This is a genomic window from Nocardia sp. NPDC051990 (genome assembly GCF_040680755.1).
Classification (GTDB): Bacteria; Actinomycetota; Actinomycetes; order Mycobacteriales; family Mycobacteriaceae; genus Nocardia.
The window spans coordinates 662,513-720,183 of record NZ_JBFAXH010000001.1; the positions used below are offsets into that span (position 1 = coordinate 662,513).

At 66.1% G+C, this 57,671-nt stretch carries 30 protein-coding genes and 1 pseudogene (2 of these 31 running past the window's edge); 16 read left to right on the plus strand and 15 right to left on the minus strand.

Translation table 11 applies throughout. The features are described 5' to 3' along the window. The 4 genes from AB0L63_RS03055 to AB0L63_RS03070 form a co-directional block, all read right to left on the minus strand. A protein-coding gene (locus tag AB0L63_RS03055) for a non-ribosomal peptide synthase/polyketide synthase (RefSeq protein WP_364494015.1) crosses the window boundary here: on the minus strand, positions 1-11,382 show its 5' end (the start). It extends 32,625 nt beyond the left edge of the window; the window shows 11,382 of its 44,007 coding nt (coding positions 1-11,382); its start codon is at positions 11,380-11,382; its stop codon lies beyond the left edge, outside the window. 336 nt (positions 11,383-11,718) lie between these two features. After that, positions 11,719-12,483, minus strand: coding sequence for a precorrin-4 C(11)-methyltransferase (cobM, locus tag AB0L63_RS03060; protein WP_364493637.1), 765 nt, complete (start codon positions 12,481-12,483; stop codon positions 11,719-11,721). 21 nt (positions 12,484-12,504) lie between these two features. Further along, complete coding sequence (locus tag AB0L63_RS03065; RefSeq protein WP_364493639.1) at positions 12,505-12,930, minus strand: PPOX class F420-dependent oxidoreductase; 426 nt, start codon at positions 12,928-12,930, stop codon at positions 12,505-12,507. A 55-nt stretch (positions 12,931-12,985) separates the two neighbouring features. After that, positions 12,986-13,222 (minus strand): Scr1 family TA system antitoxin-like transcriptional regulator, encoded by a 237-nt coding sequence (locus AB0L63_RS03070; RefSeq protein ID WP_364493641.1) that lies wholly within the window; start codon positions 13,220-13,222, stop codon positions 12,986-12,988. A gap of 207 nt (positions 13,223-13,429) precedes the next feature. Between AB0L63_RS03070 and AB0L63_RS03075 the strand changes: the two genes are divergently transcribed. Beyond that, the gene (locus tag AB0L63_RS03075; protein ID WP_364493643.1) at positions 13,430-15,121 is read left to right on the plus strand and encodes a hypothetical protein; all 1,692 of its coding nucleotides are present in this window, start codon (positions 13,430-13,432) and stop codon (positions 15,119-15,121) included. Between the two features lie 177 nt (positions 15,122-15,298). Here the strand turns inward: AB0L63_RS03075 and AB0L63_RS03080 are convergent, their stop codons facing one another. Then, complete coding sequence (locus tag AB0L63_RS03080; RefSeq protein WP_364493645.1) at positions 15,299-15,916, minus strand: response regulator transcription factor; 618 nt, start codon at positions 15,914-15,916, stop codon at positions 15,299-15,301. An 11-nt stretch (positions 15,917-15,927) separates the two neighbouring features. Further along, entirely contained in the window at positions 15,928-17,166 is a 1,239-nt protein-coding gene (locus AB0L63_RS03085; protein ID WP_364493647.1) for a sensor histidine kinase, read from the minus strand. 130 nt (positions 17,167-17,296) lie between these two features. Between AB0L63_RS03085 and AB0L63_RS03090 the strand changes: the two genes are divergently transcribed. Both AB0L63_RS03090 and AB0L63_RS03095 read left to right on the plus strand, forming a co-directional pair. Then, positions 17,297-18,355: an ABC transporter permease gene (locus AB0L63_RS03090; RefSeq protein WP_364493649.1), complete on the plus strand. Its 1,059-nt coding sequence runs from the start codon at positions 17,297-17,299 to the stop codon at positions 18,353-18,355. A 30-nt stretch (positions 18,356-18,385) separates the two neighbouring features. Then, positions 18,386-19,105: an ATP-binding cassette domain-containing protein gene (locus tag AB0L63_RS03095; protein ID WP_364494018.1), complete on the plus strand. Its 720-nt coding sequence runs from the start codon at positions 18,386-18,388 to the stop codon at positions 19,103-19,105. Between the two features lie 82 nt (positions 19,106-19,187). Here the strand turns inward: AB0L63_RS03095 and AB0L63_RS03100 are convergent, their stop codons facing one another. Then, positions 19,188-20,111, minus strand: coding sequence for a LysR family transcriptional regulator (locus AB0L63_RS03100; RefSeq protein ID WP_364493651.1), 924 nt, complete (start codon positions 20,109-20,111; stop codon positions 19,188-19,190). Between the two features lie 141 nt (positions 20,112-20,252). Between AB0L63_RS03100 and AB0L63_RS03105 the strand changes: the two genes are divergently transcribed. Then, the gene (locus AB0L63_RS03105) at positions 20,253-21,674 is read left to right on the plus strand and encodes an MFS transporter (protein WP_364493653.1); all 1,422 of its coding nucleotides are present in this window, start codon (positions 20,253-20,255) and stop codon (positions 21,672-21,674) included. Then, positions 21,667-22,413 carry a 3-hydroxybutyrate dehydrogenase gene (locus tag AB0L63_RS03110; RefSeq protein WP_364493655.1) on the plus strand — a complete coding sequence of 249 codons (747 nt, stop codon included), beginning with the start codon at positions 21,667-21,669 and terminating at the stop codon, positions 22,411-22,413. Before AB0L63_RS03105 ends, AB0L63_RS03110 begins: the two co-directional genes overlap by 8 nt. 143 nt (positions 22,414-22,556) lie before the next feature. Here the strand turns inward: AB0L63_RS03110 and AB0L63_RS03115 are convergent, their stop codons facing one another. Next, on the minus strand, positions 22,557-23,165 hold the full coding sequence (locus AB0L63_RS03115; RefSeq protein WP_364493657.1) for a helix-turn-helix domain-containing protein: 609 nt from the start codon (positions 23,163-23,165) through the stop codon (positions 22,557-22,559). Between the two features lie 93 nt (positions 23,166-23,258). On the opposite strand from AB0L63_RS03115, the gene AB0L63_RS03120 reads away from it, so the two are divergent. From AB0L63_RS03120 to AB0L63_RS03145, 6 genes are read left to right on the plus strand one after another with little or no spacing between them, the layout of a single operon-like run. After that, complete coding sequence (locus tag AB0L63_RS03120) at positions 23,259-24,860, plus strand: carboxyl transferase domain-containing protein (protein WP_364493659.1); 1,602 nt, start codon at positions 23,259-23,261, stop codon at positions 24,858-24,860. Between the two features lie 5 nt (positions 24,861-24,865). Beyond that, positions 24,866-26,899, plus strand: a complete 2,034-nt coding sequence (locus AB0L63_RS03125) for a biotin carboxylase N-terminal domain-containing protein (protein ID WP_364493661.1) — start codon at positions 24,866-24,868, stop codon at positions 26,897-26,899. Further along, positions 26,896-28,056, plus strand: a complete 1,161-nt coding sequence (locus AB0L63_RS03130; protein ID WP_364493663.1) for an acyl-CoA dehydrogenase family protein — start codon at positions 26,896-26,898, stop codon at positions 28,054-28,056. Before AB0L63_RS03125 ends, AB0L63_RS03130 begins: the two co-directional genes overlap by 4 nt. Beyond that, positions 28,053-28,547: a MaoC family dehydratase gene (locus AB0L63_RS03135; RefSeq protein WP_364493665.1), complete on the plus strand. Its 495-nt coding sequence runs from the start codon at positions 28,053-28,055 to the stop codon at positions 28,545-28,547. The genes AB0L63_RS03130 and AB0L63_RS03135 overlap by 4 nt, the downstream gene beginning before the upstream one ends. Beyond that, a complete protein-coding gene (locus tag AB0L63_RS03140) occupies positions 28,544-29,356 on the plus strand; it encodes a CoA ester lyase (RefSeq protein ID WP_364493667.1) in 813 nt (270 codons plus the stop codon). The genes AB0L63_RS03135 and AB0L63_RS03140 overlap by 4 nt, the downstream gene beginning before the upstream one ends. 31 nt (positions 29,357-29,387) lie before the next feature. Beyond that, the gene (locus AB0L63_RS03145) at positions 29,388-31,328 is read left to right on the plus strand and encodes an acetoacetate--CoA ligase (RefSeq protein WP_364493669.1); all 1,941 of its coding nucleotides are present in this window, start codon (positions 29,388-29,390) and stop codon (positions 31,326-31,328) included. Between the two features lie 141 nt (positions 31,329-31,469). On the opposite strand, the pseudogene AB0L63_RS03150 reads toward AB0L63_RS03145, so the two are convergent. Both AB0L63_RS03150 and AB0L63_RS03155 read right to left on the minus strand, forming a co-directional pair. Further along, a pseudogene (locus AB0L63_RS03150) lies at positions 31,470-31,541 on the minus strand (PIN domain-containing protein); the annotation flags it as partial. Between the two features lie 12 nt (positions 31,542-31,553). Continuing rightward, positions 31,554-31,895: a helix-turn-helix domain-containing protein gene (locus AB0L63_RS03155; RefSeq protein ID WP_364493671.1), complete on the minus strand. Its 342-nt coding sequence runs from the start codon at positions 31,893-31,895 to the stop codon at positions 31,554-31,556. Between the two features lie 113 nt (positions 31,896-32,008). Between AB0L63_RS03155 and AB0L63_RS03160 the strand changes: the two genes are divergently transcribed. After that, a complete protein-coding gene (locus AB0L63_RS03160; protein ID WP_364493673.1) occupies positions 32,009-33,295 on the plus strand; it encodes a TetR family transcriptional regulator in 1,287 nt (428 codons plus the stop codon). 188 nt (positions 33,296-33,483) lie between these two features. After that, a complete protein-coding gene (locus AB0L63_RS03165) occupies positions 33,484-34,725 on the plus strand; it encodes a TetR/AcrR family transcriptional regulator (RefSeq protein ID WP_364493675.1) in 1,242 nt (413 codons plus the stop codon). A 100-nt stretch (positions 34,726-34,825) separates the two neighbouring features. Here AB0L63_RS03165 and AB0L63_RS03170 read toward each other — a convergent pair whose 3' ends face one another. Further along, positions 34,826-36,061 carry a lipase family protein gene (locus AB0L63_RS03170; protein WP_364493677.1) on the minus strand — a complete coding sequence of 412 codons (1,236 nt, stop codon included), beginning with the start codon at positions 36,059-36,061 and terminating at the stop codon, positions 34,826-34,828. Positions 36,062-36,478: 417 nt separating this feature from the next. After that, entirely contained in the window at positions 36,479-37,372 is an 894-nt protein-coding gene (locus tag AB0L63_RS03175) for an NAD-dependent epimerase/dehydratase family protein (protein WP_364493679.1), read from the minus strand. Positions 37,373-37,837: 465 nt separating this feature from the next. Between AB0L63_RS03175 and AB0L63_RS03180 the strand changes: the two genes are divergently transcribed. The 3 genes from AB0L63_RS03180 to AB0L63_RS03190 are packed head-to-tail and all read left to right on the plus strand — an operon-like array spanning position 37,838 to position 39,412. Further along, positions 37,838-38,272 carry an SRPBCC domain-containing protein gene (locus AB0L63_RS03180; protein WP_364493681.1) on the plus strand — a complete coding sequence of 145 codons (435 nt, stop codon included), beginning with the start codon at positions 37,838-37,840 and terminating at the stop codon, positions 38,270-38,272. Beyond that, a complete protein-coding gene (locus tag AB0L63_RS03185) occupies positions 38,262-38,594 on the plus strand; it encodes a metalloregulator ArsR/SmtB family transcription factor (protein WP_364493683.1) in 333 nt (110 codons plus the stop codon). The genes AB0L63_RS03180 and AB0L63_RS03185 overlap by 11 nt, the downstream gene beginning before the upstream one ends. 32 nt (positions 38,595-38,626) lie before the next feature. Then, positions 38,627-39,412: a DUF899 domain-containing protein gene (locus AB0L63_RS03190; protein WP_364493685.1), complete on the plus strand. Its 786-nt coding sequence runs from the start codon at positions 38,627-38,629 to the stop codon at positions 39,410-39,412. A gap of 457 nt (positions 39,413-39,869) precedes the next feature. Here AB0L63_RS03190 and AB0L63_RS03195 read toward each other — a convergent pair whose 3' ends face one another. The 3 genes from AB0L63_RS03195 to AB0L63_RS03205 all read right to left on the minus strand — a co-directional run. Continuing rightward, the gene (locus AB0L63_RS03195) at positions 39,870-40,988 is read right to left on the minus strand and encodes a serine hydrolase (protein ID WP_364493687.1); all 1,119 of its coding nucleotides are present in this window, start codon (positions 40,986-40,988) and stop codon (positions 39,870-39,872) included. Between the two features lie 280 nt (positions 40,989-41,268). Continuing rightward, positions 41,269-41,487 carry an MbtH family protein gene (locus AB0L63_RS03200; protein WP_364493689.1) on the minus strand — a complete coding sequence of 73 codons (219 nt, stop codon included), beginning with the start codon at positions 41,485-41,487 and terminating at the stop codon, positions 41,269-41,271. Between the two features lie 26 nt (positions 41,488-41,513). Further along, on the minus strand, positions 41,514-57,671 hold the 3' portion of the coding sequence (locus AB0L63_RS03205; RefSeq protein ID WP_364493691.1) for a non-ribosomal peptide synthase/polyketide synthase. It continues 9,117 nt past the right edge of the window; the window shows 16,158 of its 25,275 coding nt (coding positions 9,118-25,275); its start codon lies beyond the right edge, outside the window — the gene reads right to left on this strand; the stop codon is at positions 41,514-41,516.

A 57,671-nucleotide genomic window follows, 5' to 3' on the forward strand; every position in this document is an offset into this window, starting at 1 on the left:
GATCGAACGCCGCATACCAAGGGCCACATACGATTCCGGGCCGACGCCGTTCTGCTTCAGCCAGCGCGCCAAGCGGTGCACCTGGGCGGCGAACTCGGCATAGGACAGACTTGTCCCCTCGTAGCTGACCGCGACCGTGTCCGGCGTGCGCACCGCCTGCGCCTCGAACAGCGAAACCAGCGTCGCGGCTGCATCGCCGACCGGCGAGGTCAGCGCCGCGTCCACCGGGAATTCGGTGTCGTTCCACCGGTCGAGCACCTGGGACCGCTCGGTGTCGTCGAGCAGGTCGATATCGCCCAACACGATCGCCGGTGCGGCGGTGATGCCGCGCAGGACCCGGACGAAGCGATCGGCGAAGGTCTCGGCGAACCGGTCGTCGAAAAGGTCGGTGGCGTAGACGAGTTCGGCGGCCATCTCCGATTCCGCGCCCTCGCTCAGCGTGAGCTGCAGGTCGACCTTGGCCGTTGGCGGGTCGATGCCGAGTTCGGACACCGCGAGTCCGGGCAGCTCCAGCGAGGTGCGACCGAGGTTCTGGAACGACAGCATCACCTGGAACAGCGGATGCCTGGCCTGCGAGCGGGCCGGGTTGAGCACCTCGACCAGCCGCTCGAACGGCACGTCGGCGTGCGCGAAGGCCTGAAGATCGCGTTCGCGGACCTGGGCGAGCAGGTCGGTGAACGATTCGGTCGGATCGACCTGGGTACGCAGCACCAGCGTGTTGACGAACATGCCGACCAGATCGTCGAGGACCTGCTCACCACGACCGGCCACCGGGATACCGATGGCAATGTCATCCGAACCGCTCAGCCGCGCGAGCAGGGTCGCGAAGGCGCTGTGTACCACCATGAACAGTGTGGTGCTGTGCTCGTGTGCGACGCGGTTCAGCGCCTCAACGAGCGCGCTGGGCAGCTGGAATCGATGCGTGCGCGCCGCATACGACGCGACGACCGGCCGCGGCTTGGGCGAGAGGCGCAGTTCCTCGGGCAATCCGGCCAGGGTTTCCTGCCAGTAGCCGAGCTGTTCGGAGATCAGCGAGGTCGGATCGTCCTCCGAGCCGAGCGTTTCGCGTTGCCACAGTGCGTAATCCACGTACTGCACCGCCAGCGGCGGCCAGACCGGCGCGGATTCCGAACTGCGCGCGATGTAGGCCGACATCAGATCGCGGACCAGCGGACGCATCGAGAAGCCGTCGGCCGCAATGTGATGCACGACGACCGTGAGCACGTGGTTCTGGGTGTTGTCGCGCCACTTATTGCTGCTCAGCGGCGCATGCTCGACCTGGTAGAGCCGAATCCGCACCGGCGATTCGGTCGTGATGTCGAATCCGCGACCGATGAATTCGTAGAGGGCACTACCCAATTCGCTTTCGGCGACCGGGAGGATCTCCAGCTCCGGCATCGCCTGCGCGGCCGCGAGCACCTGCTGGTAGGCCACACCCTCGTGGGACGGGTAGATCGTGCGCAGCGATTCGTGCCGGGTGATCACATCGGCGATCGCGCCGCGCAACGCGGGCAGATCGAGATGTCCGTGCAGCCGCACCGCCGCCGGAATATTGTCGGCGGCCGAATCGGCGTCGAAGCGGTTGAGGAACCACATCCGCTGCTGGGCCAGCGACAGCGGCGGGTACTCCGGACGCTGCCGCACGGTCAGCGCCTGGCGGGCACCGGCCCCGGCACTGGCCTCCATGCGCGCGGCGAGTCCGGCGACGGTCGGCGCCTCGAACAGCAGGCGCACCGGAACCTGGGTATCCAGTGCCGCGCCGAGCCGCGCCACCACCTGGGTGGCGATCAGCGAGTTGCCGCCGAGATCGAAGAAGTTGTCGTCGATGCCGATGCGGTCGCGGCTCAACACCTCGCTGAAAATGTCGACGACGATCTCTTCGATCGGGGTCGACGGTGCGCGGAATTCCTTGGCCTCGAAGACGGGTTCGGGCAGCGCGCGCCGATCCAGCTTGCCATTGGGGTTCAACGGCATGGCATCGAGCACCACGGTGGCGGCGGGAACCATGTACGACGGCAGCTGCTCGGTCAGGTGCTCGCGCAGTTCGTCCAGGTCGACCGTGCCGCCACTGGCGGGCACCACATAGGCGACCAGCTGATCGCCGGTCCTGGCATCCGCACGCACCAGCGCGACCGCCTGGGCCACCGAATCATGTGCGGTCAGGGCGGTTTCGATCTCACCGAGTTCGATGCGCAGACCGCGCAGCTTCACCTGGAAGTCGGTGCGGCCCAGATAAACGATCGCACCGTCGGCATTGCGGGTCACCAGGTCACCGGTGCGGTACATCCGGGATCCGGAGACGCCGAACGGGTTGGCCACGAAGCGATCCGCGGTCAGATCGGTACGCCCGAAGTAGCCGCGCGCCAACTGCGCACCGGCCAGATACAACTCACCCGCGACACCCGGCGCGACCGGATGCAGGCGGGCATCGAGCACGTACGCCTGGGCATTCCACACCGGCAGACCGATCGGCACCGCGCCGATCAGACCCTGCGCCACCGGACCGTGCGTCGCGTGCACCGCGAATTCGGTCGGGCCGTAGAGGTTGTAGAGCTCGGCGGAGCTGACATTGCGAATCGCGGCGACGGTGTCACCGGTGAAGGCCTCACCGGCGACCAGCAATGCGCGCAACGACTCCAGTGCCGCACCGCCGGCGGCGGCCACACTACCCGCGAAGACGGTCAGCATCGATGGCACGAACGAGGTCATGGTGACCCGTTCGGCCGCAATGACTTCCGCCAGGTATTGCGGGTCGCGATGCCCGTCCGGGCTCGCGACCACAATCCGGCCGCCGGTGCTCAACGGCCCGAACAGCTCCCACACCGACACGTCGAACGTCGCCGGGGTCTTGAACAAGACGATGTCATCGGCACCGATGCCGTATTCACCTGTGATCCAACGGATCTGGTTCACAACGGCAGCGTGCGGCACCGCCACACCCTTCGGCCGACCCGTCGAACCCGACGTGAAGATCACATACGCGGCGTTCTCCGCCCGCAGCGGCGCGATGCGCTGCTCATCGGTAACCGGCGCGTCCGAGTACTCGGACAGCTCCAGCTCATCGATGGAAAGCGTGGGCAGCCCGCCGCTTTCGAAGTTGTCCCGCGAGGTGGTCAGCACACAGACCGGTGCCGCCGACTCGAGCACATAGCTGATCCGCTCGGTCGGCTGATCCAGGTCCAACGGCACATAGCCGCCGCCCGCCGCCTGCACCGCGTACGCCGCGACCACGAGGTCGACCGAACGCCGCAGACCAAGGGCGACAAGCTTTTCCGGTCCGACACTGGCTTCGATCAACCGTCGCGCCAACCGGTGCACACGGGTACTGAATTCGGCATACGTCAGCGAGGTTCCGGTCGCCGGGTCCACGATCGCGACCGCATCCGGCGTGGCGGATGCCTGCGCGGCGAATTCGCCCACCAGAGTGAGCCCGCTCTGACGGATACCGGCACGACGCGGGGTGCGGCCGGGCTGACGACGCGGCAGAAAATCGTGCCTGGTGTCGTTCCAGCCGGTCACCGCGAGCGCGGTCTCCTGATCGTCGAGCAGCTCGATATCGCCGACCGGCACGGTCGGATCGGCGATGATGGCCGCCAGGATCCGATCGAGGCGCCGCGCGAAGGCCGCCACCGTGTCCTCGTCGAAAAGATCGAGGGCATAGGAGATTTCGGCCGACATACCGGCCGCCTTGCCCGATTCCTGGGTCTCCTGCAGGGTCAGCTGCAGATCGAATTTGGCCAGTCGCGCATCGTAATCGATGCCGTTGACCGACAGTCCGGGCAATTCGAGATTGGCCTGCTTGACGTTCTGGAACGCCAGCATCACCTGGAACAGCGGGTTGCGCGCCTGCGAACGGGCCGGGTTGAGAATTTCGACCAAGCGCTCGAACGGCAGATCCGCATGCGCGAACGCCTGCAGGTCGGTTTCCCTGGCCTGGGCGAGCAGATCGACGAAACTCGCCGAACCGGCGACATCGGTGCGCAATACGAGGGTATTGACGAACATGCCGATCAGGTCGTCCAGCGCGGCCTCACCGCGACCGGCGGCCGGGGTGCCGATGGCGATATCGCTGGTACCGCTGGCCCGCGCCAGCAGCACAGCGAGCGCGCTGTGCATGACCATGAACAGCGACGCATTGTGCTTGCGCCCCAGATCGATCAGCGCGCGCTGGGTCTCGGCGGGGATCACGAACGCGTAGGTGCCACCGCGATAGGAGGCGATCGCCGGACGCGGGCGGTCCGACGGCAGCACCAGTTCGTCGGGCAGATCGGCGAGTTCCTCGGTCCAGTACCGGATCTGGCTGGAGATCAGCGATTCCGGATCGTCCTCGGCGCCGAGCACCTCGCGCTGCCACAGCGCGTAGTCCGCGTACTGCACCGGCAGCGCGGACCACGCGGGCGACTCCCAGGAGGTGCGCGCCGCGTAGGCCACCATGACGTCGCGCGCCAGCGGCCCCATCGACCAACCGTCGGCCGAGATGTGGTGCACCACCATGCCGAGTACGAATTCGGACTCGCTGATCTCGAAAAGCCTGGCGTGCAATGGCACTTCGTCGGTGACGTCGAAGGCCATGGAGGCCAGGTCGATCAGATGCTCGACCAGGGTCTCCTCGGTGACCCGGTACGGAGTCAGGTCCGGCACGATCTGCGCCGCGTCGAGCACGACCTGAATCGGACCGTTCTTGGTCTCCGGGAAGACAGTGCGCAGCGACTCGTGCCGGTCGATCACGTCGATCACCGCGACCTGCAGTGCGGCGACATCGAGATCACCGGAGAGCCGGATCGCGACCGGAATGTTGTTGACCGCCGATGCGGTATCGAAGCGGTTGAGGAACCACATGCGCTGCTGCGCGAGCGAGAGCGGCACCGCCTCGGGGCGCTCTCGTGCGACCAGCGCACTGCGGGCACCGGCACCGGCGTGCGATTCCACCCGGGCCGCCAGCGCGGCCACCGTGGACGCCTCGAACACCATCCGCACCGGTACCCGGGTATCGAGTGCGGTGCCGATGCGCGAGGCGACCTGGGTGGCGATCAGCGAGTTGCCGCCGAGGTCGAAGAAGTCGTCGTCCACGCCGACGCGGGGCAGGTCGAGCACCTCGCCGAAGATCTGGGCGACGATCTCCTCGATGGGCGTGCTCGGCGCACGGAAGGTGTGCACCTCGAAGACCGGCTTGGGCAGGGCACGTCGATCGAGCTTGCCGTTCGCATTGAGCGGCATCGCCTCGAGCGTCACAAAGGCCGCGGGCACCATATAGGTGGGCACCATGGCGGCCAGATGTGTGCGCAGCGCGGAATCGAAGCCGGCCGCCGGCTCGGCCTCGGTCGGCACCACATAGGCGACCAACTGTTCGCCGAGCCGGTTGTCGGATCGGACCAATGCGACCGCCTGCGCCACCGTTGGATGGGCGCGCAAAGCGGATTCGATCTCACCAAGCTCGATCCGGACGCCGCGCAGCTTCACCTGGAAGTCGGTGCGGCCGCTGTAGACGATCTGTCCCGCGGCATCGCGGGTCACCAGGTCGCCGGTGCGGTACATGCGAGAACCGCTGGGACCGAACGGGTTCGCGACGAAGCGGTCGGCCGTCATATCCGGGCGGCTGAGATAGCCGCGCGCCAGCTGGGGACCCGACAGGTACAGCTCACCCGCGACACCCGGCGGCACCGGATGCAGCCGCGTATCCAGGACGTAGGCCCGGGTATTCCAGACCGGCGCACCGATCGGCACCGCGCCACGCACCACCTCGCCGACGACCGCGTGGGTGGCGTTGACGGTGAATTCCGTTGGGCCGTACAGGTTGATCAGTGTGATATCCGGGCGACCGAGCTTGCGGAACGCCTCCACCGCCTCACCGGTGAACGCCTCACCACCGACCAGCAGCATGCGCACCGAGCTCAGTGCCGGCGAATCGACGGTAGCGGCGAATACGGTCAGCAACGACGGCACGAACGAGGCGATGGTGACCTGTTCGGCGGCGATGACCTCGGTCAGATATTGGGTGTCGCGGTAGCCGTCGTGGGTGGCGATCACGGTGCGGCCACCGGAGAGCAAGGGCGCCAACGGCTCCCACACCGACGCGTCGAAGGTGGCCGGCGTCTTGTACAGCGCGACATCGTCGGCGCCGATCCCGAATTCGCTGATGAGCCAGCGCATCTGGTGCACCAGCGCGGCATGCGATACCCCGACACCCTTCGGGCGACCGGTGGAACCCGAGGTGAAGATCGCGTACGCCAAATGTTCCGGACGCAATGGCGCGATGCGCTCGGCATCGGTCACCGGGGCGTCGGAGATACCGGACAGCTCGAGCTCGTCGACAACCAGCGTCGCCAGCTCCGGCGGCGCAAACTGATCCCGGGACGTGGTCAGCACATAGGCCGGCGCCGCGGAATCGAGCACATGGGCGATGCGTTCGGCAGGCTGATCGAGATCGAGCGGCACATAGGTGCCGCCGGCCTCGAGCACCGCGTGGATCGCGACCATCAGTTCGACCGAGCGCCGCATACCGAGCGCGACCGGCACGTCCGGACCGACGCCAGCCCCGATCAGCCAGCGCGCGAGCGCGTGTACCCGAGATCCGAACTCCGCGTAGGTCAATGACGCGCCGACCGCCGGGGTGTAGCTGTCGACGGAGCGGTCGACCACGGCGATCGCATCCGGTGTCGCGGCCACCTGACGGGTGAACAGATCGCTGACCGTGCCCGCCGCCTCTAGCTCGCGCGGCGCGCCGTGCCAGCCGTCGCGGGCCAGCTCGACCTCGCGTTCGTCGAGCAGATCGATATCGCCGACGATCGCCGCCGGATCCGCGGTGACCCCGCGCAGAATCCGCACCAGCCGATCGGCGAACGACGATACCGTCGCCTCATCGAACAGATCGGTGGCGTAGGAGACGGCAACCGAAACGCCCGCGGGCTCACCCTGGCTGCCGCGCTGTTCGGTCAGCGTCCAGAGCAGATCGAATTTGGCGATGTGGACTTCGAGTTCGGCGGCCGATACCGACAGTCCGGGCAGTTCCAGCGTGCCGTGTGACATTTCCTGGAACGACAGCATCACCTGGAACAGCGGGTGCCGCGCCTGGGATCGGGTCGGGTTGACCACCTCGACGATCCGTTCGAACGGAACGCCGCTGTATGCGAAGGCCGCGAGATCGACTTCCCTGGTGCGCGAGAGGAATTCGGTGAAGGACCGACTCGGCTCGACCTCCGAGCGCAGCACGAGCGTATTGACGAACATGCCGATCAGGTCGTCGAGCGCCTGTTCGCCACGTCCGGCGATCGGGGTACCGATGGCGATATCGGTGGTGCCGGACAGCCGGGCCAACAGCAGCGCCAGCGCGGCGTGCAGCACCATGAACGGGGTCGCGCCCTCGGCGCGGGCCAGTGCGCTCAGCCGGGTGTGTAGTTCGGCATCGATGTCGAAATTGAACTGCGCGCCGCGGAAGCTCTGCACCGGCGGACGCTGCCGATCGGTGGGCAGATCCAGCTGATCCGGCAGTCCGGCCAGCGCGTTACGCCAGTAGGCGATCTCACGGCCGGCCAGGGAATCGGAATCGCTTTCGGCACCGAGCAATTCGCGCTGCCACAAGGTGTAGTCGCGGTACTGCACCGGCAGGGGTGCCCAGGTGGGCGCGGCTCCGGCCGCACGGGCCAGATACGCGGCAGTGACGTCGCGCGCGAGCGGCCCGAACGAGAAGCCGTCCGCCGCGATGTGATGCACGACGAAGGCGAGCGCGTACTCGGGCGTTTCATCGGAGGACGCACCGGTGATCTGATACAGGCGCACCCGAATGGGCAACTCGGTGGAGACATCGAAGCCGGCGGAGGCGAATTCGGTGAGCACGTCGAGTAGTTCGGATGCCACGAGCGGCTGCACGGTGACACCGAGGTCGACCTCCTCGATCGGCAGCACCTGTTGATAGGCGCCGTCGCCCGAGTTCGGGAAAATCGTGCGCAGCGATTCCTGGCGGGTCAGCACATCGGTGAGCGCGGCCTGCATCGCGCCGAAATCGACCTGACCGCCCAGCCGCACCACGAACGGCAGGTTGTAGGTCGGCACCGTGGAGTCGAATTGGTTGATGAACCACATCCGCTGCTGAGCCAGTGACAGCGGCACCCGCTCGGGCAGCTGCTGGGCCACCAGGGCCGGGCGCGGCCGCTCGGTGGACTGGGCCGATTCGGCGCGGGCGGCGAGACCGGCCACGGTCGGGGTCTCGAACAGCGCGCGCACGCCGATCCGGGTGCCGAATGCCGCGCCGATCCGGGCCACCACCTGGGTGGCGACCAGCGAGTTGCCGCCAAGATCGAAGAAGTTGTCATCGATGCCGATGCGCTCCTGGCTGAGCACATCGGCGAAAATCGCCGCCACGATCTGCTCGGCCGGGGTACGCGGAGCCCGGAATCCGGCCGCGTCCACGCTGAATACCGGCTCCGGCAGGGCCTTTCGATCCAGCTTGCCGGAGGTGTTGAGCGGGAAGGCGTCCAGCAGCATGATCGCCGCGGGCACCATGTAGCTCGGCAGCTTTTCCGCGACGAACCTGGTGAGTTCGATCGATTCGATCGACTGTCCTGGCGCGGGCACCACATACGCGACCAACTGCTGACCGGTGGCGGTATCGACCACCAGCACGGCGGACTGGCTAACTGCGCTATGGGCAAGGAGTTCGGTTTCGATCTCACCGAGTTCGATGCGCTGACCGCGGAATTTCACTTGGAAGTCGGTGCGGCCGATGTATTCCAGGGTGCCCGCGGCATTCCAGCGCACCAGGTCACCGGTGCGGTACATGCGCTCGCCATCGCCGCCGAACGGGCTGGCGACGAAACGATCCGAGGTCAGGTCCGGACGACCGCGGTAACCGCGCGCCAGCTGACGCCCACCAAGATACAGCTCACCCGGTGCGCCGACGGCCGCCGGGCGCAGCCGCGAATCCAACACGTAGACCTGGACATTCCACTCCGGAATACCGATCGGCACCGTGACGGTATCGGCGGCGGTTGCCTCCCAGTAGGTGACCGAAACCGCGGCCTCGGTGGGGCCGTACAGGTTGTGCAGACCAGCGGGAGCCGAGCCTGCGGAGCGAGCAGAGAAATCAGTGGTGATCTCCCTGAATTTCGCGGCGGTCTCCGGCGGCAGCGCCTCACCGATGACGAAAACCGCACGCAGCGTGGCACATTGGGCGGCGGTCGCATGGGCGACGAACACCGTCAGCATGGACGGCACGAAGTCGGTGACGGTGACCCGGTGCCGCTCGATCGTCTCGGCGACATACAGCGGATCGCGATGCCCGTCCGGGGTCGCGATAACGAGTTTCGCGCCGACCATCAGGGGCAGGAAGTAACCCCACAGCGAGACGTCGAAGGTGGTCGCGGTCTTTTGCAGGTACACATCGTCGGCGCTGATGCGGTACTCGTCGAGCATCCACAGCTGCTGGTTGACGATCGCATGATGGGTTACCGCGACACCTTTCGGGCGTCCGGTCGAACCCGAGGTGTAGATCACATAGGCGGTATTGTCCGGCCGCAGCGGTGCGCGGCGCTGCGAATCCGTCACCGGCGCGGCGTCGTACGCCGACACGTCCAGGGTGTCGATTTCCACCCGGCGCACCGATTCCGGCAGCTCGAGTTCGTCGGCGGAGACTGTCAGTACGCAGACCGGTGCCGCGGACTCGAGGATGTAGGCGGTGCGCTCGGCCGGATGGTCCGGATCGATCGGCACATACGCGCCACCGGCCTTCAGCACCGCGTGCATACCGATGACCAGATCCAGCGAACGTCGCATACCGAGCGCGACAAGCGATTCCGGGCCGACGCCGTCGGCGATCAGGAACCGGGCCAGGCGGTTGACCCGCGCGGCGAACTCCGCATAGGTGAGCTGTGTGCCCTCGAAATCGAGGGCGATATTGTCCGGGGTCAGCTGAGTCTGGGCATCCAGCAGGGCCGCCAGGGTGGTTTCCGGGACGTCCTGCTCGGAGTCGTTCCACTCCAGCAGCGTCAGTTCGCGCTCGTTCTCGGTGGCGGTGGGCAGCTCCCACACCACGGCGTCGGCATCGGCGGCCAGGAACCGGCTGAAGAACTCGAGGAACCGCGAATGATGCTGTGCGGCTTCGGCCTCGGTGTAGAGGTTCGGGTTGGTCTCGAAGTCGATATGTGAACGGGTGCCGCCGACCGACTGATAAAAATTGACACCGAGGTCCTCGATGCTGCCGGTGGACAGCACGTTGAACTCACCGACCATGTCCCCGAGCACGACCTCGTTGTGGAACAACATGATGTTGACCCACGGACCGAAGAACTCCGCGCCGACACCATTTCCGGTATTGGCGCCCGCGCTGTCACGCCGGATGTCCTCGTGCCGGTAGCGCTGATGGCGCAGCGCGCCCGATACCTCGACGGTTACCGAGCGCAACAGTTCGGCGACGGTGGTGTCATAGCCGACCCGCAGCCGCAACGGCACGATATTCGAGGTCACACCGCCGGAGCGGCGCATCGCGGCAGTGGTGCGCGCGGTCACCGGCAGACTCAGGATCACCTCTTGCGCACCGGTCCATTGGGCCAGATACGCGGCGAAACCGGCGATCAGCAGACCAGCGGGGGAATTGTCGTGGCGGGTAATCGCGTCGGCGAGCAGCGCCTCCTGCTGCACGGACAATGCCGCACTCGACACCCCGTTGAGCGGCGCCGGTGCCGCGGACCGACCGACCAGGCTGGTTCCGTCCTCCAGCCCGGCTACCCGCTGCGCCCAATGCTCCTTATCGGACTGGAAGCGAGTGCTGTCGCGGTAGGCCAACTCGGATTCGTATAGGGCGCGCAGATCGACGGCCTTGTACGGCGGCGGCTCGGTGTCATTCACCAGCGAGGTGTAGATATCGGCGAACCGCTTCATGTACGTCATCGCGCCGAAACCGTCGAGCACGATGTGATGCACCCGCGTATACCAGTACCAGTGCCGGTCCGCGAGTTGCAGGACGGCAGTCATCATCAGGCGGTCATCGACCATATCCAGCGGACGGCTGTACTCGGCGCGCATCCAGGCGTGGGCCGCGGCCACCGGGTCGTCCTCGGCACGCAGATCGACGTAGCCGACATCGTCGGAATCGGGGATCGAATAGTCGACGTACTGCAGCGGCTCACCGTCGCGTTCGACGATCCGCAGGAAGCCCGAGCCGAGCTCGCGCGAGGCGATGATGCTGGCTTCCCGCAACAAGGGCCGATCAATATCGCCGTGGACGTCTACGTACTGCGCGATATTGATCGGGACCTGCGGATCCACATGCTGCGCATACCAAATGCCCAGCTGTGCTGGCGACAACGGAAAGTACTCCGCGGCCTCCTGCGTAGCGTCCGCCCGTGTGTCACCAGTTTCGCCGTTTCCGCCGAAATCCAGCCGGTCCAACCGTAACCTCGCTTCCGGAACACCACACGAGCGCTCCCCGACGAACACCGGAACACGGACGCGCACCTATCCGAGCGTGGCGTCTGTGTTCCCGCGTTCAGTTCTCATCAATCAAGCAAAAATGTTCATTGGCACTATCTGCCCGCCAGGCCGAACTCGTTACATGAGCGCGACCATGCCCACTACCCACCGACCGGCTCCGCCGGGAAGATCAATCCAGATCACCGAGACAATCTACCGTCGCCCTCGCCCCCCGACCAATCAGCTCCCATAGCTGGGCAACATCACCCCAGGCCGGGGGATCATCGCAAGTTTGCTGGGTGACTGTCACTGATCTCACACTGCTTGCGAAGGTCGGTGGCGATCGCGGGCCGGGTCGTAGAGATGGGACTGGGCGCAGTCCAGATTCGGGGTGAGGGCGCGGCCGACGAGGATGACGGCGGCTTGGCGCAGATCCGCGGATTCCACCTGGTCAGCGATATCGCCGAGGGTGCCGCGCAGGACCAGTTGGTCGGGTTGGCTGGCCCGGTAGACCACCGCGGCCGGACAATCGGCGCCGTAGGCCGGAATCAGCTCGGCCGCCAGCGGGCGGATTCGGCTAATGGCCAGATGCAGCACCAGCGTGGCCTGTGTCCGGGCGAAGTTCGCGAGGCTCTCAGATTCGGGCATGGCGGTGGATTGGGCCCGAGTGCGGGTGAGGACCACCGATTGGACCACTTCGGGGACGGTCAGCTCGGTGCCGAGCAGGGCGGCCGCGGCAGCGTAGGCGGGGACGCCGGGGGTGACGTCCCATGGCACGTCCGCGGCGTCGAGGCGGCGGGTCTGTTCGGTGAGGGCCGAATAGATGGAAGGGTCGCCGGAGCAGAGGCGGGCGACATCCTTACCGGAGCGGTGGGCCTGCACCAGGTACTCGGTGATCTGGTCGATGTCCAGGTGCTGGGTGTCGATCAGTTCGGCATCGGGGGCACAGTGCGCCAGCACCTCGGGGTCCAGGTAGGTGCCCGCGTAGAGGCAGACGGGGGTGGTGCGCAGCAGTTCGACCGCACGGACGGTCAGCAGATCCGCAGCGCCCGGCCCGGCCCCGATGAAGTGCACGGTCATTGGGGTGAGTCTATGGCGGGCTCAGGCCGTCGCGTCGAAGTGGGCGATCACCTTGGTCGGGCGCAGCCGGACCACCAGTTCGCCCGGGACGCCATTGCGCTTGCCGAATTCCTCCGCGCGGTCCGCGCCCATGTAGCGGCCACCGATCTCGGTGGCGGTGCGCAGGAGTTCGTCGGGATCCTCGGACAGGGTCACGGTGCCCTGAAGCTGAATGGACGAGTACGGCGCTTCCTCGAGGTCGACCACCATCGCGATGCGCGGATCGCGGGCGAAGGCCTTGCCCTTGGCCGTGGCTTTGCCGGTATTGAAGACCAGTTCGTCACCCTCGAGGATGAACCAGACCGGCGTTACGATCGGGCGTCCATCGGCGGCCACGAGCGCGACCTTTGCGGTTCGGGTGCCGTGAGAAAGGAATTCGCGCACTGCGGGATCCGAGAGTGAGGCCATCCGCCAACTCTAGGTCCATATCCCGCGCGACGGGCCGAATACCGCCCGCGGCTGTTCAGATGGCGCCTTGTTCGCGGGCGCGGGCGACGGCGCGGGTACGCACCGCAGGGAGCACCTGCACCCGCACGTTATGTGGAAGCTCTGCCAGGTGGCGGAGCTGCGCGGACATCATCTTGGGGCCACCGACAATGCGCCGCATGACCGCCTCGTCGAGCACCAGATCCACCGTCAATGGTGCTGGGTCTCGCGTCCGAGAAAGCAGATGAAATGACAGACGCGCGTGCGGCCGCACGGACAACTGGGTTGGCCGAGTTCGTCGGCCGCACCGTCACCGCGGTCGAATCCCAGGCGAAGATGTGCTGCCGAACGCTCACGGCGGCACCATCGCACGAACAAAGGTGGCAGTGGGACGCGGAGAGCGACACCATTTTTCGGGCCGCGCGGGTGTCGTACGCGAGTGGTTGTATGTGAGGCACTGAGACGAGAGATAGAGGAGCGCGTGGGATACGACTGCACACTGCATCTGGTGGACGAGGCCGCGATCCGGGAGCGGTTCGTGCCGCGGCTGCTCGGAACTTCTGCGGAGCCGACGGCATTGGATCGAGTGCATCCGGGGGCTGAGGACGTGTGGCGGCAAGTGCGGAAACTGCTGTCGGGGGAGGACGGGCGGGCGGCGGCGGAGGCCGTCTGCGTGGCCGCGGTCATGTTCAGCGCCTCGATGCTCCCATACCGGTACGAGCGGGGGCAGGCGCTGAGCCTGGCGGTCGAAGCGGGGCGGGTGTTCCCGGAGGAGTTCGCACCGAAGCCGGAGTACTCGCCGAACGGGCTGTTCGCTGAAGTCGTCGCGGCGCATCCGCAATTGAGTGGGCGGTTCCCGTGGGGGTGGTTCAGTGGGAACTACTCGACGGGGCTCTACGTGCCCGCCGACCATGTCGCCGAGGTGCTGGCGTGGGTGGAGGTGCAACTCGCGCCGCTGCCGAAGGGAAGTCAGCGGAAGTACCGAGGGATGGTGGCGACCCTACGGGCGGCGGCCGATCGCAAGCTCGGGTATTGGGAGGCAACCGATCTCGCGGTGCCGGCGGCAGGCGAATTCCCAGGGGATCCGGAACTGATGTGGGCGCAGTACCTGGGGAACGACGGGACACCGGCCGCGGCAGTGGAAACCGCGCCGTCCTCGCCGATTGCGAGCGTCCTCGACGATATCGTCGACGGATTCCTGCTGTCGCACAGCGATGGCACTCGGCCGCGGGTGGAGCTGTGGGATCTCGAGGCGTGGCCGCCGCGATTGGCCTTGCGGCGCAACGAATTCTGGGTATCGGCGGCGAAGTCCCCCACGGGCGGGTGGCTGGCGCACTCCACCGTCGACACCAAGGCGCGACCACGCGTGTTCGTGCCGATCCTGGTGGACGGATCCGAGGACGAGCCACGGGTACTGCCGGCCAAGGGACCGGGCGAGGCCGACCTCTACGCCCATGAGTGCTACTTCCTCGACGAACGGCCCGTGGTGTTTCACGAGGTGCAGAGGCACCTGCTGCGGTTCGGCGGCATGAAGGTCGGCGACCCGCTGCCCGGCCCGCTGTGGCTCGCGGAATCCGGTGCGTGGGAACAGATTCCGGGAATCTTGGACGCGGCGGTGGTGAAGAGCGTACTCGGCGACGCCGAGCGTCCCATGACCGGAGCCGCACGGCTGGCGGACGGTGGCACCGTATTGATCTGGGACGGAAACGGCTACGAACTCGACGCCGCCGGCACCGGCTGCATCCGCGCCTTCGAGATGGGCGCGCAGAGCTCGCACGTCGAGTTCACCTGGGTGCCCGCCGGGGCGGACGGCTTCTACTACCTCTCGGGTCGCGAACTGCACGAGATCCATCGCGGCGGCACACCGATCCGGCATGTCGAGGCGTGGACGAATGTGATGGCCGTTCGCCCGGGACCGGAAGGCGGTCTGCTGCTGAAGTTCGGCAACAACGACGACGGTGATATCGGGGTGCTTTACTTCCCAGAGGACGGCACGCACATCCCGCTTCCGCCGGAGTTGTTCGACGACCAGGACAGCTACCCATCCTTGTACTGGAGCCCGGCTGGCGATCGAATCGTGGTCGTCGGTTACGGATTCGTGGCCATACCGGTGGAAACCGTTCTGGCACGGCCGAGATCGACCGTGCCGGACCAACCCCGACGACAAGATTAGACAGGTGAGGTCCCCAGGCCAGAGATCCGGCGCCGGCCAGTAGTGCAATGCTCTGTTGGTCGTGGAGTGAGAGAGGAATTCGCGCACTGCGGGATCCGAACGGAGGCCATCCGCCAGCCCTACGTCCATGTTCCGCGCCCGGCGGGCCGCGCATCGCCGAATACTGCCCGCGGCTGTTCAGATGGCGCCTTGTTCGCGGGCGCGGGCGACGGCGGAGGTGCGCGAGCGGACGCCCAGTTTGGCGTAGATGTGTACGAGGTGGGATTTGACGGTGGTTTCGCTGAGGAAGAGTTCCTTGGCGATCTCCCGGTTCGAGCTGCCATCGGCCACCAGGCGCAACACCTCGATTTCGCGCGGACTCAGGGTGGTGTCGGCGCGGCGCACGCGGGTCATCAGCTTGGAGGCTACCGCGGGCGAGAGCACGCTGTCCCCCGCCGCCGCCGAGCGCACCGCCGCGAGCAGTTCCACCGGTGGGGTGTCCTTGAGGATGTACCCGCAGGCTCCGGCCTCGATGGCGCCGAGAATGTCGGCATCGGTGTCGTAGTTGGTGACGACCAGAACATTGGGCGGCTGTGCGAGCGCACGCAATTCGGCGGTCGCATCGACGCCGGAACGGCCGGGGCCGAAGCTGAGATCCATCAGCACCAGGTCGACCGGGGTGGTAGCGCAGAAGGCGACGGCGGCCTCGGCGGTCGCCGCATCACCGACGACGGTGATGTCGGCATTGCTGTCCAGTAATGCGCGCAGGCCCGCGCGCACGATGGCGTGGTCGTCGGCCAGGAGTAGGCGAATCATAGACGGTGCTCCTAGTCGGTTGCCTGTGGTGTGCCCTGGCCCGAGGCGGCCGCGGACGGGCTGGAATCGACTGCGTCGGAACCGGATTCCGTGGCTGTCGGCTCGAGCGGAAACGAGATGGTGACCGCGGTGTGACCGGGCTCGGACTCGACCGCCATTGTGCCGCCCTGCTGTTCGACGCGACTACGCATGGCGGCCAGCCCGAAGGTGCCCGTCGGTGCGCGGTCGAGCACCGAGGGATCGATGCCTGTTCCGTCGTCGACCACGTCGAGGTACACATCGGTATCGGCGTAGGTCAGGGTCAACCGCATCCGGCTCGCGCCCGCGTGGCGCACCACGTTCGACACCGCCCCCTGCGCGATCCGAACCAGTGCGGCCTCGACGGGCATAGGCAGGCGCTCCGGGGTGCCCTCGACGACCATCTGGGTCAGCATTTCCGGAGTCTGCGCGCGTCGACAGATGCGCTCGAGCGCCTGCGCCAGGCTCTGCCCCTCCAGGGCGGCGGGGGTCAATTCCGCTATCAGCCTTCGGGTTTCGGCCAGATTCTCCGCCGCCGTCTCGCGGGCCAGCCGAATCTGTTGCAGCGCGGGATGATCTGGTGCCGACTGCTCCGCGGCGTGCAGCAGGAGCTGAATGCTGCTCAACCCCTGCGCGACAGTGTCGTGGATCTCCTGCGCCAGCCGCTCACGCTCGGCCAACTTACCCGCCGTACGCTCCTGGTCCGCGAGAGTTGCTCGGGTACTGAGCAATTCGTCGATCAGGCGCTGACGTTCGGCGGATTCGCGGAACATCGCCGCATAACCGAGCCCGATTCCCACCGCGACGGCCGCACCGATCATCGGCCCGATCACACCCGCCACCGACCAGCCGCGATGCACCCCGAAACCGAGCACCGCCACCACCATGGCCGCGCCGACCGCGAGCAGACTCCATGGGCGTGGCAGCAGGTGCAGGTAGAGGAAGAACATTCCGAATGCGAGATATCCGGCATCGGGTGCGAGCACCACCAGGCCGAGCCACAGCACCGTCAGCACCGCCAGCCAGCTGCCGATGCCCGCCGGGCGGCGGCCGACCAACGCACCCGCGAAGTACACAGCCAGGAACGCCACGGTCAGCGTAACGACGCCGAGTCGATGTTCGGCGCCCGGCAGCAGTGCGCGCACCGCGACGACCACGGCCAGCGTCGTCACCAGGACATGCAGCCCCAGCCGCAGCGCGGTGAAGACAGGTGTGAACGGCGACGAATGCACGTTGCCAGCTTATGTGCGGCTATCCGGGCGGCATCCATCGAAAGGCGTAAAACACCGACCAACGTTCGATCGGGGCGCATTCCTCCGCGTGCGCGATGGCGGGGGCGCGGGCGCCCGGCAAGCTGATGGCATGTTCGTCGCACTCCGAGATCTGCGGGCCGCACGCGGCCGTTTTCTGCTCATCACACTGGTCGTCACGCTGGTGGCGCTGCTGGTGAGTTTCCTCAGCGGTCTCACCGCCGGACTCGCGCACCAGAACATCTCGGCCATCGATGCGATCCACGCCGATGCCCTGGTCTTCGCCGATAACGGCGCGGATCCCTCCTTCGACACCTCCGCGCTGACCGAGCAGCAGGTCAAGACCTGGCAGGCCGCCGCAACCACCGTGGACCCGATCGGCATCAGCCGGGCGCAGGGTGCGGTCTCGGGGCCGGGCGCGAGCAAGCCCGCCCAGGTCGCACTGTTCGGTACCGCCGGAACCGCAGTCGGCAACCGTGTCGCAACCGATCCCGGCACCATTGTGCTCAGCACCGGCGCGGCCAAGGCCCTCGATGCCATCGCCGGTGACACCGTCACACTCGGCGCGGGCACCTTCCGGGTGGCGGCGGTGCAGGGCGACGATTGGTACAGCCACACCCCCGTCGTCTGGATGACGCTCGCCGACTGGCAATCGGTGAGTCCGCGCGGTGGTGCCGCCACGGTGCTCGCCGTATCCGACATCCCGGATACCGCCGCCGTCAACTCATCTGCGCACACGACCTCGACCAGCGTCTCCGGATCGCTATCGGCATTGAGTTCCTATCAGGCCGAAAACGGTTCGCTGACACTGATGACGGTGCTGCTGTTCGCCATCTCGGCCTTGGTGATCGGCGCATTCTTCACCGTGTGGACGGTGCAGCGCATGCCCGATATCGCGACTTTGAAGGCACTCGGCGCGACATCCGGCGCGCTGGTCCGTGACGCCCTCGCCCAAGCGGCCATCGTGCTGACCGCCGGTGTCGCGGTCGGACTCGGAATCACCATTGCCGCAGCACTATTCATCGGTGACGCGCTGCCCTTCGTGCTCAGCCTTTCGACAACCCTTTTCCCGGCGGCGGCCCTGATCGTCCTCGGTCTGCTCGGCGCCGCCTTCGCCCTGCGCTTCCTGTTCACCACCGACCCGCTGACCGCCCTCGGCGCGGCCCGCTGATCTCCGGAGTAACCCATGACCACCACAACCATGACGAAAACCGCTCTCACCGTGAGCGAAACAACCCTCACCTACCCGGACGGCGCAGGCCGCCTCACCGCGCTGAACGAGGTGAACCTGCACGTCCCCGGCGGCACCATCGCCGCGATCACCGGCCCCTCCGGCTCTGGAAAATCCAGCCTGCTCGCCGTGGTCTCCACCCTGATCCGCCCCGACTCCGGCCACATAGCCCTCGAAACCTCTGACGGCACAGTGGATCTCACTACTTTGACCCGTCGTGAAGCCGCCGCCGTACGCCGCTCGTCCATCGGCATCGTCTTCCAACAGCCCAACCTCATCCCAGCCCTGACCGCTGTCGAACAACTGGAGGCCATGTCCCACCTCGGCCAGCGCCTCTTCACCTCGCGCGCTGAACGCCGCGAAACCCGAACCAAGGCAATGGGATTACTCGACGCCGTCGGCCTGTCCGACCACTACGCCAAACGCCCCGCCCAACTCTCCGGCGGCCAACGCCAACGCGTCAACATAGCCCGCGCCCTGATGAACGCCCCGGCCCTGCTCGTCATCGACGAACCGACCAGCGCCCTGGACACCGAACGCGGCGCCGCCATCATCGAACTCATCCTCACCGTAGCCCGCACCCACAACGCCGCCACCCTCCTGGTAACCCACGACCGCACCCACCTCCACCAGATGAATGCCGTCTACCGCATGACCGATGGCACCCTGACCCCGGACGAGCCCTCCTGAAACCTGCTCGCCCGCTCGGATTTCCTGTCGGTGGCCACGGCACGATGCGCAGAACATTTCGATCAGGCCGGCTATCGAGCGATTACATCGATAAACCGAGCAAAACACTCCGCTGATCGCGCACCCGAACCTGAATCGCGTCGACGACCGCCGCCACCTCGGGCCTGCGTAATGTCTCGGTGCGGGCGACAAGCCAGTAGGTGAGCCGAACGGAGACTTCCTTGCCGAGCACCCGAATCAGGTCGTCGTGCCGATCGGCCATAAAGCAGGGCAGTAGACCGATGCCCGCGGCCGCGCGGGTCGCTTCGACGTGCACGAAAACATTGGTGGAAGTCACGGATTCACGCATCGCGGGCGCGAAACTGGAGGCCAGGTCCAGATCGTCGACTTGCAGCATCGAATCGATGAAGTAGACCAGCGAGTGGCGCGCGAGATCCGCTATTGCCGTCGGTGTCCCGCGTTCACGGAGATAGTCACGCGAACCGTAGAGCCCGAGGCAGTAATCGGCCAACCGAATTGCCCTGGCGCGGTGCACTTGCGGTTTGCCCACCACTACTTCGATATCCAGACCCGAACGCTGCTGGGACGCGCGACGGGTCGTCGCGACGACCTCGACGGAGATCTTCGGATGCCGCCGCTGCACCTCGGCAGCGGCCGGCGCGGCCATATAGGCACTGAATCCGTCGGTCGCCGAAATCCGGACCACACCCTCGAGCACCCGAGTGCCATCGGCATCGGTAGCCAGCGACTTGACCGCGGACTCCACCGCCTCGGCCGCCGCCAATGCCTCCCGCCCGAGTTCGGTCAATTCCCAACCACCGGTCACCCGGGTGAGCACCCGCCCGCCCAGTGTCTGCTCCAGTGCGGCAATACGGCGCGAGATGGTGGTGTGGTTGATCCCGAGCTCCTCGGCGGCGGATACGAAACGCCCGGACCGCCCCACGGCCAGCAAAACCAGCAAATCATCCGCACTGGGTCGGTTGGGGCCCGAGGCGACCGTACTCATATCTGCATTCTTGCAGATGTGCACTGCACAACTGGTCATTGCGGCCGAAGATACGTGCACGAATACTCGTCCTGACCACGACATGTGGGGGCCGTCACATCTTGTTGCCGGATGTGCCCCCGGTCATGAAGGAGATGTTCGATGAGTGTGCGCGATGTGAAGCCGCCGACGGCAAACGATCCCGGCGGGATACCGGCCGGGCTGAGGCGGGTGGTGGCCGCGTCCATGGCGGGCACCGTGGTCGAGTGGTACGAATTCTTCCTCTACGGCACGGCGGCGACGCTCGTCTTCAGCAAGGTGTTCTTCGCCAAGGGCACCAGCGATCTCGACGCGATCCTCGCCGCCTTCATCACCTACGCCGTCGGCTTCGCCGCACGTCCGTTGGGCGGAGTCGTCTTCGGACATTTCGGTGACAAATACGGCCGCAAAAAGCTGCTGCAGTTCAGCCTGGTGCTGGTCGGCGGCGCGACTTTCCTCATGGGCTGTCTGCCGACCTTCGCTCAAATCGGTTATTGGGCACCGACCTTGCTGGTCGTTCTGCGATTCATCCAGGGCTTCGCGGTCGGCGGCGAATGGGGTGGCGCGGTATTGCTCGTGGCCGAACACAGTCCGAACAGAAGCCGCGGTTTCTGGGCGAGCTGGCCGCAGGCCGGGGTGCCGCTGGGCAATATGTTGGCGACGGTCGCGCTGCTCGCATTGACCTCGACGCTATCCGACGCGGCCTTCCTGAGCTGGGGTTGGCGGGTCGCCTTCTGGCTGTCCGCGGTGGTCGTGCTGGTCGGCTACTACATCCGCACCAAAGTCACCGACGCGCCCATTTTCGTTGCGGCACAGCAGGAAATCGAACAGATCAAGGCAAACTCGCTCAGTGTCGTCGAGGTGCTGCGGCGCTACCCGCGCGGTGTATTCACCGCCATGGGTCTGCGGTTCGGCGAGAATATCCTCTACTACCTGGTGGTCACCTTCACCATCACCTATCTCAAGGTGCATGTGCACGTCGATACCAAGGTCATCCTCTGGTGGCTGCTGGCCGCCCATGCCGTGCACTTCGTCATGGTTCCGTTGGCAGGCAGCCTCTCCGATCGCTTCGGCAGGCGGCCGGTATATCTGGTCGGTGCGCTCACCGCGGGCACCTGGGGCTTCTTCGCGTTCCCCATGATGGACAGCGGTCACAACGTGATCATCATGTCCGCGATCATTATCGGCCTGATATTCCACGCCTTCATGTATGCGGGCCAGCCCGCGATCATGGCCGAGATGTTCCCGACCCGGATGCGGTATTCCGGTGTCTCCCTCGGTTATCAGGTCACCTCGATCGTGGCCGGATCGCTCGCCCCGATCATCGCTGTGCGCTTGCTCAATACCTACAACTCAGCGGTGCCGATCGCCCTGTACCTGGCCGCTGCCGCGGCGATCACCGCGATCGCGGTCCTGTTCGCCCGCGAAACGAAAGGTATCGCGCTGGAGAGCCTCGACACCGCCGACGCGAAAACCCTTGCCGCACAAGCGGCACCCATTCCGGCAACGCCGGCCGACAACCTGGAGCGGAGCTCACATGAGTGATCTGACCGGACGTTCCGCCCTGATCACCGGCGGCGCAAGCGGCATCGGCGCCGCCTGCGCCAGAGAATTCGCGGCACGCGGCGCCACCGTCACCATCGCCGATATCGATGACGTCGGTGCGAAGGCACTCGCGGCCGAGATCGACGGAAAAGCCTGGGCCATAAACCTTCTCGATGTCACGGCACTGGAACAACTCACCCTGGACGTGGACATCCTGGTGAACAACGCCGGAGTACAGAGCATCAACCCGATCGAGGACTTCCCACCGGAGCGATTCCGGAACCTGATGACCCTCATGGTCGAAGCGCCGTTCCTGCTGATCCGCGCCGCACTGCCGCGGATGTATCAACGCGGCTTCGGGCGGATCATCAATCTGTCCTCGGTGCACGGGTTGCGCGCGTCCGAATACAAGGTCGCGTATGTGACGGCCAAGCACGCACTGGAGGGCCTGTCCAAGGTGACCGCGCTCGAGGGCGGCCGTCACGGCGTCACCAGCAATTGCGTCAATCCCGGCTATGTCCGAACACCGTTGGTGGACAAGCAGATTGCCGATCAGGCCAAGGCGCACGGCATCGACGAGCAGCAGGTGCTGGAGCGGGTGTTGCTCACCGAGAGCGCGATCAAGCGTCTGGTGGAACCGGAAGAGGTCGCGTCCCTGGTTGGTTGGCTCGCCTCGCCGAATGCGGGCATGGTCACCGGCGCGTCCTACACCATGGACGGCGGGTGGACAGCGCGGTGATCCTGGCGGGGCCGTGTTGGATTTGCCGCGCCTGCGGCGCGGCGGGTTCGCGGCCCCCTGCTGTCTCGCGTCCGAGCCGTCGAGACAAACGACTGCGTCGTATGCGCTTCGACGACTCGGCTGTGAAAGGGGTGAGCGATCGATCAGCCCAGCGCAGCCTGACCCATTGCGGACAGCGCCATGCGACGCAGTATCGGCCGGGCCCGGGTAGCGGTGGCGTTGGTCGCACTGTGCGGCGTGGAGTTCATCAAGCCGAAGCCCGCGTGGGCCTGCACCCGCGCGGTTTCCTCCGGCAGTTCCGGATGCAATTGCCGCAGCACCGCCACCCAGATCTCGACGTACCGACGCTGGGTGCGGCGCAGTTCGCGCCTGGGGCCGGCCGGCACATTCTCGAGGTCGCGGTCCTGAATCCGGATGAGTTCGGGCTCGCCGAGCGCGAAGTCCAGATGGAAATCGACCAGCCCGCACAGCGCCTCGCGCGCCGATTCGGTCCCCGCCACCACCGCTTTGCCACCGTCGAGCAGCCGTTGACTGACCCCGACGAGCAGTTCGACCAGCAACGCCTCCTTATTCGGGAAGTGCCGGTAGACCGCAGGGCCGCTGATTCCGACCGCCGCGCCGAGGTCGTCCAGGCGCATGCCGAAAAATCCGCGATCGGCGATGAGCCGGGCACCCGCATCGAGCAGCTGCCCCCTTCGCTGCAGTTTCAGCTGTTCCCTGCGAGTGAGCGCGACGGGGTCGATGCTGGTCACACCCGCTCCTTTCGGTACATCTGGACATCTCGGTTAATCAACATTAACCTGAATTCCAGTTATCGGCGACTAACTGGATGGCAGGACGGCGGGATGACGGTGACCGAACAGGTCGGAGTCGACAATCGCACGGCACATGGGACGCTACTGGCGGATCTGCGCGCCCGGCTGACCACCGCGGCACTCGGCGGGCCCGCGAAGGCGCGCGAACGGCATGTGGCCCGTGGCAAGCTGCTCCCCAGGCAGCGGGTGGATCAGCTGCTCGATCCGGGCAGCCCGTTCCTCGAACTCTCGCCGCTGGCCGCGACCGGCATGTACGACGACGAATGTCCCGGCGCCGGCATCATCACCGGCATCGGCCGGATCTCGGGGCGGGAATGCGTGATCGTGGCCAATGACGCCACGGTCAAGGGCGGCACCTATTACCCGATGACGGTGAAGAAGCATCTGCGCGCCCAAGAGGTCGCATTGCAGAACCAATTACCGTGTGTGTATCTCGTCGACTCCGGCGGCGCGTTCCTGCCACGCCAGGACGAGGTCTTCCCGGATCGGGAGCACTTCGGGCGCATCTTCTACAACCAGGCGACGATGAGCGCCAAGGGCATACCGCAGATCGCCGCGGTACTCGGTTCCTGCACCGCCGGTGGTGCGTATGTGCCCGCGATGAGCGACGAGGCAGTGATCGTGCGCAATCAGGGCACGATCTTCCTCGGCGGACCGCCGCTGGTGAAGGCCGCGACCGGCGAGGTGGTCACCGCCGAGGAACTGGGCGGCGGCGAATTGCATTCGCGCACTTCCGGAGTCACCGATCATCTGGCCGAAGACGACCAGGACGCGCTGCGCATCGTGCGCCGTATCGTGGCCACGCTCGGCCCGCGCCCGACCGCCCCGTGGGAGGTGACACCGACCGTCGCGACGGCGAAGCCGGAGTCCGAACTGTACGACGTGGTCCCCGTCGATCTGCGCACACCATATGACGTGCGCGAGGTCATCCACCGGCTGGTCGACGGCGGCGACAACGGCGACGACGGATTCCACGAATTCAAGGCCGAATACGGCAAGACGCTCGTCACCGGATTCGCCCGCATCCACGGCCATCCGGTCGGCATCATCGCCAATAACGGTGTGCTGTTCAGCGAATCCGCCATGAAGGGCGCGCATTTCATCGAACTGTGCGATAAGCGCAAGATTCCCTTGCTGTTCCTGCAGAACATCACCGGTTTCATGGTCGGGCGCGATTACGAGGCGGGTGGTATCGCCAAACACGGCGCCAAGATGGTCACCGCGGTGGCCTGCGCGCGCGTGCCGAAGCTCACCGTGGTGATCGGCGGATCGTATGGCGCGGGCAACTATTCTATGTGCGGGCGCGCGTATTCGCCGCGCTTTCTGTGGATGTGGCCCAATGCGCGAATTTCGGTGATGGGCGGTGAGCAGGCCGCCTCGGTGCTGTCGACGGTGCGCGGAGATCAACTCGACAGCAGCGGAGCGCCGTGGTCGGCCGCGGACGAGGAGGCGTTCAAGGCGCCGATTCGGGAACAGTACGAACATCAGGGCAATCCGTACTACTCGACCGCACGACTCTGGGATGACGGTGTCATCGACCCCGCCGACACCAGAACCGCACTCGGACTTGCCCTTTCGGTGTGTGCGCAGGCACCGCTCGAACCCGTTTCCTACGGCGTCTTCCGGATGTGATCGCTATGATGAACAAATCCCATCCCATCGATTTCGACACCGTGCTCGTCGCCAACCGCGGCGAGATCGCGGTGCGGGTCATCCACACCCTGCGCGCCATGGGGATTCGCTCCGTCGCGGTCTACAGCGATGCGGATGCGCAGGCCAGGCACGTGCGCGAGGCCGATACCGCGGTGCGCCTCGGACCGGCGCCGGCCCGGGAAAGTTATCTCGATATCGAGAAGGTCGTCGCCGCGGCGGTGCGCACCGGGGCCAAGGCCGTGCATCCGGGCTACGGATTCCTTTCCGAGAACGCCGCTTTCGCTGCCGCGCTGGCCGAGGCGGGCATCGTCTTCCTCGGACCGCCCGCCAGGGCCATCGAGATCATGGGTGACAAGATCGCGGCGAAGAACACCGTCGCCGCCTTCGATGTGCCCGTCGTCCCCGGTATCGCCCGACCGGGTCTCACCGACGCCGAATTGATCGACGCCGCGACCGATATCGGCTATCCGGTCCTGGTCAAGCCGTCGGCCGGTGGCGGCGGTAAGGGGATGCGGCTGGTCGAGGAACCATCGGCCTTGCCCGCCGCCCTGGCCAGCGCCCGGCGTGAGGCGGCCGCGGCATTCGGTGACGACACTCTGTTCCTGGAGCGATTCGTCACCCGGCCACGCCATATCGAGGTGCAGATCTTGGCCGACCAATTCGGTCATGTCGTCCACCTCGGTGAACGCGAATGCAGCCTGCAGCGGCGGCATCAGAAGGTCATCGAAGAGGCGCCGTCGCCGCTGCTGGATGCCGCGACCAGGGACCGCATCGGTGCGGCCGCGTGCAATACCGCGCGCAGCGTCGACTATGTCGGTGCGGGCACGGTCGAATTCATCGTGTCCGCCGACCGGCCGGACGAGTTCTTCTTCATGGAGATGAATACCCGCCTACAGGTGGAACACCCGGTCACCGAACTGATCACCGGGATCGACCTGGTGGAGTGCCAGGTGCGCATCGCGGCCGGGCAGAAGCTCGCGGTGGACCAGGATGAGCTGCGACTCGTCGGACATGCGATCGAGGCGCGCGTTTACGCCGAGGATCCCGGTCGCGGCTTCCTGCCCACCGGTGGCACGGTGCTCGATTTGTCCGAGCCCGCAGGCGCCGGCGTGCGGGTGGATTCGGGCCTGCGCATCGGCACCGTCGTCGGTAGCGACTACGACCCGATGCTCTCGAAGGTCATCGTGCATGCCGCCGATCGCTATACCGCACTCGCGAAACTCGATCGGGCATTGAGCGATACCGTGCTGCTCGGCGTCACCAGCAATATCGAGTTCCTGCGCTTCCTGCTGGCCGACCAGGATGTGGCCGCCGGGAAGCTCGATACCGGACTGCTGGATCGCCGCGTCGGCGACTTCCGGCCCGCCGTGGTCGGGGATGACGAATTCATCGCCGCCGCTGCCTATCACTGGCTGCGGCGCTGGCCCGCGGCGGCGAGCGATCCGTGGGATATCCCGTCCGGGTGGCGCATCGGCACACCCGCGCCGACCACCATCAGGCTGTCCGGCGGTGACCGCATCGAGCACGTCTACCTGACCGGCGCTCCCGAGGCCGCCGAGGTGCACCTCAACAGCAGCGAATCAGTCTCGCTCACTGCCGATTTCACCGACGGCATGCTTGTCGTGACACTGGACGGCCTGCGCCGGGAGTACCGCGTCGCCGAGCACGACGGACAGCTCTGGGTGGCCGGGCCGTCCGGTGTTTCGGTGCTGCGCGAGGTGGCCGAGGTGAATGTCCGCGGCGGCGCCGAACACGTCGGTGACGCCGAAATCCGCAGTCCCATGCCGGGTTCGGTGATCGCGGTGCCGGTTGCCAACGGTGCCGCCGTCGCCGTGGGTGCCCCGGTCGTGGTGGTCGAGGCCATGAAGATGGAGCACACGCTCACCGCACCGGTCGCGGGCACCGTCGAAGTGCTGGTCGAACCGGGCACGCAGGTCCGCCTCGACCAGCCGCTGGTGCGCATCGCCGCCACCCCCACCGAACCCGAAACCGCCGAGCGAGAAGGAATTTCCGCATGAGTGACTTTCTGTCCACCGGCACACTGCCCGAGGACTACCGCGACCTCGCACTGACCGTGCGCGATTTCGCCAAGTCGGTGGTCGCCCCGGTAGCCGCCGAACACGATGCGAACCATACGTTTCCGTACGAGGTTGTCGCGGGCATGGCCGATATGGGTCTGTTCGGCCTGCCGTTCCCGGAGGAATACGGCGGCATGGGCGGCGACTACTTCGCGCTGTGCCTGGCGCTGGAGGAACTCGGCAAGGTCGATCAGAGTGTGGCGATCACGCTGGAGGCCGGTGTTTCGCTGGGCGCCATGCCCATCTACCGCTTCGGCAACGATAAGCAGAAGCAGGAATGGCTGCCGCAGTTGACAAGTGGCCGCAATCTGGCCGCCTTCGGCCTCACCGAACCCGGCGCGGGCAGCGATGCGGGCGGCACCAGGACCACCGCGATCGCCGATAGCGGCGAATGGGTCATCAATGGCAGCAAGCAGTTCATCACCAACTCCGGAACCGATATCACCAGACTGGTGACGGTGACCGCGGTGACCGGGCAGTCGGGCGGCAAGAAGGAGATCTCGACAATCCTCGTGCCCACCGACACCCCCGGCTTCGTGGCCGAACCCGCCTACAACAAGGTCGGCTGGAATGCCTCGGACACCCATCCGTTGAGCTTCACCGATGTCCGGGTGCCCGAGGAGAATCTGCTCGGCGAACGCGGTCGCGGCTATGCCAACTTCCTGCGCATCCTCGACGAGGGCCGCATTGCCATCGCGGCACTGTCGGTCGGAGCGGCCCAGGGCTGCGTCGACGAGAGTGTGCGCTACGCCAAGGAACGCGAGGCCTTCGGTCAGACGATCGGCCGCAATCAGGCCATCGCCTTCAAGATCGCCCGCATGGAGGCGCGCGCCCACGCCGCGCGTACCGCCTACTACGACGCCGCCGCGCTCATGCTGGCGGGCAAACCCTTCAAGAAGCAAGCCTCCATCGCGAAGCTGGTGGCCAGTGAGGCGGCCATGGACAATGCCCGCGATGCCACCCAGATCTTCGGCGGCTACGGCTTCATGAACGAATACGCGGTGGCCAGGCACTATCGCGACAGCAAGATCCTGGAGATCGGCGAGGGCACAACGGAGGTGCAGTTGATGCTGATCGGACGGGAGCTGGGCCTATGACCGAGACAGACGCCCCACGCCGGGTGGTGCAGCGCGGCCTGTGGTTCGAGGAGTTCGAGACCGGGGTGGTGTACGAGCACCGGCCGGGCCGAACGATTACCGAGGCCGATAACGTCCTGTTCACCACGTTGACCATGAATACCCAGGCACTACACCTGGACGCGGCCTTCAGTGATCAACTGCCGCCGTTCCACCAGCGCCTGGTGAATTCGATGTTCACCCTCTCCACTCTGGTCGGCCTCTCGGTCGCGCAGCTGACCCAGGGCACGATCGTCGCGAACCTGGGCTTTTCCGAGATCGCCTTCCCGAAGCCGCTGTTCCACGGCGACACCATGTATGCCGAAACCGTGGTCACCGACAAGCGCGAATCGAAGAGCCGTCCCGGCGAGGGCATCGTCACCTTTTCCCATACGGCGCGCAATCAACACGGCGATATCGTGGCCACGGCGGTACGCAAGACGCTGGTACGCAAGGAACCGAAGTCAGCATGAGTTGGCACATGCCAGGACCGGCCTGGCTGTTCTGCCCGGCCGACCGCCCCGAACGCTTCGAAAAGGCCGCCGCGGCAGCCGATGTGGTGATCATCGATCTCGAAGACGGCGTCGCGGCCGCAGACAAGGCGGCGGCGCGCAAGGCGCTCATCGAGGCTCCGCTCGATCCCGAGACCACCGTGGTGCGGATCAATGCCGTCGGCACCGATGAGCACGAGTTGGATCTCGCGGCCATGGCGCGGACCGAGTATCGGCGGCTCATGCTGCCGAAGGCCGAATCCGCCGAACAGCTCGGCGCACTCGCCGACTACGAGGTGATCGCACTGATCGAATCGCCGCTCGGCGCAATGGCGGTCGGGCGAGCGGTAGCGGCGCGCAATGCGATCGGGGTCATGTGGGGTGCGGAGGATCTGGTCGCCGGGCTCGGCGGCAACTCCAGTCGGCATGCCGACGGCAGCTATCGCGATGTGGCACGTCATGTTCGGTCGACCACGCTGCTTGCGGCCAAGGCGTACGGCAAGTTCGCGCTCGATTCGGTGTATCTGAACATCCGTGATCTCGACGGATTGCGCGCCGAAGCACTGGACGCGGTCGCGGTCGGCTTCGACGCCAAGGTGGCGATCCATCCGAGCCAGGTGCCGGTCATTCGGGCGGCCTACGCACCGTCGGAGGACGAAATCGATTGGGCCCGAAGGGTACTCGATGAGGTCTCGAAGCACCGGGGCGTCTTCGCATTCGAGGGCCGGATGGTCGATGCCCCGGTGCTGCGGCAGGCCGAGCAGATCGTACGACGCACGAACCACACCTGATTTCCGAAGATTCTCCCCAGGAGGTAATGCGGTGCAACCACAATGGGTGCCGACCGAATCAGATATCGCGAAGGCGCGCATCACCGACTTCGCCGGGTTCGTGGCGGCGCGCACCGGAAGGTCCGCACCGGATTACCGGTCGCTGTGGCAGTGGTCGGTCGACGATCTGCCGGGCTTCTGGGCGGCGCTGTGGGATTACTTCGAGCTGGGCCCGATCGCGGGCGAGGTGCTGGCGAGCGCCGAAATGCCGGGCGCACAGTGGTTTCCGGATACCCGGCTGAACTATGTCGATCAGGTCGTACGGCAGTCTCGCACCGATCGGCCCGCCATCGTCGCGGTGACCGAGGACGCTCCGGTGCGCGAGGTGTCCTGGAGCGAATTGATCGACAGCACCGCGGCATTCACGCGCACACTGCGCGCGCTCGGCGTGCGGCCGGGTGATCGAGTGGCCGGATACCTGCCGAATATTCCGGAGGCGGTAATCGCCTTTCTGGCCACCGCGAGCATCGGTGCGGTGTGGAGCGCCTGCGGTCAGGACTATTCACCCAAGGCCGCATTGGATCGGCTCGGCCAGCTCGAGCCCACCGTGCTGATCACCGCCGACGGCTACCGGTTCGGCGGCAAGACGCATGACAAGCGCGACGATATCGCGGCACTGCGGGCCGGGCTCGATACCGTCGAGACGACGGTCGTCGTCTCCCAGCTGGGACTGCCGGTTTCGGACACACTGGCCTGGACCGAGGCGGCCACCAGTACCGAGGCCGTTGTCATCGAAACCGAGACGGTCGATTTCGACCATCCGCTGTGGATCGTTTTCTCCTCCGGCACCACCGGACTACCCAAGGGCATCGTGCACGGGCACGGTGGCGTGCTGCTGGAGCACCTCAAAGCCGTTGCGCTGCAAGCCGATATCGGACCCGACGATACCTTCTTCTGGTACACCAGCCCGAGCTGGATGATGTGGAACTTCCAGGTCGCCGGATTGCTGGTCGGTGCGACCATTGTCTGCTACGACGGCAGTCCCACCTACCCGACTCCGGATGCGCTGTGGCATATCGCATCCCAGGTCGGCGCGACCGTCCTCGGCACCAGTCCGGGCTACGTGCTCGCCTGCATCAAGGCGGGTGCGGTGCCGCGCACCGACCACGATCTCACCGCGCTGCGGCAGGTCGGCATCACCGGTTCCGCACTGCCGCCCGCATCGGCGATGTGGTTGGGCGACAATATCGGTGACCACGTCCAGATCGCCTCGATCAGCGGCGGCACCGATGTGGTCTCCGCCTTCATCGGCGGCGCGCGGACCGTACCGACCTGGCCGGGTGAGCTCTCCGCGCCCTACCTGGGTGTCGCGCTGGAGGCCTTCGACGCCGGCGGCAAGCCGGTCCGCGACGAGGTCGGCGAGCTCGTCATCACCAAACCCATGCCGTCCATGCCAGTGCGTTTCTGGCGCGATCCGGACGGAATCCGTTACCACGAAGCGTATTTCGACATGTTCCCCGGCATCTGGCGCCACGGCGACTGGATCACCATCACCGAACGCGGCAGCATCGTGGTGCACGGCCGTTCGGACTCCACCCTCAACCGGCACGGCATCCGCATGGGCAGCGCCGATATCTACCAATCCGTCGAACGCCTCGCCGAAGTCACCGAGGCCCTGGTCATCGGCGCCGAACAACCCGACGGCGGCTACTGGATGCCGCTGTTCGTCACCCTTACTCCCGGCACTGACCTCACCGACGACCTGAAAACCCGCATCAACACCACCATCCGCACCGAGCTCTCCCCCCGCCACGTCCCCGACGAAATCATCGTCGCCCCAGGCATTCCGCACACCCGCACCGGCAAGAAACTCGAGGTCCCCATCAAGAAGCTCTTCCAGGGCGCCGATCCGGCCCGAGTCGTCGAACGCAGCGCCGTGGACAGTCCCGAACTACTCGACTGGTACGCCGCCATCCGCCCCACTCGGAACTGAACCGACAGCTATCGGCGCGGAGAACACCAGCACGGCTCATGCACTCCAGAGCATGAGCCGCCTACGATATCTGGACAACCCGGATGTGCGGATTCTTTCGCTACCACAGCGGTTCTGCCGCTTCGGCACTAGCGTCTCGATCGCCAGCGAGAGCAGGAAATCTCGCTGCAGACTCGGCCACAGCACGCAAGTATCGAGAACGACGGCGAACACGCGACGATTGTGTCAGCCCTTGGCCTTTCGTCGCGCTGCCACTGCACGGCGGGCTTCCTTCAAGCGCTGGCGAACCACTTCGGGATCGTCGGTGTCGTCGATGTCGACGCTGGTCGCGGCAAGTACTGCGTACTTGCGCTGCCGGTGTTCTTCTTGATAGCTCAGGACGTCGTGCAGCCGTACCCGTCGCCGGTTGCCGACTCGCTCTGCAGGCAGCTGTTCGTTTTCGATCAGCTTGACCACAGTAGGGCGACTAACGCCCAACAAGTCGGCGGCCTGCTGCGTGGTCAAGCTCATGCTATGCGGCGCGACCGTGACCGCTTTGCCAGCCTGCATTGCTGCCACTACCTGCACCAACGCCTCGTGCACTTCCTCCCGAGTTCGGCCGCATGTCAGCCGCATCCACCTGCGCAAACCAGACCGACCTGGACAGCCGGGACGGTCGAGGGTGTCGATACCATGGCCGCATGAGTGTCGACAACCGCGGTACGGCGCGCAAGGCGGTCAGTGGCGACTCGGCACCGCGGGAGATTCGGCGCAGGCCGAAGAATCGGCGAGCTCAGATCGCGGCGGCCTCGGCGGCTGCGTTCGGTGCACTGGGCTATCACAGCGTGAGCATGGATGACATCGCATCCGGACTCGGCATCAGTTCGGCAGCGCTGTATCGGCACTATCCGAGCAAGTACGCGCTGTTCCGCGAGGAATTGCTGCGGGTGGGCCGGGTCATGACGGAATCGGTCGAGTTGCCGGAGGCGGCGGGCCAGGGGATGATAGCCGACGGAGTCGGCGGGGTGGGTGAATTCAGGACGCCGGAGCGGCGGTTGCGCCATGTGCTCGATGCCCTGATCCGCGTCACGATCGAGAATCGGTCGACCGTCACCCTGGTGCGCTGGGAGGGCCGCTATCTCGAACCGGAGGATCTGACGGTCCTGACCGACCAGAAACTCGCCGTCGTCGACGCGATCGGTATGCAATTGGCCGCATTGCGACCGGAACTTGCCGAGGATGAGCTGCGGGTGTTGTGCGCCGCCCTGCTCAGCGTGATCACCAGCATCGCCGATCACCATGCCGGCCTGCCCGCGAAATCCCTTGCCCGGCTGTTGACTTCGGCCTGCTGGTCGATCGTGCCCGCCGAGTTGCCCGTGCTGGAAGTGAATGTCGAACTGCCGGCGGCGGCGGAGATTCCGGATTCGTTCAAACATGAGCTGCTGCTACGCAAGGCCGTCGAACTCTTCCACGATCGCGGCTACCCGAATGTCAGTGTCGAGGAAATAGCCACTGCCGCAGGGCTTTCCGCCGCTTCGGCGGTGTACCGGTTCTATCGGGGCAAGAGCGATCTGCTCGCGGCCGCATTCCGACGGGCCGCCGACCGGGTTTCCGGCGCGATCGGCCCGGCGGTGGCGGCGACCGCCGATGCCGAAGAGGCACTGACCACGCTGATCGAACAGTACGTCGACGGTTCGTTCTCCGAACGCGAGTTGTTGTTCGTGTATTACACGGAGTTCCAGCATGTTCCGAGCGACGAGCGCACCGTGCTGCGAAATATCCAGCGACTCAACGTCGAGGAGTGGGCGCGGCTGCTGCGTGATGTGCGACCGGAGCTTTCCCCCGCCGAGGCCCGCTTCCTGATCCACGCGGCCTTCGCATTGGTGGTCGATTTGGGACGAACCTTCAGCACCGAACCGATCGTCTCCCCGGCCCGGGTTCGATTGCTCATGCAGCTGGTCCTGTTCGGCCGCCCGGCCCGCTCGTAGTCTGCCCCCTTACTCCGATCCGCCGGCTATCGCCGTGCCCCGCATATGTTAGTGCTCATTCTCAATCATTGAACTTGAATTGCCAATGCAATAAGCAAATTATAGGTTATTTGTGATCTTCCGTTCATTTCGATTTCAGCCCTGGGAAGAGGCATCGAGTAAACGTCCGGTTGGGCTAACATCGCGGGATGGATGCCGAGGATCGTCGCGCAACCGAGCACGCGACCGCAGGCCGCACCACGCAATCGCGCGAGGTGCGCCGCCGCCCGCGCGACCGACGAGCGCAGATCGCCGCGGTCTCTGCGGAGGCCTTCGGCTCGTTCGGCTACCACGGCGTGAGCATGGAGGACATCGCCTCGCGCCTCGATATCAGCTCTACCGCACTGTATCGGCACTATCCGAGCAAATACGCCCTGTTCCGAGAGGAGGCGCTGCGACTGGCCGGACTGAGTACCGAGGCCGTGCGCCTGCCCGAGCAACTACGCGACCGGCCCGCCGCCGAGCGCCTGGACCACATCCTCGCCGCCCTGATCGCGGCCTCCATTGCGAATCGCCGCAGCGCCGCACTGCTGCGCTGGCAGAACCGCTATCTGGAAGACGCCGATCGCCAGATCCTCATCGATCACCTGATCACCACCGATTCGGTCGCCCGCGAACTGCTGGCCGAGACCCACCCCGAGCTACCCGACAGGGACCGCACGGTACTCTCGGCCGCCGCGATGAGCGTCATCGGCAGCATCTCCGATCATCATGTCGCGGTGCCCGTGCGCGCGTTGGCGGCCCTGCTGCGCTCGGCCTGCCATGCGGTAACCGCGTGCGCTCTGCCCGCGCCCGGCGATGACACCGAAGCCCTTGGCGCGAAAGAGGTTCCACTCACCTTCAAACACGAGCTGTTGCTGGTGCGGGCCATCGAACTGTTCCATGAACACGGGTATCCCAATGTGAGCGTGGAGGATATCGCCAATGCCGCGGGCCTACCCGCCTCCTCGGCGGTCTATCGCTTCTACCGCAGCAAGGGCGACCTACTCGCCGCCGCGTTTCGTCGTGCGGCAGACCGGGTTTCAGCCGCCATCGGACCCGCCATAGCCACATCGGATACCCCGGAACAGGCGCTGACCACCCTGATCGAGCTCTATGTGCAGGGTTCCTTCGCCGAGCGCGAGCTGACCTTCGTCTACTACGCGGAGATCAGCAATGTGCCAACGGAGGATCGCACCGTCCTGCGAAATATCCAGCGGCTCAACGTCGAAGAGTGGGCCAAGCTGCTCATCCGCGTCCGGCCGGAACTCACCGCAGCCGAATCGCGGGTGCTCGTGCATGCCGCGCTGGCACTGGTTGTCGACCTCGGTCAATGGCTCGGCCCCGATAACCCGCTGTGCTCACAGACTCGCATCGCATACTTGATGCGAGTCATCCTCTTCGGCCGTTGATCGCGGCTCGGTCGCCGAATCTCGAACGGTCGGCGTCAGCGCACCCGATGCATATTCCGCACATCCGATTGTCGAGCTGCCAGATGACGTGCAGTCCATCTCAGCAGGTCGCAGGCGCGGGCTCGCCGCGCACCCGGCCCTCGAGCCACGTCAGTACCTCGGGGGCGCCCATTACCGCCGCGGACAAATGCTCGGGTGCGGGCACCTCCAGCGTCTGCAACCGCACCCCGGCATTGCACCAATGGCGGTTGGTGCCGTTGATGGCGTCGATCGGAACCAGCGGATCGGCCGGCGAATGCCATTCGAACATCGGTATTTCCGGCACCCCGGGATACAGCTCCAGACTGTTGTCCTCCACCACCGACCGGGCGACGCGACTGTCGACCCACGAAGTGGTGGTGACGTAATCGCCAGCGCTGCCATTGGCGCCGACGGCGAGGATGTCGTTGGTGCAGCTGTTGGCCATGGCGCCACGGAGATCGAGGCCACGCTGGTTGAGAACCGAGCTGGTCTGCAACTGGTCCGGATACTCCCGCTCCAGACCGATCGCCGCTGCCATGGCCAGCCCGAAGGCCGGGTGCGGCGCGAAGCCCAGCGCCTGCGCCATCTCCACCAGGTTCATCGGGGCGCCGCCGATGGCCGCGCCGGCGAGCTGCAGCTCAGATGCGTACGACGGCTGCAGCGCTGCCGCCCATGCGGTGGCCAATCCGCCACCGGAGTATCCGGCCAGCGTCACTGGGCTGTGCTGCATGGCGAGTTCGGGCAGCCGTTTCACCGCCCGGATGCCGTCCAATACAATCTGGCCACCCAAACGCGCTGCTCCGAAGGCGAACTGCGGTCCGAGATGATCCGGCATCGCGATACTCCAACCCTGCTGCAGCACCGCATTCAACATCCCCACCGACGCCGACAGATTCAGATCGCCACTGTAGAGCGTGTGCGATACCGCGCACTCGGTACCGAGCGAATTGATGAAATGCTGATACGACAGCAACGGCGCATCGGGCTGATGGAAGAGTGGGGTAACGACCGTGGTGGTCGCCGCGATCGGCGCACCGTGCGAGTCGGTGGACCGGAACTTGACCAGTGTGGCGGTGGCGCCGGGGAAGAGAGGCACCGGCGGCAATCCCCGCACCTCGAGCACGTCACCGGGGCTGTGCGCCCCCAGATCCGCCGGGGCGGCGTAGAACGGATCCGGATCGGGCACCGGATACAGCGGCGCCGCGATTGCCGTCGGCGCCAGCAGCAGCGCGAGTGCCACACCCCCGAATGCACCGAGGACACGGGACCAACCGCGGCGCATGCCGCGGGGGAAAAATAGAAACAGACGAGTCACGATCTATACCTCCACGAGTTGTGCGGGGCATCCGTCGACTAGCCAGGCCGCATTACAGGCAACTGATGGCAAACTTACAGCGACACGCCGCCGAGGGAGCGAAATACGACGAAAATTGGTCAGCTGCCCGATCCCGCCACCGAAGTCGGAGATCGCCTCCGCGAGCGCTCGAGCTGGCATGAAGAACAGCTCCGCGATCTTGCCGGGCAGCCCTTGAGTGAACCAGAGCAGGTGTCGCCGCCGCACTCCGGCAGGACCATTTCCGCAACCAACACCGATGTCGAGCGACTTCAGCAACCAGCCCGACACACTAAGACGCGCGTACGCCAGCAGTGCGTTAACGGTCAGCGCGGATCGAGTGCAGTGCGACGCAGGACCGATCCGGCTGCCACCACCTGATCCGAGCTGGACAAGCGCCTAGCCCGAGCGAGCACGCCACATCGCATCAACGATCGTCTCGATATCGGAATGCTTTGACACCCAACCCAATTGGCCCACAGCCTTGACCGGATCGGCAACCAGCGAACTCGGCTCCGGTACCGCTGGACGATGAATGAGCGGCACGCGACGTCCCGAGATCTTTTCGACCGCGGCAACAACGCCGCGAACGCTCGTGCCCCGGCCGCTACCGATGACGTACCGCTCGGTCGCGCCCGGCGGCGGCAGGTGTTCGAGTCCGGCAACGAACGCGTACGCGGCATCGGAAACGTGCAGGTAGTCCCGGACAGTGGTGCCGTCGCCATTGACCTCCAACGGTTCATTCCGTGCCGCGGCGGTGAGCACCCGCGGAATGAGCCGGGTGGGGTCCGGATCGCAGCCGCCCGCCACATTGAACAGCCGAAGTACGACAGCGGCGGCGGCATGGGTTTCGATGACGGATTCGGCAGCCAGCTTGCTGGTCGCATAGGGATGTGGCGGGTTATCGGGCAGTTCCTCGGTGATCGGTCGGCCGCTGACATCGCCGTAGATCGCACCGGTCGAGGCGAATACGAGCCGCGGCACCTCGGCGGTCGCCATGGCATCGAGCAACGCGATGGTCCCGGCGGTATTGACCCCGAAGTACCGGAGCGGGTCGGCCATCGACTCCCGCACGCGGGTCAGCCCGGCCAGATGACATACCGCGTCAATGCCGTCCACGGCTCGCTGGAGAGCCTCGGAGTCGAACAGGTCGGCAACTCGAATCGCAGTGGCAGACACGATGTTCAACCGCTGCGAGTGCACCATGGCGACAGTGTCGTGCCCAGCCTCGGTCAAGGCCGAAACGACGGCTCGGCCCAGGTAACCCGCCGCTCCCGTGACAAGTACGCGCATAGCGCGAGCCTATGAAAGGCCCCATGTTGGTGGCCATTTGAGTCCCCGGTGGCGGACAACGGTTTTCCACATCGGGAGCTGGGCAAAGTTCCAGCTCGAGATTTGCGTTACTCCTCTTTGTTCGATGGGCGTGCCGGAGACAGGACGATCCGTACATTGGCGGCGTCGTCCGGCGAGCCAAGATCCACTTGCATGAGCCATGTGCCTGGTGCGTGATGTGTGACCGGGGAAGTTCCAAGAACGGAGTCGGTCGAGACGATCACGTGCGGATTCAGAGTGCCCGGCCATCGGTGTTGCCGGTGGGTCAGCTGGCGAGAACGTCGTGGGTGAACTCGGTGAGCTGGTGAATGGTCCCGTTCCGGCGGCCGGGCTGCAGGAGCCGTCCCGGGCTGAAGGCCGAGGTTGACGCAACCTGTCGGTTGCAATAATATTGCAACCAGTGAGTTGCTACTTATGGAGGTGATTATGGGATTTCCCGATCGCATCGAGCGGACGATCGAGCTGGCACACCCGCCGGCGAAGGTGTGGACGGCACTGACCACGGCCGAGGGGTTGGGCACGTGGTTCGGCAATGAGGCCGGCATCGAGCTGCGCCCGGGCGGCAAGGGGTGGATGCGCTGGAACGAGGGGGGACACGTCGCGGACATGCGGGTGGAGCGGGTGGAGGAACCGCACGTATTCGGGTTCACCTGGCATATCTTCGGGCTGCCCGAGGAGGATCCGCGCCGCACCTATGTGGAGTTCATGCTCGAGCCGGTGGCGGCGGGTACACGACTGACCGTGGTCGAGTCCGGTTTCGCTCAGCTCGCGGAGGATGCCTACAAGGCGGCGTTCGAGGGCAACACCCGCGGCTGGCAGAACGAGCTCGGTGAGCTGGCCGGCTACCTCGATGCGGCCTGACCAGGAGGCGATTGCCGAGCAGGTCTTCGTGGCCTTGGCGGACCCCAGCCGGCGTGCGATCCTCGCCGCGCTGGCGTCCGCCGGGCCCACCACGGCGACCGACCTGGCGGCCCGGCTGCCGATCACCCGGCAGGCGATCGCCAAGCACCTGGCGCTGCTGTCCGAGGCCGGGCTGGTGACCGCGGAGCCGGGAGAGCGCCGCCGGGTGCGCTACCGACTATGTTCCGCGCCGATGCAAGTGGCGCAACAATTCCTCGCTGCGATGGCGCGTGACTGGGACGGCCCACTCGACGCGTTGAAGAACATCCTCGACCGGGCCTGATCAACAATCCGAAATCGAACAGGAATATCGCTATGAAGACACCGGAGATCGTTTCGCAGAACGAGTGGGAGGCAGCGCGTCTGAAGCTGCTGGTGCAGGAGAAGGAGGTGATGCGGGCCCATGACGCGCTGGCTGCCCAGCGCCGCCGCATGCCCTGGCTGGCCGTCGACAAGCAGTACGTGTTCGAAGGATCAACGGGCCCGGTGAGCCTGCTCGAGCTGTTCCAAGGCCGCCGCCAGCTGATCGTGTACCGCGCATTCTTCGAGCCCGGCGTGCTCGGCTGGCCCGATCACGCCTGCCGCGGCTGCTCCATGATGGCCGACCACGTCGGCAATCTCGCGCACCTGAACGCCCGCCACACCACGCTCGTATTCGCCTCGCGCGCACCGCAACCCGAGATCGAGAAGGTGCAGGCCCGGATGGGCTGGACGGGGATCCCGTGGTACACCATCACCGACGAGTTCGATGTGGACTTCGGCGTCGATGAATGGCACGGCACCAACGCCTTCATCCGCGAGGGCGACCGGGTGTATCGCACGTATTTCATCAACCGCCGTGGCGACGAGTACTTCGGAAACACCTGGAGCTACCTGGACATGACGGCCCTCGGCCGCCAGGAGGACTGGGAGGATTCGCCCGAGGGCTACCCCCAGACACCGGCGTACGAGTGGTGGAACTGGAACGACGAGTACACCGCCACGGTTGACGAGACCGCCTCGGACTGGCTGGGCAAGGTCGCCGGCGCCATCGACAGGGGCGAAGCCGGCCGTCAGCAGAAGGAAGCACCGCACGACTGCTGCGCGCACCCGGTGCAGTGATGCACTACCCGTCAGTCCCCGCCCGGTCCCGAGCGGGCCGGGCGGGAGCGGCCCTGTCACTGCTCTCGGCGACTCTGCATGCCGCCTGCGACGGAACCCATTGCACCGCAGTGTGGTTGGTTGTCATGCCGGCGTTGATGTCGCTGGGCTGCCTGTGGTGCGCCTGGCACCTGTGGACCCGGCCGTCCCCCGGGGCCTGGGCCATGACCGCGGCGATGAGCAGCGCAATGCTGGTGCTGCACTGTGCCGTCCCGATGCCGGGCGCTGTGATGCACTGGGCTTACCTGGCCGCCCTCGCCGATGTGACGCTGTCCGGCGGGATGCTCCTCCGCGCCTGGTGCGGGTTCGGCAGGCTGTTTTCAGGATGCGGCAGCGACCGGTTCGAGTGGGGACGGCGTGTAGCACGATGGCATTGGCGGCGCGGCGGCGACATCACCCACCATAGCGGCGTTCTTCATCAGGGACACAGGGCGTGCGAAAGCATGGTCGTGAGATCGGGCATGGCTTTCGGCGACTTGGTGTAGGCGTAGGTCACCGCCCTACCATCGGGCGTCGCGCCGGAGACGGTGACGAATCCGGTGATGCCGCCGGTATGCCCGACATACTCTGCGCCACAGGGCAAGTGGGTCGAGTCGATGCCGAGCCCATAGTTCATATCCGCCTGTCCCATCGGCACACCGGTCCGCATTTCCCGCAGTTCGGCGGCCGGGACCACCTGTCCGGCCAGCAGCGCCTGATAGAAGCGGTTCAGATCATTGCCGGTGGCGACCATCGCGCCCGCACCCCCCGGCACCGACGGTTCGATGCGTGACACATCGGTGACCACACCGTCGATATCGGCGTACCCCTTGGGATGTGGGCCACGGATATCGAGTTCGCCCGGTCCCGGCAGGTAGGTGTCGTCGAGCGCCAACGGCCGCAGGATGCGCCGATTCAGCTCATCGACATACGGTGCGCCGGTGACCTTTTCGATCAGCACGCACGCAACGAGGTAGTTGGAGTTGCTGTACTCGAACCGCGTCCCCGGCGCGAAATCCGCTGGCTTACTCAGGGTGATCGCGAGTTGCTCCGCCGGAGTCATGGTCCGTCCGTCCACCGCCGCTTGATACTCATCCACCCGCGGATCATCGGCGAACTCCGGCAGACCACTCTGGTGCCGCAGGATCTGGCGCACCGTGATTACCCGCCCATCGATCCCCTCCCCACGCAACACCCCCGGTAGATAGGTATCGACCGGCTCATCGAGCCGAATCTTCCCCTCTGCCACCAACTGCAGCACCACCGAACTGACAAATGTCTTGCTGATACTGCCGATCCGCACGCGCTGCGGCGGCTCGACTGGAATCGGCGCGCGGGTTCCGATATCGGTAACACCACTGGTGAGGGTGACCGTCTGCCCGTTCTCGGTCAGCGTCGCGATCATCCCGGTGATCCCGTCCGCCACCGCCCGATCGATATCTGCCTGCACCGCTTGAATCCGATCAGCCGAAACCTCCACTGGCGCAGCGGGATCCGCCGAACATCCCGCGAGCAGAGCAACCACACCAACAGCAATACCTACCGTCACAAGGCGCATGCCTCGACGCTAGTGATACTTCCCGTCCCGCACATCGGGGTCGCTCCCGGAGATCTCCCTAGGGAGGCCCCCTGGTACCACCGGGTGATCTTCTGCCGCTCAGATATGAATCGAGCTGTCCGGTATCAGCCAATCGTCCTCGGTGGAGGTGACCTGACGGCTTCCTGGCCCCGGTGGGAAGCTGGCTCGGATGATCGGTGATACCCCGCGGCACCCGGGCCAGGGGGCGGGGCCGCACCGGCCGGCAGGGGGGATGTCCGTACCGGTGCGCCCCGCCTATTCAGTTGGCCTCGGGCTGCATCGCGGTAATGAGTGAATTGGGACGCATGTCCAGCCAGTGGGCCTCGACGTACTCCAGGCAGGAGTGGCGCGTGGCCGCGCCGTAGGCGATGGTCCAGCCGCCGGGGACGGCGGCGAAGATCGGCCACAGCGAGTGCTGGCCCTCGGCATTGATCAGGACGTAGTACTGGGCGCCATCGTCGTCGAAGGGGTTGGTCATCTGGTCGGCCTTCCTGGTGGGAGTGTTCAGGCCCGGTCGGCGTGCGCCAAGACGTTGGTCAGGACGTGGCCGATGCGGGCGAGGGCGGATTCAGAGGTCATGCGCCAGTGCGTGGCCTGGACGGCGTGGTTGTGCACGATGCCGTCGACAACGTCGGACCAGCTGGCCGCACCGGTGGCCCCGGTGGGGTCGTCGAGTGCGGCGGTGAAGTAGACGAGATTGCCTTTATAGGGCCGTGGCCGGTAGCGGGTGATGAGCTCCAACGAGTGCGTACCCGCGTCGAGGAGACGGCCGAGGCGGTCGAATCCGAAGGAGGCGAACGGCTCCGGGAGTTCGGCGATGCGACTGGCGAGTTGGGTGCGATCGAGTTCGGTGTCGGCGTCGTCGGCTTGTTCGCCGAGTAGCCCGCCGAGCAGATCGGCCAGCGGTACCGTCGCCGTCTCGTCCACCGTGATGTGCAGCGGGCTGTCCATCATGGCCAGCAGCGCGACATGGTGGCCCTGGCCCTGCAATTGGTTCGCGACGGCGTGCGCAAGCACACCGCCCAGTGACCAGCCGAGCAGATGGTAGGGGCCCTCCGGCTGTACCGCGCGGATCTCGCGAGCATAGTGCGCGGCCCAGTCCTCGATGGAATCCGGCAGCGCCGCCGCCGAATTCAGCACCGGGGACTGGATACCGTAGATGCCGCGCTGCGGATCGATATGTGCGGCAAGACCGGCGAACGACCAGGCCACGCCGCCGACCGGGTGGATGCAGAACAGCGGTTCCCGAGAACCCCCGGGGCGCAGCGGCAGTAGCACATCGAAGGCCGCCTGAGCGTCGACGCGACCACGGCCGCGGCGGTGCGATTCCAACTGCGTGATCAGGTCCGCGGGCGTCGGCGCGGCGAACAGCCAGACTACCGGGATCTGTTCGGCGAGTGCGGTACTCAGCTGGGTTGCCAGTCGAGTGGCCAGAAGCGAATTGCCGCCGTATTCGAAGAAGTTGTCGTCCATGCCGATTCGCTGGACCGCCAATACTTCCGCGAAGACGGTGCAGACCAGCAGCTCCAACTCGGTTTCAGGAACCCGGAACGCTGGGGTGCCCAACTCGGGCTCGGGTAGTGCGGTCCGGTCGACCTTGCCGTTGGCGTTGAGCGGCAGGGCGGACAGTTGGATCAGCACCGGCGGAACCATGTAGCTGGGCAGGGTTTCGGTCAGCGCGGAGCGCAGCGCATTCGGATCGATCGGCTCGGTGGCGGTGAAGTACCCGACCAGCAGGTCACCGCGATGGGCGAGGACGACGGCGTCGGCAACCATTGGACGCGAGCGCAGCGCGTGCTCGATTTCGGCGAGCTCGATGCGGTAGCCGCGTACCTTCACCTGGAAGTCGCGGCGCTCTACGTATTCGAGATTGCCGTCGGCACCCCAGCGGACCATATCGCCGGTTCGATACAGCCGGGTGCCCGGTGCGCCGAATAGGTTGGCCACGAACCGTTCCGCGCTCAGGTCGGGCCGGCCGTGATAGCCGCGGGCCAGCTGTGCGCCGCCCAGGTATAGCTCACCGGTCACGCCCGTCGGCACCGGATGCAGCCGGTCGTCGAGCACGTAGACCTGATTTCCGGATCCCGGTGTGCCGATAGGAACCACCGTCTGGCGGATACCGGCGCCGGTACGGAATCGGGTCACCGAGACCGCCGCCTCGGTGGGGCCGTATAGGTTATCGATGCGGGCGGCGGTACATGCGCCGATTCGGTCTACCGTCGCGGCGGGCAGTGCCTCGCCGATGACGAGCAGTCGCCGCAGCGATCTCGGCAGTCGCTGATCACCGCGGATCTCGGCCAACATGGCCAGCAGCGATGGCACCAGCATCACGGTGGTGACCGAGGCGCCCCGGATCAGATCGATCACGCTGGCCGGATCACGTTGCGCGCCTTGCGGTGCCAGCACCACTCGGGCACCGGCGCGCAATGCCCACCAGAACTCCCAGACTGATAGATCGAAGGCCGCCGAGGTCATCAGTAGTGTGGCGTCGTCGGTGTCGAGCGCGTATTCCGATTGCAGCCAATCCAACTGGTGTGCGATGGCGGCGTGCGGGATAGCGACGCCCTTCGGGGTTCCGGTCGATCCCGAGGTGAAGATGACATAGGCGGTGTGCGCGGGAGTCAGCGTGGTCCGCCGCTCCGCCGCACGGATCGGACTGCCGTCGAGAACCCCGGCGGCAATCGAGATATCCAGCACCACATCGTGATCCGCCACCGACTCGGGCAGCATGGGCCGCTCGGCCGAGGTCAGCACCAGCGCGGGTGCGGCGGCGGCGAGTACGCTCGTGGTGCGGTCGAGCGGATGGGCCGGATCGAGCGGAACATACGCACCGCCCGCCGTCACCACCGCGTACATCGCGACCAACAGTTCGATGCTGCGTGGAATCGCCAGGGCCACTAGTGATTCCGGGCCGATGCCGCGGCCGATGAGTGCGCGGGCGAGCCGGTTCACCCGCGCGGCGAACTGGCCGTAGGTGACCGTTACGGCGTCATCGACGATTGCCACCGCATCGGGCGTCTCGGCGACCTGTGCTTCGAAAGCGGCGATGAGGGTGGCCGGAGTGGATTCGTATTCGGTCCGGTTCCAGGACACCAGCATCCGGTCGCGTTCGGCGGTGTCCAGCAGCGCCAGATCCCCGACCGGCACCCGCGGTTCGGCGCAGATGGCGGTCAGCAGGCGTTGCAGTCGTCCGGCGAAGCCGGCGACCGTGGCGTCGTCGAATAGCGCGGTCGCGTAGGTGATCGATGCGGCCATACCCGCCGCATGCCCATCCTGGTCATACCTGTCGGTGACGACCAGATGCAGGTCGAATTGCGATACCTCGGAGTCGAAATCGGCCGCCGTGGCGGTCAATCCGTCCAGCGCGAAGTGCGCCTCTGCCTGGTTGTGAAAGGAGAAGCCGACTTGAAACAGTGGATGCCGCGCGGTCGATCGCTCCGGATTCAGCACCTCCACCAGGCGCTCGAACGGTACGTCGGCATGGGAGAAGGCGGCGACATCCGCGGTGCGGACCCGATCCAGGAGTTCGGTGAAGCCGGTGGCCGTATCGACTCGGGTGCGCAGCACCAGGGTATTGACGAACATGCCGACCACATCGTCGAGTTCGGCCGCGCCACGGCCCGCGACCGGGGTTCCGACGGCGATATCCGGTGCGCCGGACAGGCGGGCCAACAGTACGGCGAAGGCGGCATGCACGACCATAAACAGTGTCGCTCCGGAGTTCCGGCCCAAATCCGCCAGCCGCGCCTGTAGGTCGGCGTCGATGGTGAAATCGATGTGGCGGCCGCGGGTGGCGACGATGGCGGGTCGGGGACGGTCGGTCGGGAGGGTGAGTTGTGCGGGTAGTCCGGTGAGAGTTTCGGTCCAGAACCGGAGTTGCCGGGAGATCAGCGAATCCGGATCGTCTTCGCTGCCGAGCAGATCGCGTTGCCAGCGGCTGTAATCCGCGTATTGCACCGGCAGTGGAGTCCATTCCGGCGCGACACCGTGTTTGCGTGCGGCGTAGGCGGTCATCACGTCACGCGCCAGCGGGACCAATGACGAGCCGTCCGCGGCAATGTGGTGCACGACCACGACCAGCACATGTTCGACGATGGCGGTCGGGCCGCTCACCGAACGGAACAGCCTGGCGCGCAAGGGAACCGAGTCCGTGACATCGAATCCGCCGCCGACGAAGTCGGCGACCGCCGAGGACAGATCATCGATGGGTACCGAAATGGGTGCCAGCACCGGCGCTCCCGCCTCGGCCATCGGCAAAACCACTTGTACCGGACCGGTTTCGTGCTGCGGGTATACAGTGCGCAGCACTTCGTGACGTTCGACCACATCGGTGATGGCCGCATTGAGTGCCGGAATATCGAGATCGCCGGTGAGCCGCACCGCCAGCGGAATGTTGTAGGCGGTGGACTCGCGGTCGAGGCGGTTGAGGAGCCACATGCGCTGCTGGGCCAGCGAGAGCGGGACCAGGTCGGTGCTGGTGCGCCGGGTCAGTCTCGGACGTGGGCGCAGTGGCTCGGCGGTATCGAGGGCCGCCGCCAAGGCCGATACCGTCGAGTTCTCGAAGACGAGTCGCACACCGACCGAAGTGTCGAATCGTGCGCTCAGGCGCGCAACCAATTGTGTTGCGGTCAACGAGTTTCCACCGACGGCAAAGAAATCGTCATCGAGGCCGACCGCCGCGAGGCCCAGTACTTCGGCGAAGACCTCGGCCACGATCTGTTCGGCAGCGGTCTCTGGAGCGCGGAAGATCGCGGTGCGGAACTCGGGTGCGGGCAGTGCCTTGCGATCCAGCTTGCCGACCGGCGTCAGCGGGATCTCGTCGAGGACCATGATGGCGGCGGGCACCATATAGGCGGCCAGTGAGCGCGCGGCGAAGGCGGTGAGCTCCGCGGTATCGATCGCCCGGTCGGCTACCACATACGTGACCAGGGAAACGGTTCCCGTGGCATCGGTATGCCCGATGGTCACGGCGAATTCGACGCTCTCATGGGCCGCGAGCACCGCATCGATCTCGCCGAGTTCGATGCGCAGACCGCGCACCTTCACCTGATGGTCGGCGCGTCCGACGTACTGGATGGCGCCGGATGCGGTCCAGCGCACCAGATCACCGGTCCGGTACAGACGTCCGCCCACGGGACCATAGGGATCGGCGATGAAACGATCCGCGGTAAGTGCCGGCCGTGCATGATATCCGCGAGCCAGACCCGGACCGCGCAAGTACAGTTCGCCGGTCACCCCGTCCGGGACGGGTTGCAATCGAGTATCGAGCACCACCGCGGACATGCCGTGAATGGTGGTGCCCATATCGAATTCGCCGGGCCGAAGCGGTGCGCTGATAGTGGTGATGATCGTTGTCTCGGTCGGGCCGTAGGCGTTGTAGAAGCCACGTCCGGTTCCCCAGCGCCGCACCACATCCGGACCGTAGGACTCGCCGCCGACGCTCAGGTGGGTGAGTTCGGGTAGTTCGTTCGGATCCAGTGTTTGCAGCACAGCCGGGGTGATGAAGGCGTGAGTCACCCGTTGTTCCCGGATAAGCGCCGTCAATTCGGCGCCACCGTAGCTGCCCGCGGGTGCGATTACCAGTGCGGCCCCGGCGGGCAGGGCGAGCAGGAGCTCGAGCATCGCGGCGTCGAAGCTCGGTGATGCCACGTGCAGGACCCGGGATGTCGCCGTGACCTGATAGCGATCCCGCTGTGCCCGCGCGACGCCCGCGAGTCCGCCGTGGGTGGCCACCACACCCTTCGGAGTGCCGGTCGAACCCGAGGTGTAGATCATCCAGGCGGGATTGGCCACGCACACCGGACGCGTCAGCTCGCCGGGAGTCAGGGGTGCCGCGCTCGAATGCCGCATACGGGCCGCCGTGGTCGGTGCGTCGAGTATCAGCCATTCGGCGGTGCCGGGCAGCGCAGGGCGGCATGTGGTCAGCGTGAGGCCCACCGTGGCACCGGAATCCGACAGCATGTGTGCGATGCGATCCGCCGGGTAGGTCGGGTCGACGGGGACGAAGGCCGCACCGGTCTTGGCCACCGCCCAGACCGCGAGCATGGATTCCGCCGAACGTGGGATGGCCACGGCGACGAAATCCTCGGCACCGATACCGTGGCCGATGAGCATTCTCGCCAGACGGGACGATTGTTCGTCCAGTGCGCGATAGGTCAACTGACCGTCATCCGAAATCAGCGCTGGCGCATCGGGATTCAGTACAACCGCAGCGGCCATCAGCTCGACGAGGGTCTGCGGCGGCACCGGTTCACCGCCCCGCCTGCCGAGCAGTTCGGCGCGTTCGGCCGGAGACAGCATATCGATCGCGCCGACCGGCACGGACGGCTGCGCTGTGAGTGTGCCGAGGACGCGGACGAATCGCCGAAGCAGTCCGGCGGCGGTCGATTCAACGAAAAGGTCCGTCGCGTAGTCGAGTTCGATCGCGAAATGCCCATTGGCATCCAGTTCCGCCGCGACGGTGAACTGGAGATCGAATCGCGCGACCGGTTCATCGAATTCGACAGGCGTCAGCTCCAGGCCCGGCAGCGTGAATTCCGCCGCACCGGTATTCAGATAGCTCAGCGCGACGGTGAACAGCGGATGCCTGGACTGCGAGCGCTCGATGCCGAGTTCATCGACGACGCGTTCGAATGGGACGGTCGCATGAGCGTATGCGGCCAGATCCGTCGCTCTTGTCTCGTTGAGCAGATCGGCGAACGAGCGGGCCGGGTCCGGATATGTGCGCAGCACCAGCGTGTTCACGAACATGCCGATCAGGTCGTCCAATGCCGCCGTGCCGCGGCCTGCGACCGGGGTGCCGATGGCGATATCACCGGAACCCGACAGCCGCGACAGCAATACGGCGAGTGCGGCGTGCACCACCATGAAGGGCGTCGCATTGTGCCGCGCGGCAAGTTCCTGAATACGGGCCCCGACACCACCGCCGACGCGGGCGCGCACCGCGGCGCCGCGCTTGGACGCGATGGCAGGGCGTGGCCGATCGGTCGGCAATGCCAGCTCTTGCGGCAGATCGCGCAGAGCTTCGGTCCAGTAGGTGAGTTGTTCGGCCGCAACCGAATCCAGCTCCGCCGTCTGCCAAAGCGCGTAATCGGCGTACTGTGCGGCGAGTTCCGGCCAGACCGGAACGCTGCCGACGACTCGGGACAGATAGGCCGACAACAGGTCTCGCAGCAGCGGGCCCATCGAATACCCGTCCGCCGCAATGTGGTGCAACACCGCGACGAGCACATGGCTGGTCGCGTGCTCGCGCAGCAGTATCGCGCGCACCGGCACCCCGGCAGTGATATCGAAACCAGCGCTGAGGAATTCGGCGATGCGCTCGGCCAGCGGCCCGGCCGGTGTCTCGATCGTTAGCGACACCGGAGCGGGTTCGGCGGGCAGGATCACCTGGTATCCGATGCCATTCGCATCGGCCGGATACACCGTGCGCAACACCTCGTGTCGAGCGATCACATCCGTGAACGCGGCACCCAGCGCGGCCTCGTCCAGCTCGCCCCGGATGTGCACCGCGACCGGAATATTGTGGGCGGCCGAGTCCGGATCGAGCCGGTTGAGGAACCACATACCGCGCTGTACCGGTGCCAGCGGTATCCGCTCGGGGCGCGGCCCGGCGATCAGTGGTACGACCTGGTCGGCCGCGTCCGCTCGGGCGGCCAAGCGGGCCGCGAACGCGTGCACGGTGGGTGCCTCGAACAGCAACCGCACGGGCAGGCGACCGAGCCGCTCGCCGAGCCGGGCCAGGACCCGGGTGGCGATCAGTGAGTTGCCACCCAGGTCGAAGAAGTTGTCGTCGGCACCGATCGGCGACCGTGCCAGTACGGCCTCGAAGGCCGCGGCCACCAGCCGTTCGGCCGGCGTGATCGGCGCACGATAGGCCGAGCCGTCGAATATCGGCTCCGGCAATGCTTTTCGGTCCAATTTGCCGGACGTGTTGAGCGGGAAGGCGGCCAGCACGATGATCGCCGATGGCACCATGTACGACGGCAACGCACCCACCGCCGCCGCCGTAACGGCCACGCGGAGGTCGCTTTCGTCCTGCGCATCGCTGACCACATACCCGACGAGCTGATCGCCGGTAGGCGTGAGGACCACGCGGGCTGCGGCCTGCGCAACACCGGGCACGGCCGCGAGCACTGCCTCGATCTCGCCGAGTTCGATGCGCTGGCCACGGAACTTGACCTGGAAGTCCGTGCGGCCCAGGTACACCAGTTCGGCAGTGACGCCACTGGTGTCCCAGCGCACCAGATCTCCGGTGCGATACATGCGCTCACCGGCAGGTCCGAATGGATTGGCGACGAAGCGATCCGCCGTCAGATCGGGCCTGCCGTGATAGCCGCGGGCGAGTTGGGTGCCGGCGAGATACAACTCCCCCGTGACCCCGGGCAATGTCGGTCGCAACCGGGCATCCAGCACGTATACCCGGCTGTTCCATTCCGGATTGCCGATCGGCATGACGGTGCGGTCGATTTCCCCCGTGACATCGCGGTAGGTGATGCTCACCGCGGCCTCGGTCGGGCCGTAGAGGTTGTGCAGGCGCGCGGAACTCACCACACCGAAGGCACGGACCGTTTCGGCGGGCAGTGCCTCGCCGATCGCGAATACCGTGCGCAACGTGTCGAGATCGGCACGTGCTCCGGTGGTTTCGACATGCCCGGCGAAGGCACTCAACATCGACGGCACGAAATCGGTGATAGTGACACCGAATTCGCCGATTGCCGCCGCAAGATAGCTCGGATCGCGATGGCCGTCCGGAGCGGCCAGCACCAGCGTCGCACCGATGCGCAGCGGCAGGAAGTAACCCCACAGTGAGACATCGAAGGTGGTCGCCGTCTTCTGCAGGTACACGTCTTCGGCGGTCAGCCGGTACTGCGACTGCATCCAGGTCATCTGGTTGACGATCGCGGCGTGGGAAACGCTGACACCCTTGGGTTTTCCGGTGGAACCCGAGGTGAAGATCACGTAGGCCGGGTTCTGCGGGTGGATCGGTGCGCTCCGCTCATCGACCGCGATCGGATCGCCGGCATAGCCGTCGAGCGCGACACTGTCGACACATACTGTCGCACCGGCATATCCGTAGCCCTGCCGATCACGCTCGGTGGTGAGCAGTGCGATCGGTGCGGCGGTGTCGATGATGTGGGCGATGCGCTGTGCCGGATGGTCCGGGTCGATCGGAACATAAGCACCGCCCGCCTTGAGCACCGCGTATATCGCGACCACCAGATCGGTCGAACGCCGAATCGCCAATGCCACCAGCGACTCCGGGCCGACACCGGTCGCAATCAGATAGCGGGCGAGCCGGTTGGTGCTGCGGTCCAATTCGCCGTAGGTCATGGCGGTCCCGTCAGCCGCGCAGACCACGGCGATATCGTCGGGTGTCGCGGCGGCCTGTTGCTCGAATTCGTCGAGCAGCATTTCCGCGACGAACGCCGTGTGCGCGGAATCGTTCCACGCGGTCACCACCCGTTCCAGCTCATCGGTCCGGAATAGATCGATATCGCCGACCACCTGTTCCGGATCGTCGATCACCGCACCGAGCAGCCGAATGAGGCGTGCGCCGAAGGTCGTGATGGTCGATTCGTCGAAGAGGTCGGTGGCATAGGTGAGGCGCACCGCATCATCGGCGACGGTCAGTTGTAGATCGAACCGTGTTGTCTCGTAATCGATCTCGTGCTCGGCAACGGTGACGTCCGCCAGCTCCACCGATACGGGTGCGAGATTCTGGAAGAACAGCGCGATCTGGAACAGCGGGTGCCGCGCCTCGGAGCGCGGCGGATCCAATACCTCCACCAGTCGCTCGAACGGCACATCGGCATTGGCGAAGGCATCCAGGTCGCCGTCGCGGACGCGACGCAGGACGGTGGCGAAGGAGTCCGAACCCGCCACCTCGGTACGCAGCACCAGGGTGTTGACGAACATGCCGACGACATCGTCGAGCGCGGCGGCACCGCGGCCCGCGATCGGCGCGCCGATGGCAATGTCACCCAGGCCCGACAAGCGTGCGAGCAGGGTGGCCAGCGCCGCATGGACAACCATGAACGGGCTGATGTCGTATCGGGCGGCAATGGCGGCTATGCCGGCACGGATCGTGGCATCGAGCCCGATGGTGGTGCTTGCCGCGGCATGGCTGGCAGTGGCGGGGCGTGGCCGATCCGCAGGCAGATCGAGCTGAGCGGGCAACCCGGCGAGTACGTGGGTCCAATACCGCAACTGCTGTGTGGCCACCGATTCCGGATCGTCCTCGGCTCCGAGGATCTCGCGTTGCCAGAGTGCATAGTCCGCGTACTGCACCTGGAGTTCTGTCCACACCGGTGCGGTTCCTGCGGCGCGTGCCGCATACGCGGTGGCGATATCGCGGGCCAGTGGGGCCATGGAGAAGCCGTCTGCGGCAATGTGATGCACCACGAGGGCGAGCAGGTATTCACGATCCGACAGCGTGGCGAGGCCGACGCGTAGCGGTACCTCGGTTGTCACGTCGAAAGGTGTGGCAACCAGGTCCAGCAATGCCGCTGCGACATTCGCCGAATCCAGCTCGACAATGCCGGGCACGTGCGTGCGGTCCAGAATCCGTTGATATCCGGTGCCATCGACATCCGGGTATACGGTGCGCAGGGTTTCCTGCCTGGCGACCACGTCGGCCAGCGCGACAGCGAGCGCATCGGTGTCGATAGCTCCGGTGAGCCGCAGCGCGACCGGAATATTGCTCACGGTTTCGCCGGGGTCGAAGCTGTTGAGGAACCACATTCGTTGCTGTGCGGGTGAGAGCGGAATCAGGTCGGGACGTCGGCGCGGGGTGAGCTGCGGGCGATTGCCGGTGCCGGTGAGCCGGGCGGCGCGGGTGGCCAGTCCAGCGACGGTCGATGCCTCGAACACCATCCGCACGGGGACCTCGGCAGCCACAGCCGCACCGAGCCGAGCGGCCAACTGGGTGGCGATCAGGGAATTGCCGCCGAGTGCGAAGAAGTTGTCCTCGGCACCGATTCGGTCGATGCCGAGCAGTTCGCCCATGATTTCGGCAACGATCTGCTCGGTCTCGTTTGCCGGGGCACGGTAGCCCGCGGTCTCGAATACAGGGGCGGGCAGCGCGGTGCGGTCGAGCTTGCCGGAGGTATTGAGCGGAAGGGTAGCCAGTACGACGAAGGCCGCCGGCACCATATAGGCAGGCAGTGCGGCGTCCAGTTCCGCGCGAATGTCGTCGATATCGACCGCGGAGTCGGCGACCAGGTACGCCACCAGCTGATCGCCGAGTCGCTCATCGCCGCGCACCACGGCGACGGCCTGGTCGACGCTATCCAGTGCGGTGAGCGCGGATTCGATCTCACCGAGTTCGATCCGCAACCCGCGTAGCTTCACCTGGAAGTCGGTGCGGCCCAGGTACTCCAGCTCACCGTCGGCATGCCACCGGACGAGATCACCGGTTCGATACATCCGCTCCCCCACGCCACCATGGGGATTCGCGACGAAACGCGCCGCGGTCAGCTCCGGCCGGGCCACATAGCCGAGCGCCAATTGCGCACCGGCCAGGTACAACTCACCTGGCACACCCACCGGCACCGGACGCATCCGGGCATCCAGCACCAGCAATCGGGTATTGAATACCGGCTTGCCGATCGGCACCGACGTCACATCGGCATCGGTGACCTCATGCCAGGTGACATCGATCGCGGCCTCGGTCGGTCCGTACAGATTGTGCACGCGGGCACCGGTCAGCTCGCGCGCCCGCTGAGCGACGGGTGCGGGCAGCGCCTCACCGGAGGCGAATAACGCGCGCAGTGTGCCACATTCGCGCGCATGTGGTTCGGCAAGGAACACCGCGAGCATCGAGGGCACGAAGTGCGCGACGGTAATTCCTTCATCGATGATCAACCGCGCCAGATAGGCCGGATCCCGATGACCGTCGGGCCGTGCGATAACCAGCCGCACGCCGATCTGCAACGGCCAGAAGAACTCCCATACCGAGACATCGAAGGTCGCCGGGGTCTTCTGCAATACCGCGTCCGCGGCGTGCAGCCCGTACTCGGACTGCATCCACACCAGCCGGTTGACGATCGCGGCATGCGAGACCGCGACGCCCTTCGGACGGCCGGTCGAACCGGACGTGAAGATGACATACGCGGTGTGGCCCGGCAACAGCACGCCGAGCCGATCCATGGTGGTCAGCGGCGCGGGTGAATATCTCCTCAGATCGAGGCGATCGATCCGAACCTGGTGTGCCGCAACCATTTCCAGATCATTGTCCGACGTCAACACCCACACCGGCCGCGCTGTCTCGAGCACATATTCGATCCGCTCGGCCGGATGGTCGGGATCGAGCGGCAGGTACGCACCACCGGCAACAGTCACCGCGTACATGCCGACCACCATGTCGAGCGAGCGCCGCATGCCGAGCGCGACGACCGAATCCGGCCCGACACCATGCCCGACCAGCCAGCGCGCCAGGCGATGTACCCGGTCGGCGAACTCGGCATACGTCAGCGTCGCGTAGCGACTCGATGCGGGGTGGTGGCCGGGCGACAGGTCGGCCGGACTCCGAACCTCGAATGTCACCGCGGCCGCGTCGGGCGTACGCAGCACCTGTTCCTCGAACAGCGAAACCAGCGTCTGCGTGCTGTCCACCGAGAACGCGGTGTCGTTCCACCGATCGAGCAGGGACAGCTCGTTCCGATCCAGCAGCTCGATATCACCGACACGTACGGCGGGATCGGCCACGACGGCCTCGAGCAGGCGCACGAACCGGGCCGCGAATGATTCGACCGTGGCCCGGTCGAACAAATCCGTCGCATAGCGCATGACCGCACGCAGCGCGGTACCCTCGCCCGCCGCGTACTCGGCGAGTTCCAGCGCGAGATCGAACTGCGCGACCTGGTTGTCGATCGGATATGCGGCGACCTCGAGCCCGGGTAGGCGCAGCACCGTATCGTCGCGATGCTCGAAGGTGAGCAATGTCTGCACAATCGGCGAATGTGCCTGTGCGCGAACCGGATTCAGTTCGTCGACCAGTCGCTCGAACGGCAGATCGGCATGCGCGAAGGCCCGTACGTCGGTGGCACGCACCCGCCCGAGCAGCTCGGCGAAGGTCGCCTCGGCCCCCACCTCGGTACGCAGCACCAGGGTATTGACGAACATGCCGACCAGATCGTCCAGCGCCGCCTCGGCCCGACCGGCGACGGGGGTGCCGATCGCGATATCGTCCACGCGGGCCAGGCGGGCCAACAGTGCCGCGTAGGCGGCGTGCACCACCATGAACGACGACACCCCGTATTTACCTGCCAGCTCCGCGATCGCGGCGGTCAGCTCCGCGGTAACGGCGAACTCGACCGCGGCGCCACGGCCGGTCGCCACGGCGGGGCGCGGCCGATCGGCGGGCAATTCCAGTACCAGCGCGAGTCCGTCGAGTTCGGTGCGCCAATGCGCGATCTGGCGGGCCAGTACGGCGTCCGGATCGTCGGCCGAGCCGAGCACCTCGTGCTGCCACAGTGTGAAGTCCGCGTACTGGACCGGCAGTGGCTGCCACTGCGGTGCTGCGCCTGCGGTGCGTGCGCTGTACGCCACCATCAGATCCCGCGCCAGCGGGGCGGTCGAGACACCGTCGGCGGCGATGTGGTGCACCACAACGACAAGCACATGATTGTCGGAAGAAACCCGGAACAGCCTGGCCCGCACCGGTATCCGGGTGCGCAGATCGAACCCGATTCCGGCGATGCCGACAACCGCAGCGGCGAGGTCGGATTCGGCGATATCGACCCGCCACAGCTCCAATTCGGTCGCTTCGGTCAACACCACCTGCACGGGACCGATCTCGTCCGCGGGGAATACGGTGCGCAGCGATTCGTGCCGCGCGATGACATCACCCACGGCGGCCCGCAGGGCCGCTTCGTCCAACGCACCCGTCAGGCGAATGGTGATCGGTATGTTGTAGACGGCGGATTCCGGATCGAGCCGGTTCAGCAACCACATCCGAGTTTGTGCCAGCGACAACGGAATACGCTCCGGACGATCCCGTGCCACCAGGGCGGGGCGCGTGGTATCCGCGCGAGTCACCCGCAGTGCCAATTCGGCGACGGTCGGTGCTTCGAAGATCTCGCGCACGGTCAGTGCGCTACCGAAGGCGGCGTTCGCCCGTGCGACAAGGCGCATGGCCACGAGCGAATTACCGCCGCGCGCGAAGAAATCGTCATCCGCGCCGATCCGCACGCCGCCGATCAGATCCGCCATCAGTGCGGCGAGTACCGATTCGGTGCCTTCCTGCGGTGCGCGGTATCCCGTAGTGGTTCCGGCGACCTCTACTACCGGCAGCGTGGCGCGATCGAGTTTGCCGACCGTGGTGAGTGGCATCTCGTCGAGCACGACCAGCTGCGCGGGCACCATGTACCCGGGCAGCCGCGTACGCAACTGCGCGAGCACCGCGTCCGCGGACAGTTCCGCCCCACTGATATAGCCGACCAGGCAGTCGTGGCCGGCGGTGTCGCGCGTCGATATCACCGCGGCATTCGTTACGCCCGCCACGGCAACCAGCGCCGACTCGATTTCCCCGAGTTCGATCCGCTGACCACGCAATTTGATCTGGAAATCATTGCGGCCCAGGTAGATCAGATCGCCGCCGCGATTCCAGCGCACCAGATCGCCGGTGCGGTACATCAACCTGCCCGGCACACCGAATGGATCGGCCACGAAACGCTCAGCGGTCAATCCGGGGCGCCCGTGGTAACCGCGGGCCAGTTGGTCGCCCGCGAGATACAGCTCACCCGTGACACCGATCGGAACCGGCCGCAACCGTGCGTCCAGCACATAGGCGCGGGTGTTCCAGCACGGACGTCCGATGGCGATATCCCGGCCGGATTCGGCGTCGGCGTCGGTGAATTCGTGATAGATCGCCGAGATCGCCGCCTCGGTCGGGCCGTACGCATTGTGCACCGCGCCCCCGACGTGTACGCGAATCGACGCGAGCAGGTCCGGCGTAAGCGCCTCACCACCGCAGTGCAGATGGCGGAAGGAGCGCAGCGCGTCACCCATGCCCTCGCCGATGAGCGCCGCGAGTACCGACGGCACGTATTCGGCAATGGTGATCCGGTGTTCGCGCAGCAGTCCGGCGAAGTAGGCCAGGTCGAGATGGCCACCCGGACGGGCGATTACCAGCGGAGCACCGACCGCGATCGGTAGGAAGCACTCCCACACCGAGACATCGAAGGTGAGCGGGGCACGCTGCAGAATACGGTCGGCCGCGGTGACACCGTAGCGCGATTCGAGCCACCGCAGCTGATTCATGATGGCGCGGTGGGTAATCGCGACGCCCTTGGGTCGCCCGGTCGAGCCGGACGTGAACAGCACGTACGCCGTATTGTCGCGGCGCGCTGGCGCGGCGGCGATCGGCATGGCGTCGAAACCGCTGAGGTCGGTGAGATCGACAACGCGGATATCACCGAGGTCGGGCAATACCGCACCGCCGACGACCAACACCAGAGCCGGTGCGGCACTATCGATCACCTGCGCGATCCGGTCGGCCGGATGGGTCGGATCCAGGGGCAGGTAGGCACCGCCCGCGCGCACGATCGCGAATATCGCCACGAGCATGTCGGTCGACCGCAGCGCGGCGAGTCCGACGATTGTTTCCGGGCCGACACCCGCCGAAATGAGCCAACGCGCAAGGCGATTCACCCTGGTTTCGAATTCCGCGTAGGTCATCGAGGTGCCCTCGAAAACCACCGCGACGGCATCGGGTGTCGCGGCCACCCGGGCCGTCAGCAGATCGTCGAGGGTCTCGGCAGTCAGCGGCCACGCGGTGGCATTGCGATCCGACAGCAGCAGTCCGCGTTCAGCCATCGACATCAGCTCGACATCGCCGACGCGGGTTCGCACGTCACGCACCATGGCGCGCAGGACCCGCTCGAAACCAGCCAGGAACCCATCGACGGTTACCTCGTCGAAAAGGTCCAGCGCGTAATGCAGATGCACATCGATGCCGTCGGCCGCACCGTCGGCGTCGTAGCGGTCGGTCAGCGTCCAGTCCAGATCCAGCTGAATCGGCGCGGGTCCGATATCAAGGGCGGCAATATTCAAACGGTGCAGTTGGAAGTCCGGCGCGGCCTGGTTCTGCAGTGTCATCGCGACCTGATACAACGGCGCATGCGCCTGTGAACGAACGGGATTCACGACATCGACGAGCTGTTCGAACGGCACGGCGGCGTGGTCGAAGGCGGCCAGATCGGCGGTGCGGACCGTGGCCAAAAGCTCGCCGAGCGTGGCATCCGCGCGCACCTCGGTACGCAGGACCAAGGTATTGACGAACATGCCCACCAGCTCGTCCAGGGCTTCGTCACCGCGACCGGCGACCGGCGTACCGATGACGATATCGTCGCTCGCGCTCAGGCGGCTCAGCAGTACGGCGAGCGCGGCGTGCAGCACCATGAACGGGGTGACGCGATGTGCGGTCGCCAGGTCCTCTATGCCCTGGTGCAATACCCGATCCAGGCGACCAGTGATGGCACCGCCGCGGTTGGCGGCGACCGCGGGCCGTGGGCGGTCGGCAGGCAGCGTCAACACCTCGGGCACCCCCGCGAGCCGACCGGTCCAGTACCGCAGTTGATGGGCCAACACCGAACCCTTGTCGTCGGCATGTCCCAGTGCATTGCGCTGCCAGATCGCGAAGTCCGCGTACTGCACGGT

Coding starts and splice junctions, on each gene's coding strand:
- AB0L63_RS03125 (WP_364493661.1), top strand. CDS start 24,866: ATGATGAACAAATCCCATCCCATCGATTTCGACACCGTGCTCGTCGCC.
- AB0L63_RS03130 (WP_364493663.1), top strand. CDS start 26,896: ATGAGTGACTTTCTGTCCACCGGCACACTGCCCGAGGACTACCGCGAC.
- AB0L63_RS03140 (WP_364493667.1), top strand. CDS start 28,544: ATGAGTTGGCACATGCCAGGACCGGCCTGGCTGTTCTGCCCGGCCGAC.
- AB0L63_RS03110 (WP_364493655.1), top strand. CDS start 21,667: ATGAGTGATCTGACCGGACGTTCCGCCCTGATCACCGGCGGCGCAAGC.
- AB0L63_RS03080 (WP_364493645.1), bottom strand. CDS start 15,916: ATGATTCGCCTACTCCTGGCCGACGACCACGCCATCGTGCGCGCGGGC.
- AB0L63_RS03175 (WP_364493679.1), bottom strand. CDS start 37,372: ATGCGCGTACTTGTCACGGGAGCGGCGGGTTACCTGGGCCGAGCCGTC.
- AB0L63_RS03105 (WP_364493653.1), top strand. CDS start 20,253: ATGAGTGTGCGCGATGTGAAGCCGCCGACGGCAAACGATCCCGGCGGG.
- AB0L63_RS03065 (WP_364493639.1), bottom strand. CDS start 12,930: ATGGCCTCACTCTCGGATCCCGCAGTGCGCGAATTCCTTTCTCACGGC.
- AB0L63_RS03195 (WP_364493687.1), bottom strand. CDS start 40,988: ATGCGCCTTGTGACGGTAGGTATTGCTGTTGGTGTGGTTGCTCTGCTC.
- AB0L63_RS03090 (WP_364493649.1), top strand. CDS start 17,297: ATGTTCGTCGCACTCCGAGATCTGCGGGCCGCACGCGGCCGTTTTCTG.
- AB0L63_RS03185 (WP_364493683.1), top strand. CDS start 38,262: ATGCGGCCTGACCAGGAGGCGATTGCCGAGCAGGTCTTCGTGGCCTTG.
- AB0L63_RS03190 (WP_364493685.1), top strand. CDS start 38,627: ATGAAGACACCGGAGATCGTTTCGCAGAACGAGTGGGAGGCAGCGCGT.
- AB0L63_RS03120 (WP_364493659.1), top strand. CDS start 23,259: ATGACGGTGACCGAACAGGTCGGAGTCGACAATCGCACGGCACATGGG.
- AB0L63_RS03165 (WP_364493675.1), top strand. CDS start 33,484: ATGGATGCCGAGGATCGTCGCGCAACCGAGCACGCGACCGCAGGCCGC.
- AB0L63_RS03160 (WP_364493673.1), top strand. CDS start 32,009: ATGAGTGTCGACAACCGCGGTACGGCGCGCAAGGCGGTCAGTGGCGAC.
- AB0L63_RS03100 (WP_364493651.1), bottom strand. CDS start 20,111: ATGAGTACGGTCGCCTCGGGCCCCAACCGACCCAGTGCGGATGATTTG.
- AB0L63_RS03200 (WP_364493689.1), bottom strand. CDS start 41,487: ATGACCAACCCCTTCGACGACGATGGCGCCCAGTACTACGTCCTGATC.
- AB0L63_RS03135 (WP_364493665.1), top strand. CDS start 28,053: ATGACCGAGACAGACGCCCCACGCCGGGTGGTGCAGCGCGGCCTGTGG.
- AB0L63_RS03095 (WP_364494018.1), top strand. CDS start 18,386: ATGACGAAAACCGCTCTCACCGTGAGCGAAACAACCCTCACCTACCCG.
- cobM (WP_364493637.1), bottom strand. CDS start 12,483: ATGACCGTGCACTTCATCGGGGCCGGGCCGGGCGCTGCGGATCTGCTG.
- AB0L63_RS03180 (WP_364493681.1), top strand. CDS start 37,838: ATGGGATTTCCCGATCGCATCGAGCGGACGATCGAGCTGGCACACCCG.